The following is a 57,671-nucleotide window of genomic DNA, read 5'->3' on the forward strand; positions in this document are numbered from 1 at the left end:
CGACGCATATTCCCCGCGATATGGCGAGCCACTTCCCTTTTATTATCGGGCTGATCGCCATGCCGCTCAGCATGATATTCGACCCGGACTCTTTCTACTTCGGGATTCTTCCGGTGCTATCAACCGCAGGGCAGCAGCTTGGCGTCGATCCGCTTCAGATGGGGCAGGCGGCTATTTTCGGGCAAATGACCACCGGTTTTCCGGTCAGTCCACTGACGCCGGCGACGTTCTTGCTGGTGGGGCTGGCGGGTATTGATTTAGGTGAACACCAGAAGTTCAGTTTCTTATTTTTATGGGCCGCATCCATCGTGATGACGCTGGTGGCGGTGTTAATCGGCATCTTCCCCCTCTGAACGGGGTCAGGATGAAGGATAAACAGTGATGAAAACGATCAGAATTGGCGGTGGCGCCGGTTATGCCGGCGATCGAATTGAGCCTGCGGTGGAACTGGCGGAAAAAGGCGATATTCACTATTTAGTTTTTGAGTGTCTGGCGGAACGGACCATTGCTATCGGCCAGCGCCAGAAAGCGGCCGACCCTACTCGCGGCTATAACGAATTACTGGTAGAGCGTATGGCGGCGGTATTGCCGGTTTGCCTGGCGAAAAAGATTAAAATTATTACCAATATGGGCTCCGCTAACCCGACATATGCCGCCAGGGCCGTTGAAGCGCTGGCGCGCCAGATGGGGGCCCGGAATCTGAAGATCGCCATTGTTGGCGGCGACGATGTCCTTGAGCAGGTAACAGAACACGATCTTCAGCTTGATGAGGCGGCCAGGCCGGTTTCACTGTGCGGCAAAACCATCATTTCCGCTAACGCCTACCTCGGCGCGGAACCGCTGGTTGAAGCGCTGGCGGCGGGCGCCGATATCATTATTGCCGGGCGGGTCGCCGATCCTTCTCTGTTTCTGGCTCCGATGATCCATGAATTTGGCTGGCGGGAAGATGACTGGGAGAAACTCGGCAAAGGAACCCTGGTCGGGCACCTGCTGGAGTGCGCCGGTCAGGTGACGGGCGGTTACTTTGCCGATCCGGGTTACAAAGATGTGTCGGAACTGGCGCGGCTGGGGTTCCCGATTGCCGAGGTGAGCGAGGACGGGGATGCGCTGATCACCAAAGTGGCGGACGCCGGCGGCCGCGTGACGGTACAGACCTGTAAAGAGCAGATGCTGTATGAAATTCACGATCCCTGCCGCTATGTGACGCCGGACGTGGTGGCTGATTTTTCCCGGGTGACCTTTTACCAGGCCGGACCGGACAGCGTCGCGGTACAGGGGGCCAGCGGCGTGGCGCGTACCGCCACCCTGAAGGTGTCGGTCGGCTATCAGGATGGATTTATCGGCGAAGGCGAAATCTCTTATGCCGGTCCCGGAGCCGTAGCGCGCGGCGAACTGGCGCTGGCCATCGTCAAACAACGTTTTGCCCTGTGCGGCGTGACCCTGCCGGAAGCCCGCTATGACCTGATTGGCGTTAATGCGTTACACGGCGATCGCCTGTCGTACGGAGGGGATCCCTATGAAGTGCGCGCCAGGGTAGCCGCTCGCTGCGCCACCCGACAGGAGGCGGCGCGAATCGGTAATGAAGTCGAGACACTGTATACCAATGGGCCTGCCGGCGGCGGCGGTGCGACTAAAAATATCAAAGAAATTATTGCCATGGACTCAACGTTAATTCCCCGCGTATGGGTCAGCCCGCGGGTAGATTATCTGGAGGTTGCCGAATGAAATTGCGTGAAATTGCTCACTCCCGTAGCGGAGATAAAGGAAATATTTCCAATCTCTCGCTTATTGCTTATTCCGCAGAGGATTTTGAGACCCTTAAATTCGCGGTCACCGCCGAACGCGTAAAAGCGTATTTCAGCGATATTGTTCAGGGCGAGGTAATTCGCTATGAACTCCCGGAAATTGCGGCGCTCAACTTTGTGATGAAAGGCGCGCTGGGGGGTGGCGTCACCCGGTCTCTGGCGCTGGACATGCACGGTAAGGGGTTAAGTTCGGCAATTCTGAATATGGACATTTAATTCCACCTGACGGTGGAAAATAACAATGACCTCCCGGGGAAATAACCGGGAGGAGCCGTCTTGCGCCGTAGTCGCATCAGGGAAATCAGTATGAATAACAAAATCATCGGCGATGAAGCGTTTCGCCATTTATTACACGATGGCATGACCATCATGTGCGGCGGTTTTATGGCGGTCGGCACGCCAGCTTATTTGGTGAAACAAATTCTGTTGTCCGGGGTGACGGATTTAACGCTGATTTGTAATGACACCGGATTTGTTGATAAAGGCATTGGTCCGCTGATCGCCAGCGGGCAGGTGAAGCGGGTGATCGCTTCTCATATCGGCACCAACCCGGAAACCGGGCGGCGGATGATTGCCGGCGAAATCGAGGTTGAACTGGTTCCTCAGGGGACGCTGGCGGAGCGGATTCGCTGCGGCGGCGCCGGACTGGGGGGCGTACTGACGCCGACCGGGCTCGGGACCGTGGTTGAAGAACATAAGCAACAAATCGTGGTTAACAATACGCCCTGGCTGCTGGAACTGCCGCTGCGCGCCGAGCTGGCGATTCTTGGCGCCGCGGTGGCCGATGAAACCGGCAACCTGATCTATGCCCTGACGGCGCGCAACTTTAACCCGCTGATGGCGCTGGCGGCGGAGGTCGTGGTGGCCCAGGTGGAGCGTGTGGTGCCCACAGGGATGCTGAATCCTGAAGTTATCATCACGCCCGCCGCGCTGGTTGATTACTTATATGTGGAGGAGGCGGCATGACGGCGAAAGCGATCATTGCCCGGCGCGTGGCCAGGGAGTTGCAGGATGGCGATGTGGTGAATCTGGGCATCGGTTTACCCACCCGGGTGGCCGACTACCTGCCACCGGGGATTCAGGTCACTCTGCAATCGGAGAATGGGTTTCTCGGTCTGGGGCCGGTGACGGAGGAGAATGCCAGCCTGGTGAATGCCGGCGGTCAGCCCTGCGGTTTGACGCCCGGTGCGGCGATGTTTGACAGCGCCTTTTCGTTCGCGCTGATCCGCGGCGGCCATATTGATGTATGTGTGCTCGGGGCGCTACAGGTCGACGAACTGGGCAATCTCGCCAACTGGGTGATCCCCGGGAAAATGGTGCCCGGCATGGGGGGCGCCATGGATCTGGTGGTGGGCGCCAGAAAAGTCATTATCGCGACTGAACACTGCGCAAAGGACGGCAGCGCCAAGCTGCTGCGCCGCTGCACTTTTCCGCTGACGGCGCAGGGCAAGGTCGCCATGGTGGTGACGGAGCATGCGGTATTCCGCTTTACCGACGGCAGAATGCTGCTGACGGAGATAAATCCGCAATTGACGGTGGCGCAACTGCGTGAAATGACACTCGCCCGGTTTGAGGTCGCCGCTGACCTGACCGCGCTGCGCTTCGACTAAAGGGAGAGAGATGATGGATTCAGTGGTGATTGTCCGGGCGCAGAGAACCGCGATCGGCAAGTTTGGCGGGATGTTGTCCGGTGTACCGGCGGTGAAACTGGGCGCTTTAGCGATTGGCGCCTGTCTGGAGACCCTGCCCGAAGAATGCGTGTTTGATGAAGTGATCCTCGGTAATGTTCTGCAGGCGGGCAGTGGGCAAAACCCGGCGCGCCAGGCGGCGCTGCTGGCGGGGATTTCCCTGCATACGCCGGCCTTTACGGTCAATAAAGTGTGTGGTTCGGCAATGAAGGCGGTGGTACTGGGGGCGCAGGCGATTCAGTGCGGCGATGCGGCGGCGATTGTCGCCGGCGGCATGGAAAATATGAGCCTCGCGCCGTATGTGCTGGATAAGGCTCGCCAGGGCTACCGAATGGGAGATGGCGTGATGGTAGACGCCATGCTCAGGGACGGCCTGTGGTGTGCGATTAATCACCAGCCGATGGGGATAACCGCGGAAAATCTGGCGACCCGATACGCTATTAGCCGTGAAGAGCAGGACGCGATGGCGCTGGCCTCACAGCGTAAAGCCGTGGCGGCAATCCGCGAAGGGCGCTTCGCCGACGAGATCGTGCCGGTAGAGGTGACCATCAAAAAAGAGAAACGGCTTTTCGCGGTGGATGAATTCCCGCGCGAAGACGCCACTATGGACTCTCTGGCGGCGCTGCGCCCGGCGTTTACCCCGGCGGGCAGCGTCACGGCCGGTAATGCTTCCGGCATCAATGATGCGGCGGCGGCGCTGGTACTGATGTCAGAAACCGAGGCCCATATCCGCGGCATTACGCCGCTGGCGCGTATTCGCGGCTGGGCATCATCGGGAGTGGCGCCGGAGATTATGGGCATTGGCCCGGTTCAGGCTTCCCGCCGGGCGCTGGCGGCGGCGGGCGTTGAGCTGGCGGATATCGATCTGATTGAGGCGAATGAGGCGTTTGCCGCCCAATATCTGGCCGTAGAGCGGAAACTGGGACTTGATGCGCGCAGGGTCAATGTCAACGGCGGCGCGATTGCGCTGGGGCACCCTATCGGCGCCAGCGGCGCGCGTATTCTGGTGACGCTGGTGCATGCCTTACGTCATTATGACAAACAGCTGGGGCTGGCGACGTTGTGTATCGGCGGCGGTCAGGGGATCGCTATGGTGATTGAGCGCCTGTAGTATTGCCGGCAACTGGGCTGCCGCACCGCTGGCGGGCGGCAAACCCAGTCAATGACTCAGGAAGCCGCCGTCAGCGGACTGCCGCCGGCTTCTTGCCGGCGGTTAGACGGTTGAGTAAAGAAAGCTTTATCTTCCCAGCGCAGGCAGGTTAATTCTCCTCCCCAACAGCATCCGGTATCCAGCGCGTAAATGCCGGGCGGCGTGCCTTTTCCTTCCAGCGACGCCCAGTGACCAAACACAATACTGTATTGCGCCGGTACCGGGCCGGGCAGGTCAAACCACGGCTTCAGCGGCGCCGGGGCGCTGTCCGGGGTGTCTTTACAGTACATATCCAGTTGACCGCCGGGGAAGCAATAGCGCATGCGGGTCAGAGAGTTGGTAATAAAGCGCAGACGCGCCAGACCACTGAGTTCCCCGGACCAGTTATTGGGCATATCGCCGTACATGGCGTCGAGAAAATAGGGGTAACTGTCGCTGCTGAGCACCGCTTCAACGTCGCTGGCGCAGGCCCGGGCCGTGGCCAGATCCCACTGGGGCGTGATCCCGGCATGGGCCATCACCAGCTTTTTCTCTTCGTCGACCTGCAACAGCGGCTGGCGGCGTAGCCAGTTGAGCAGCAGGTCGGCATCCGGCGCTTCCAGCAGCGGCGCGAGGCGATCTTTGGGTTTGTTGCGGCTGATGCCGGCAAATACCGCCAGCAGATGCAAATCGTGATTGCCCAGCACCAGACGCACCGCATCGCCCAGCGAACGAACGTAGCGCAATACTTCCAGCGACGCCGGCCCGCGGGCGACCAGATCGCCGGTCAGCCACAGGGTGTCTGTTTCAGGCGAGAACTCCACCTGTTTCAGTAACGCGATCAGTTCATCATAACAGCCGTGAACATCGCCTATCAGGTATGTTGACATGCGTTTTAGTGAATAAAAGTTGGAATCGCGAGGCGGAAAACGGGGATAGCCACATGAAAAATATCTCCCTGTTCATCCACCATTTCATAGTGGCCCTGCATGGTGCCCAGCGGCGTTTCCAGCACCGCGCCGCTGGTATACTGGTACTCGCTCCCCGGCGCGATATGCGGCTGTACGCCAACCACGCCGGCGCCCTGGACTTCGGTTTGCCGGCCATTGCCGTTGGTGATAAGCCAGTAGCGGCCCAGTAGTTGTACCGGCGTTCGCCCCAGATTGCGGATGGTCACGGTATAGGCAAATACGAACCGTTCCTCGTCCGGGGATGACTGTGATTCGATATAAACGCTTTGTACCTGAACACAGACGCGGGGCGAATCTAGCATGATTTAACTCTCCTTCTGCGGCGGATTGTCGGCGATGAAGTTCGCCAGTTGACAATACTGTGCCACGGAAACATTTTCAGCCCGCATTGCCGGGTCAATGCCCAGAGCGCTGAGCTGTTCAGCGCTGAACAGGTTACCAAGACTGTTGCGGACCGTTTTGCGCCGCTGGTTAAAGGCCTCGGTGGTGATGCGGCTGAGGATGCGCAGATCCTTAACCGGGTGCGGCAGCGTTGCGTGCGGCACCAGCCTGACCACGGCGGAGTTTACTTTCGGCGGCGGCGTGAATGCGCCCGGCGGCACTTCGAGTACCGGGATCACCTGGCAGTAATATTGCGCCATGACGCTTAAACGACCATACGCCTTACTGTTTGGCCCGGCAACCAGACGATTGACCACCTCTTTCTGCAGCATAAAGTGCATATCGGCAATGGCATCAGTATAGCTAAACAGGTGGAACATCAGCGGGGTGGAAATGTTATACGGCAAGTTGCCGAACACCCGCAGCGGCTGGCCCAGCGTGGCTGACAGCTCGCCAAAATCCATGGTCATGGCGTCCTGCTGGTAAATAGTCAGCTTTGGCGCCAGAAACGGGTGAGTCTGCAGGCGGGCCGCCAGATCGCGATCCAGTTCAATCACTGTCAGCTTGTCAAGCCGTTCACCGACGGGTTCGGTCAATGCCCCCAGCCCCGGGCCGATTTCAACCATCGCCTGGTTTTTCTGCGGGTTAATGGCGGCGACAATGCTGTCGATAACAAACTGGTCGTTGAGAAAGTTTTGCCCGAAGCGTTTACGGGCTAAATGGCCCTGATGGACTCGATTATTCATTACTGTTAACAATCATCTTGATGGCGAGATTAAGCGCCGTGATAAAACTGCCGACGTCGGCTGTTCCCTGGCCTGCCAGCTCCAGCGCCGTGCCGTGGTCGACCGACGTACGAATAAAGGGTAACCCGAGGGTGATATTCACCGCCCGGCCAAAGCCCTGGTACTTTAACACGGGCAACCCCTGATCGTGGTACATCGCCAGTACCGCGTCGGCATTATTGAGATATTTCGGTTGAAACAGCGTATCGGCGGGCAGCGGCCCGCTCAAACGCATACCGCGGGCGCGCATCTCTTCCAGCACCGGGATAATGGTATCAATCTCTTCGTGGCCCATATGGCCGCCTTCGCCGGCGTGAGGGTTAAGCCCACACACCAGGACATGGGGATCGGCAATACCGAATTTGGTCCGTAGATCGTGGTGCAGAATGGTGATGATCTGGCGCAGCAGCGGCGGGGTGATGGCGTCGGCGACGGTTCTCAGCGGCAGGTGCGTGGTGGCCAGCGCCACGCGCAGCTCCTGCGTCGCCAGCATCATCACCACTTTTTCGCTGCCGGCACGCTCCTCGAAAAATTCGGTATGGCCGGTAAACGGCAGGCCGGCATCGTTGATGATGCCCTTGTGCACCGGACCGGTGACCAGCGCCGCAAATTCTCCGTTCAGACAGCCGTCACAGGCCCTGGCCAGTGTCTCCACTACATAGCCGCCATTCTCTACCGCCAACTGCCCGGGGATAACCGGCGCGCGCAGGGCGCAGGGGAGGAACGTCAGGGTTCCGGCTCGTTGCGCCGCAGCGGGGGTATCGGGGTTATAGGGCAGCAGACGCAGCGGAAGGCCGAGCAGCGCGGCGCGCTGCTGCAGCAGTTCGGGAGAGGCGCAGACTACCAGCTCTACAGGCCAGTCGCGCTGCGCCAGCGCGACGACCAGGTCGGGACCAATCCCGGCGGGTTCGCCGGGAGTGATTGCGACGCGCCAGGTTTTAGCCATTGCCATCAATAATTTTCACGTAGGCGCTGGCGCGCTGTTCCTGCATCCAGGTAGCCACTTCTTCGGAGAACTTACGGTTGAACAGCATACGATACGCCCGGTCTTTCTGCGCTTCGTCGGTTCTGTCCACATTACGGGTATCCAGCAGCTCAATCAGGTGCCAGCCGAAAGAGGAGTGAACCGGGTCACTCATCTGGCCCTTATTGAGTTTTAACAGCGCATCGCGGAAGGCCGGATCGAAGACGCTCGGCACATTCCAGCCCATGTCGCCGCCCTGGTTGGCGGAACCCGGATCCTGAGAAAACTCTTTCGCGGCTTCGGCGAAGGTGGTTTTACCGCTCTTAATGTCAGCGGCGATCTCCAGCAGTTTGGAACGCGCCTGGGCATCAGTCATGATTGGCGACGGCCGCAGCAGGATATGGCGGGCGTGAACCTCAGTCACCGAGATATTCTGGGTCTGGCCGCGAATATCGTTCACTTTCAAAATATGGAAACCCACGCCGGAGCGGACAGGACCGACTACATCGCCTTTTTTCGAGCTGCTCAGCGCCTGGGCAAAGATGGACGGCAGTTCCTGAATGCGCCCCCAACCCATCTGACCGCCTTTCAGGGCCTGCTGATCGGCAGAATACGTGATCGCCAGTTTCCCGAAATCGGTACCGTTACGCGCCTGGTCGACAATGGAGCGCGCCTGGGTTTCCGCCTCGCCCACCTGCGCGGAGGTGGGGTTTTCCGGCAGCGGAATCAAAATATGACTGAGGTTCAGCTCGGTGCTGGCGTCATTCTGATTACCGACCTGCTGGGCCAGCGACTCCACTTCCTGAGGCAGGATGGTAATACGGCGACGCACTTCGTTATTACGCACTTCCGCAATGATCATCTCTTTACGGATCTGGCTGCGATAGGTGTTGTAATTGATGCCATCGTAGGCCAGACGGCTGCGCATCTGGTCCAGGGACATGTTGTTCTGCTGAGCGATATTGGCAATCGCCTGGTTAAGCTCCTGATCGCTGATGTTCACCCCCATTTTCTGGCCCATCTGCAGGACAATCTGGTCCATAATCAGACGTTCCAGAATCTGGTGGCGCAATGTGTTGTCGTCCGGCAACTGCTGCCCGGCCTGCTGGGAGTTGAGTTTAACGGATTGCATCAGCCCGTCGACGTCGCTCTCCAGTACTACGCCATTATTGACTACAGCAGCCACCTTATCGACCATCTGAGGGGCGGCGAAAGCGCTATTGGCCACTAAAGCGATGCTGAGAAGCAGCGTTCTCCAGTTCTTCATACGTTTTCCATTCTGTTTAACCGCAGTGCGGAAGAGAGATAAAACCATCTTAATTACAGCGAACTCTGGTACGGCAGGATGTTGGAACGCAACATCTGCGGAGTCCCCAGCCCATAGTTCGAACTCAGACCTCGTAGTTCGATGTTAAAGCCGAACACATTGTCATATTTGCTATTGTTGTTCTCCCAGCCGTTGATCTTGCGTTCGTAGCCGACGCGAATCGCATAACAGCAGGAGCTGTACTGCACCGCCAGCATTTGATCCGCGGACTGGTTAGCGTTGGTGTCGTAATAATACGCGCCCACCACCGACCAACGATCGGCCAACGGATAGCTGGCGGTCACGCCGACCTGAGAGATACCGTCTTTATACTGCTCCGCGGTGGAATAGCTCGGCAGCGTGGCCTGAATGTATTCCGGGCTGGCGTAGCGGTAGTTCAACTGTACCATCCGATCCTGATCGTGACGGTATTCAATCACCGCGTTACCGTTGGCGACATTATCCAGGCGGGTATCGTACTGCACGCCGCCGCGCAGACCCCAGCGGTCGCTGATCCGCCAGTAAGTATCTCCGGCCCAGACGACAGAACCGGTGCGCTTGTTATTTTCATAACGAATATTGTCGTCACCGGTGCGAGGCTCGGTGAAATAGTAGATTTGACCGACGGAAACATTAAAACGTTCAATGGATGCGTCATCATAAACGCGCGATGTGATACCGGTCGTCACCTGGTTGGCCGAAGCGATGCGATCGAGGCCGCTGTAGCTGCGGTCGCGGAACAGGCCGGTGTAGTCTGATTGCAGCAGCGTCGAGTCGTACATATTGATGCTGCTCTGGTCGCGGTACGGGATGTACAGATACTGGGCGCGCGGCTCCAGCGTCTGGGTATAGCCCTGCTCCCAGCTCATATCGCGCTGGAAGACCATTTTTCCGTCGACTTTGAACTGCGGCATAAACCGGTTCACGGAGTCTTTCAGACGATTAGCCGCCGCGGTGTCATTGCCATTGTTGGCGAGATAGCGGCGATATTCGTCCAGATTGTTCTGATCGTAGTGAGTGGCCAGCAGTTTGGCTTCGGTATTCAGACTACCCCTGGAGTTCGCCAGCGGCAGATCCAGCGTCGGCTCGATATGCAGACGGGTGGCCTCCGGCAGGTTGCTGTTGGTATTGGAAAAACGCGCTACCTGACCGTAAATATGGGCGTCGAACGGCCCGAGATCGTTCTGCCAGAAGTTAAGATCGACCTGCGGCAGCGAACTGTAGGAGTTGCTATTGGCCCGATCGAAAACCTGGAACTGGCGGGTTGATACCGTGGCGTCGAAATTCTCGATAGCATAGCCGACGCTGAATTTTTGCGTGGCATAGCCGTCAGTACTGGAGCCATACTCCGAAGTGAAATCGTTAAAGTAATCGGAGTCGCTGACTTTGGTGTAGTCGGCGCTGAAACGCCAGACTTGATCCATCACCCCGAAGTGCCGCCAGTAGAACAACCAGCGGTTGTCGCGATCGTTGCTTCTGGAGTATCTGTCGTCAGACGGCAGATAATCGAACTCCATCAGGCCGGTGCCCACCTGGGTCAGATAGCGGAATTCGTTTTGCCACTGCACATTACCGCGTTTATCGATGTAGTGCGGCGTGATGGTGGCGTCGAAGTTCGGCGCAATATTCCAGTAGTAGGGCAGGGTAAATTCAAAGCCGTTCTTCGACCCGTATTTGGCATTCGGGATCAGGAAGCCGGAGCGGCGCTTGTCGCCCACCGGGAGTTGTAAATAAGGGCTGTAGAAGATGGGCACCGGGCCAAGCTTAAAGCGCGCGTTCCAGATTTCCGCGACCTGCTCTTCGCGATCGTGGATCACTTCGCTCCCCACCACGCTCCAGGTGTCGGAGCCGGGCAGGCAGGAGGTAAAGGTGCCGTTTTCCAGAATGGTATAGCGATTTTCGCCGCGCTGTTTCATGACATCCGCGGTGCCGCGGCCCTGGCGGCCGACCATCTGGTAATTACCGTCCCAGACGTTAGTGTCTTTGGTGTTGAGATTCGACCAGGCTTTCGGTCCTTTGAGGATCACCTGATTATCGTCATAGTGCACGTTACCCAACGCGTCCACGGTGCGTACCGGATCGGCCTGGCCCTCCAGCTCTTTCTGGTGAAGCTGGACCTCATCGGCCTGCAGGCGGCTGTTACCCTGGCGGATATCGACATTGCCGGCGAACACCGCGCTTTGCGGATAATTCCCCTTTGCGCTGTCGGCATCAATAGTGACCGGCAATTCGTTAGTTTTGCCTTCGACCAGAGGGCGATTATAGCTCGGTACGCCGAGCAGACACTGCGAGGCGAGATCTGCTGCCAGACCGTGTTGGCTATAAATGGCTGAGCCAATCATGGTGGCCAGCAAGGTGGGAATACGTTTTTTCATGCGTGTTATTCGTTGTTCCATCATCAATAGCTTAGAGTCTGGTCGGCCAGGCGGGTAGCGCTGACAAACCGTCAGAGACTAACGTACTCATTCTCATCGCGCCAGTGTTATCCTGACCGTTTTCTCAACGCCTGTTAGTCACTACTCAGAATGACAGGTATGATAATGCAAATTTTAGCCGACGGCATGACGATTTGGGGAGTATATGCAGTATTGGGGAAAAGTAGTGGGTGTCGCCATGGCGCTGATGATGGGCGGCGGCTTCTGGGGCATGGTACTCGGGCTGTTGATTGGCCACCTGTTTGACAGAGCGCGTAGCCGCAAAACCGTCTGGTTTGCTAACCAGCAGCAGCGCCAGTCGCTGTTCTTTTCCACGACCTTTGAGGTTATGGGCCATCTGACGAAATCGAAAGGCCGGGTGACCGAGGCGGATATTCAGATAGCGATCCTGTTGATGGATCGCATGCAGCTGCGCGGCGAGGCGCGAACGGCGGCCCAGCACGCTTTTCGGGTCGGGAAATCTTCCGGCTACCCGCTGCGGGAGAAGATGCGCCAGCTGCGCGGCGTCTGCTTTGGCCGCTCGGATTTGATTCGGATGTTTCTGGAAATCCAGATTCAGGCAGCATTCGCCGATGGTTCTCTGCATCCCAATGAACAGGAAGTGCTGTACGTCATCGCCGAAGAGCTGGGTATTTCGCGCCGTCAGTTCGAACAGTTTCTGCGCATGATGCAGGGTGGCGCGCAATTTGGCGGCGGCTACCAGCACTCCCGGCAGGGCGGCTATCAGCAGGCGCAGCGTGGGCCGACGCTGGAGGATGCCTGTAATGTGTTGGGAGTGAAAAGCAGCGACGATGCGCAAACCATCAAGCGCGCCTACCGTAAGCTGATGAGCGAACACCATCCCGATAAACTGGTGGCGAAAGGATTACCGCCGGAGATGATGGAAATGGCCAAGCAGAAGGCTCAGGAGATTCAGAAAGCCTATGAACTGATCAAGGAACAGAAAGGTTTTAAATAGACAGGTCTGCGCTTCACGCTGACTTCACATCGCCGCCCTAACATCCGCGGGTATTTCACCAACAAAGGAATGCCGCAATGCCCCCGGATGTGACTGTTTTATCCCGTAAAACCTCGGCGGGGCTGATCCTCGCCGGCGCGCTGTTCGGCGCGTTTCTCTGGCTATTGAGCCGTTATGACCATGTCTTCACCTCCACACAGCTCTGCTACGCTCTGGCGCTGACGACCACCTTTTTCGTGGCGCTGGTGTGCGCCGCGCGGCGCTTTAGCGACCGGCGGCTGTGGTGCGGCATTGCGCTGTTGATGGTGATTGTCGGCCTGATGGCGGGCTGGCTGAACTGGAATGCCTTCAGTGAGGATGGTATCGGAGGGGGTCAGGCAATCGCTCTGCGCTTCGCCTTGTGCCTGGCGCTGCTGCTGTTTATCGCCGTTCCCTGGCTGCAGTGCTGGATTCACACTGGCGCATGGCGCGGCGACTATACGTCGCTTTACGAGCAACTGTGGCATAACGGCATTACCGTACTGATTATTCTGTTGATCAACGGTCTGTCTGGCGGGCTGGTGGTTCTGGCGCTGGCCTTGTTCCATATGCTGGATCTGACATTACCTTATGATCTGACCCGGTTCTGGCAATTACTGCTCAGCGCGCTGACTGGCGCATTGAGCGTCAGCGGCGTGGTGCTGGCGCGTACTCAACCCGCTATGCTGCGCGCGGTGCAGCATATTTTTACTCAGATTATTAGCGGTCTGCTGCCGATGATGGCGCTGATCTCACTGCTGTTTATGGCGGCGCTGCCGTTCGTCGGTCTGGATACCCTCTCGCAGCGCGTCTCTTCCAACGGGCTGTTGAATACCTTAACCCTGTGTCTGATGCTGATGGCCTCCGTGGTCTGGTATCCGCAGCGCGACGCCGCGCCTTATCCGCGCTGGCTGGGGGGGCCGATACAACTGGCGCTGGGTCTGACACCGTTCTGCGCGGCGGCGGCACTGTATGCGCTGGCGCTACGTGTGGCTCAGTACGGCTGGACGCCGGATCGGGTCAACGCCGCACTGGTGACGGCGATAAGTGCAGTCTGGTCGCTGGGGATGGTCTGGGCCCTGTGGCGCGGACGCGGCTGCGTGGTATTCAACCCGGCGCGGATTAATCTGGCGGTACTGTTATTGCTGCTGGCAGGGCTGTTTGCCAGCCATTCACCGCTGGTCGACCCTTATCGTATCAGCGTTAATCACCAGTTAGCCCGTTACCATAGCGGCCAGGCCAGCGCTGAAGAAGTGCGTAGCATGTTCTGGTCGGCGGGCCGCCGCGGTCACGATGCGCAATCGCGTTTGCTGGATAATAAATCAATAGTGAAGGAAACCACCCTGGTGGAGTATCTTGAGGCGATCGCCATAGCGCAAGGCGTTGCCGCACCGGACAGAGCGTTTTTCCGCAGCCTGGAGAAAGAGATCGACTATAAAATGTCAACCTGCCTGAAAACCAAAGGGCGCTGCCTGCTGGCCAGCCAGGATATGAACGGCGACGGGCACAGCGAATACCTGCTGTTCGACCAGGAGCAGCATACGGTGATTGTGCTGTCACGGGAGACGGGCGGCCACTGGCAACCCCGGGGTTCCGGCAATTACCCGGCCTCAGATCGGCTACCGCAAATGCTGGCGGAGAACACCATCACGTCGCAGCCAAAAGCCTGGCGGGATGTGTTGATCGGCGAGCAGCGGGTTAATATTCATTACTACCGCTAGCGGCCAGCCTGCCAGGCCAGTATCAGAAATCCGCCGCCGCGCGAAACGTCATGCGGTTGCCGTAAGCCGGGTGGGTGATGGTCAGGGATTCCGCGTGCAGCAGCAGGCGCGGCGCCATGGCCAGCGCCTGCGCAGTGGCGTAAAATTTGTCCCCGAGAATTGGGTGCCCCAGCGCCTGCATGTGCACCCGCAACTGGTGCGAACGCCCGGTAATCGGCTTGAGCAATACCCGGGCGGTATTATCCGCCGCGTATTCCAGTACCTGATATTCGGTTTGCGCCGCTTTACCGGTTTCGTGGCAGACTTTCTGCTTTGGCCGGTTCGGCCAGTCGCAGATTAACGGCAGATCCACCAGACCTTGTTCCCGGGCGGGATGACCCCAGACGCGCGCCAGATAGTGCTTCTGCGGCTCCCGTTCGCGAAACTGGCGTTTCAGCTCGCGCTCCGCCGCTTTGGTCAGCGCCACGACAATCACCCCGCTGGTGGCCATATCCAGACGATGCACCGACTCCGCCGCCGGGTAATCGCGCTGAATGCGCGCCATGATACTGTCCCGGTGCTCTTCCAGACGCCCGGGTACTGACAGCAGGCCGCTGGGCTTGTTCACCACCATGATGTGGTCATCCTGATACAGAATGACCAGCCAGGGATCAGTAGGTGGGTTGTAGGTTTCCATTACCATTACAGGGTCGCTTTGCTTATTGGTGGGTCACCACGATCAGGCGCAGCGCGTCGAGGCGCCAACTGGCCTGGTCGAGACTTTCCAGCACCTGCTGGCGGTTATTTTCGATGGCGCTGAGTTCGTCGTCGCGAATATTCGGATTCACGGCGCGCAGCGCTTCGAGACGCGACAATTCCGCGGACAGCTTTTCATCCGCTTCGCCGTGCGCTGCGTCGATCAGCGCCCGGGCGGCATTTTCCACCTGGTTTTCCGCCAGTTGCAGAATAGCGTGTACATCCTGCTGTACCGCATTCACCAGCTTGCTGCCGGTATGGCGATTGACGGCGCTGAGCTGGCGGTTAAAACTTTCGAATTCCACCTGCGAGGCGAGGTCGGTGCCGTTCTTATCGAGCAGCATACGCACTGGCGTCGGCGGCAGGAAGCGGTTGAGCTGCAACTGCTTCGGCGCTTTGGCCTCTACCACATACATTAGCTCCACCAGCAGGGTTCCCACCGGCAACGCTTTGTTTTTCAGCAGGGACAGGGCGCTGCTGCCGGTATCGCCGGAGAGGATAAGATCGAGGCCGTTACGGATAATCGGATGTTCCCAGGTCAGGAACTGAGCATCTTCCCGGGACAGCGCCACGTCGCGATCGAAGGTGATGGTGCAGCCGTCTTCCGGCAGCCCCGGGAAGTCCGGCACCAGCATATGATCGGAGGGGGTCAGGACTATCATGTTATCCCCTTTATCATCCTGGTTGATGCCGATGATATCGAACAGGTTCATGGCAAAACTCACCAGCGCGATATCGTTATCCTGTTCGGCAATCTCCTGCGCCAGCGCCTGGGCCTTTTCGCCGCCGTTGGAGTGAATCTCCAGCAGGCGGTCGCGGCCTTTCTCAAGCTGCTCTTTCAGGGCGTCGTGCTGCTCGCGGCAGGATTTGATCAGCGCGTCGAAGCCTTCACTGTTTTCCGGGTTGGCGAGATAGCCGATCAGCTTGTGATACACGCTGTCATAAATGGCGCGTCCGGTCGGACAGGTATGTTCGAAAGCGTCCAGCCCTTCGTGATACCAGCGCACCAGCACCGACTGGGCAGTTTTTTCCAGATAAGGAACGTGGATCTGAATATCGTGGGCCTGGCCGATACGGTCAAGACGGCCAATTCGCTGCTCCAGCAGATCCGGGTTAAACGGCAGGTCAAACATCACCAGATTACTGGCGAACTGGAAGTTGCGGCCTTCAGAGCCGATTTCCGAACACAGCAGTACCTGCGCGCCGGTATCTTCTTCGCCAAACCAGGCGGCGGCCCGGTCGCGTTCGACAATCGACATCCCTTCATGGAATACTGCGGCGCGAATGCCTTCCCGCTCGCGCAGCACCTGTTCAAGCTGAAGCGCGGTGGTGGCCTTGGCGCAAATCACCAGCACCTTCTGCGAACGGTGGCTGGTCAGATAGCCCATCAGCCATTCGACGCGCGGATCGAAGTTCCACCAGGTGCCGCTATCGCCCTCAAATTCCTGATAAATCTGCTCCGGGTAGAGCATATCCCGGGCGCGCTCCTCGTCGGATTTGCGGGTGCCCATGATCCCGGAAACTTTAATTGCGGTCTGGTACTGGGTGGGCAGCGGCAGGCGAATGGTGTGCAGCTCGCGCCTGGGGAAGCCTTTTACGCCGTTACGGGTATTGCGGAATAGCACCCGGCTGGTACCGTGGCGATCCATCAGCATGGCGATCAGCTCCTGGCGCGCAGCGGCGGCTTCGACGCGGTCGCTATTGGCGGTTTGCAGCAGCGGCTCGATATCCTGTTCGCCGATCAAGTCGCCAAGGGTGTTGAGCTGCGCGTCGCTGAGATGATGGCCGGCCAGCAGCATGGCGACCGCGTCCGCCACCGGGCGATAGTGCTGTTGCTCCGCCACGAAGCGCGCAAAGTCGTGAAAGCGGCTCGGATCCAGCAATCGCAGGCGGGCGAAATGGCTCTCCATCCCCAGTTGTTCCGGCGTGGCGGTCAGCAGCAACACGCCGGGGATGCGGCTGGCCAGTTGTTCAATCGCCAGATATTCACGGCTCGGCGCCGCTTCGCTCCACACCAGGTGGTGCGCTTCGTCTACTACCAGCAGATCCCATTCGGCTTCGCACAGGCTTTCGAGATGCGCTTTGCTGCGGCGCACGAAATCCAGCGAGCAGATCACCAGTTGCTCGGTATCAAAGGGGTTATCGCTATCGTGGCGTGCTTCGGTAAAGCGTTCGTCGTCGAACAGGGCGAAACGCAGGTTGAAGCGGCGCAGCATCTCTACCAGCCACTGGTGCTGGAGCGTCTCCGGCACCACGATAAGTACCCGTCCGGCGGCGCCGGCAAGGAGTTGCTGGTGGATAATCATGCCGGCTTCGATGGTTTTCCCCAGCCCCACTTCATCCGCCAGCAGTACGCGCGGCGCATGGCGACGGCCGACATCGTGGGCGATATGAAGCTGGTGAGGGATCAGGCTGGTGCGCATACCGCGCAGGCCGCTCCACGGCTGGCGATACTGTTCGCTCTGGTATTTACGCGCCCGAAAACGCAGGGCGAAGCGGTCCATACGATCCAACTGGCCGGCGAACAGGCGATCCTGCGGTTTGCTGAATACCAGTTTGCTGTCGAGCAGAACTTCACGCAGCGTGACGTTGGTTTCGTCAGTGTCCAGGCGGGTGCCGGTATAAGTTAACAGGCCGTTTTCTTCGCTAACGTCTTCGACTCTGAGCTGCCAGCCTTCATGGCTGGTGATGGTATCGCCCGGGTTGAACATCACGCGGGTGATCGGCGAGTCATTACGCGCATACAGGCGGTTTTCTCCGGTAGCCGGGAAAAGCAGCGTCACCATGCGTGTATCAATGGACACTACGGTTCCCAGTCCCAGCTCGCTTTCAGTATCGCTTATCCAACGTTGACCAAGTGTAAAAGGCATATATTCGGCTCTGTTCCAGTTACTTATTTTGCAGGCAAAAGCACAACCGCCTCCCGGAGGCGGGCGGCTGTTCAGAAATTAGGTGTCTATCCGTAAGATTCAACGCTACCGCCGGGTTGCGCAAGACGAACCCGCTGACAGGACAGCAGTATGAAAGATGACGGATATTCAGGAAGGGCGCTATGGTACTGGATGGCAAAGCATTCGTCACCTGTCAAAATAGCCCCAGTTGTCCCGTCATCAGTGTAGCAAAGTCTTCGCCGATAAAAGGCAGAATCCCCTCCGCCACCGGCTGGAGCTGGCGCGTCAGGTAATGATCGTAGTCCAGGGGCGAAGTCCGATAATCAAGCGGTTCCGGCCCGGAGGTGGTCCATAAATATTTAATCGCCCCCCGGTTCTGATATTGCGCAGGGCGTCCGAGCCGGGCGTTGTGTTCGTCCGCCAGACGCGCGGCGCGCACATGGGGCGGTACATTGCGCTGATACTCACTCAGCGGACGGCGCAGGCGCTTTTGATAGACCAGCTTGTCGTCCAGCTCTCCGGCCATCAACTGGCGAATCGTTTCGCGGATGTAGCCCTGCCACGGCTGGCCGCGGAAGATGCGCAGATACAGCTCCTGCTGAAACTGCTGGGCCAGCGGCGTCCAGTCGGTGCGCACTGTCTCCAGCCCCTTAAACACCATACGCTGCCGGTCGCCTTCCTGAATCAACCCGGCGTAGCGCTTTTTACTGCCAGTTTCCGCGCCGCGTATCGTGGGCATCAGAAAACGGCAGAAATGGGTTTCATACTCCAGCTCCATGGCGCAAGTCAGCCCGAGGGTGGTCTGCAGGCGTTCGCGCCACCACTGATTGACAAAATCCACCAGTTGCCGGCCAATGGCGTTGGCCTGCTGCTCGTCGTGGGCGCTTTTCAGCCACACAAACGTCGAATCGGTGTTGCCATAAATCACGTCATAACCCTGCGACTCAATCAGTTCCCGGGTCTGGCGCATGATCTCATGACCGCGCATGGTGATCGATGAGGCAAGGCGCGGATCGAAAAAGCGGCAGGCGCTGGTGCCCAGCACGCCATAAAAGGCGTTCATCAGGATCTTCAGCGCCTGGGAAAGGGGCTTATTGCCATGGCGTTTGGCGTCATCGCGGCCGTGCCAGATACCGGCGACAATCTCCGGCAGGCAGTGGCGGGTGCGGGAGAAGCGCGCGCCCAGAAAACCTGCGACGCTGTGCTCGTCATCCGGCTGCGCCATCCCTTCTACCAGCCCGACCGGATCGATGAGGAAGGTACGAATAATCGAGGGATACAGACTTTTATAGTCCAGCACCAGTACCGAGTCATAAAGACCGGGACGGGAATCCATCACATAGCCGCCGGGACTGGCCTGCGGCGGTACCTCGCCGAGATTCGGAGCGACATAGCCGGCCCTGTGCATACGCGGAAAATAGAGATGGCAGAAAGCGGCCACTGAGCCGCCGTGACGATCGGCGGGCAGGCCATTGACCGAGGCTCGTTCAAGCAGAAACGGCATCAGCTCGGTTTTGTGAAAAATACGCGTGACCAGCTCGCAGTCCTGCAGGTTGTAGGTGGCCAGCGCCGGTTTATCTTCCTGGAAGCGCCGTTCGATCTCGTCAAGGCGCTGCCAGGGATTATCGATGGCTTTGCCTTCGCCCAGCAGTTCCCGGGCCACGGTTTCGAGGGCAAACGAGGAGAAATTCCAGAACGCTGATTTCAGGGATTCGATACCGTCGACGATCAGCCGACCGGTAATCTGCGCGAAAAATACCCCAGGCTTAAAGCCGTGTTCGCGCCATTCGATGGCGCTGCCATCGCGCCCCAGGCGCAGGGGGATCTGATAGCGTTCCGCATGATTCTGCAGCACTTTAAGATCGAACTGCACCAGGTTCCAGCCGATCACCACGTCGGGATCGTGCTGTGCAAACCACTGATTGAGTTTTTCCAGGAGCAGCGGACGGCTGGCGACATACTCAAGCTGAAAATCGACCGGTTGCCGCTGTGCGCTTTCCGCTCCCAGCATATACACCTGGCGCTGCCCGCAGCCCTCAAGGCCGATGCAGTACAGCTCTCCGTGGCGGCTGGTTTCAATGTCCAGCGAGACCCATTTAAGCGGCGGCCGATAGTGAGGAGAAGGTTTGAGGCGGGCGTTGACCAGGGCATTTCCCTGCGCTTCTCCGCTGACCAGCACCGGGGCGGTGATGAAGCGTTCCATCAGATAGCGCTCGGGGGGGCGAATATCGCCCTCATATACCGTGATCCCCGCTTCCCTGAGACGTTTTTCCAGTCGTATCAACTGGCGGTGCTGTTGGCAGTAAAGACCGAATACCGGCTGGCGGTGGAAATCCTGCAGGGCGAGCGGCGCGGCGCGCCAACCCTTTTCGCCGGCCAGCAGCTGTTCAGCGCGGCTTTTTTGCGCCAGCGGGATGAAAGCGACCGACTCCTGGGGGGCCAGTTTTACGCTGAGCGGGCCGTCGTCTGTCGCCAGCCAGAATTCCACCTGCGTCCCCTGCGGGGTATCCCGCCAGTGTCGGGTTAAGATGAAGCCTTCACGCGCCTGCGGCATTGCTGTTTCCCACGTACAGGTTGCATTTCAGAGGCCATTATAGCCTGGACGAAGGGGGATTACTGATATTTGTACAGTGGTTGATGCGTTATTCTGCCGGTTGTCCGGGTAACGCCTGCGCAAGCAGACGATAACCCAGATAGCCGCTGTAAAAAAAGCTCTCTCTGGCGAGGAAACGCGCCCGGGCGGCGCGGCTGCGATAGCGGGTATCCGGCGTTGGAGAAGAGAAGGCGCGTATCCCGCTATCAGCAGCGATCAGCATGGTGCGCTTCATATGGAGCGGATCGCTGACGATCAGCGCGCTGTTGAGGCGCTGCGCCTGCATTAACTGACGGGCATAATGCAGATTTTCCCGGGTGATGCGCGAGCGCTGCTCAATAAGTATCGCCTGTGCCGGAACGCCCTGCGCCAGCACGTAGCGGCGGGCTACCTGCGCATCCGACACCGCCTGGCCGGGGCTGTAGCCGCCGGTCAAAATCAGCCGTGGAACGTAGCCTGCGCGGTAGAGTCGCACCGCGTGGTCGAGTCGCCCCTGAAAAACCGGGGAGGGGATATTGCCGTTAACGCCAGCCCCGGGGACAATGGCGCAGTCCGCCGGACGGGTTTCATCCTGTTGGCCATAGCGATAAATGGCGCAGGCGTTCACCAGCATGGCGCCCAGCGCCAGTGTAAAGACCAGCGCTGCGCCGTAAATCAGACCTCTGCGTTTCACATCGCTGTCCGGTAGGGAAAGTTGCCGGGGATGATAGCGCGATTTGCCGCATAACGCCGGGATCGGGATCGTATGTGGTGGAGAGCGTTTGCCGCTCTCCACGTTGGTTTACTGGCCGTAGTAGGCTTTGGCGCCGTGTTTGCGCAGGTAGTGCTTATCGAGCAGCGTTTGCTGCATATCCGGTAGCGCCGGGGCCAACTGGCGACAAAAAATCCCCATATAGGCCACTTCTTCCAGCACGATAGCGTTATGCACCGCGTCTTCGGCATTTTTACCCCAGGCGAACGGCCCGTGGGAGTGCACCAGCACCCCGGGTATTTGCGCCGGATCGATACCCTGTTCCCGGAAGGTTTCGACAATCACCTCCCCGGTCTGCCACTCATACTCGCCGTTAATCTCGGCATCGGTCATTTTGCGGGTGCAGGGGATGGTGCCGTAGAAATAATCGGCGTGGGTGGTGCCGGTCGCCGGGATCCCGAGGCCAGCCTGGGCCCAGATGGTGGCGTGGCGCGAATGGGTATGGACGATGCCGCCCAGGTCTGGGAAACTGCGGTACAGCAGGCGGTGAGTGGCGGTATCGGAGGAGGGTTTTTTATTGCCTTCCACGACATCACCGTTTTCCAGGCTGACCACCACCATATCTTCAGCTTTCATTACGCTGTAATCGACGCCGGAGGGCTTGATAACCAGTACGCCGCGCTCGCGATCCACAGCGCTGACGTTACCCCAGGTCAGGGTCACCAGATGGTGTCGGGGAAGCGCCAGGTTGGCTTCGAGCACCTGGCGTTTGAGATCTTCTAACATCGGTATTTCCTCGAAAAAAAGCCGGCCCTGGAGCCGGCCAAAGGTTCCCCTGTTACCGCTTAAAGCTGTAATACACTTCGTTCCAGCGCAGCGCGTCTTTAAACGCCGGCAGGCGGGTGTCGTTGTCGATTACCGCCAGCTCAATACCGTGCATTTCGGCAAACTGGCGCATATCGTCGAGGGTCAGCGCGTGGCTGAACACCGTGTGATGCGCGCCGCCGGCGAGGATCCAGGCTTCGGACGCCGTGGGCAGATCCGGATGGGCGTGCCACAGGGCGTTAGCTACCGGGAGCTTCGGCAGCGCGTGCGGCGTGGCGACGGTATCAATGGTGTTGACCAGCAGGCGGAAGCGATCGCCGAGATCGATCAGACTGGCGACGATGGCCGGGCCGGGCCGGGTGTTGAAGATCAGCCGCGCCGGATCTTCTTTCCCGCCGATACCCAGATACTGTACGTCGAGGATCGGTTTTTCATCGGTGGCGATGGTCGGGCAGACTTCCAGCATGTGGGAGCCGAGGACCATATCGTTGCCGGATTCGAAGTTATAGGTGTAGTCCTCCATAAAGGAGGTGCCGCCCTGCAGACCGGTGGCCATGACTTTCATGATGCGCAACAGAGCGGCGGTTTTCCAGTCGCCCTCGCCGGCAAAACCGTAGCCCTGCTGCATTAAACGCTGTACCGCCAGGCCAGGGAGCTGCTTCAGGCCGTGCAGGTCTTCAAAGGTGGTGGTGAAAGCATGGAAGCCGCCCTGTTCCAGGAAACGCTTCATGCCAAGTTCAATGCGCGCCGCGTCCAGCACATTCTGGCGTCGGTCGCCATTCACCTGTGCCGCAGGGGTCAGGCGGTAGAGGCTTTCGTACTCGTCGACCAGCGCATTGATATCGCCGTTGCTGACCTCATTGACTACCGCCACCAGATCGCCGACCGCCCAGGTATTCACCGAGAAACCAAACTTCATCTGCGCGGCAACTTTGTCGCCGTCGGTGACCGCCACTTCACGCATGTTATCCCCGAAGCGCGCGACTTTCAGGTGACGGGTATCCTGCTTCGATACCGCGTGGCGCATCCAGGCGCCGATGCGCTGCCGGGATTGTTGGTCCTGCCAGTGGCCGGTGATTACGCTGTGCTGCAGGCGCATGCGCGCGCCGATAAAGCCGAATTCGCGGCCGCCGTGGGCGGTCTGGTTCAGGTTCATGAAATCCATATCAATGCTGTCCCAGGGGATCTGCGCATTGAACTGGGTGTGGAACTGCAGCAGCGGCTTGTTAAGCATGGTCAGGCCGTTAATCCACATTTTGGCCGGCGAGAAGGTATGCAGCCAGACCACCAGTCCGGCGCACTTATCGTCGTAGTTGGCGTCACGACAGATTGCGGTAATTTCATCCGGCGTGGTGCCCAGCGGCTTTAGCACCAGCCTGCAGGGCAGATGGCCTTCAGCGTTCAGGGCGTTGACCACTTTTTCCGCGTTCTGGTTTACCTGGCGCAGGGTTTCCGCGCCATACAGATGCTGGCTGCCAATGACAAACCACACTTCATACTGGGAGAAAATACTCATCTTCGTGTCCTTAATGTGTCAGAACGGTCTGGTCTGCCGTAGCGTCAGACCGGGACGTTGTTACGTCCGGGAGATAGTGGTGTTCTGCGCTCTCACACCATTGTTGATAGCGGCGGTAAAGCTGTTCAAAACGGGCGGCGCTCTGCTCGCCCGGCTGGAGAGTGCGTTCGATATCGCTGGCCATCGCCTGCTGGGCCTGAGGAATATCTTGATAAACGCCGGCGGCGACAGCGGCGAAAATAGCGGCGCCGAGGGCGCAACACTGATCGGAGGCGACAATTTGCAGCGGCCGGTTCAGGACATCGCAGCAGGCCTGCATAATCACCGGGTTTTTCCGGGCGATGCCGCCGAGCGCCATCACGTGGTGGACCGGGATCCCCTGGGTGGTGAAACATTCCATGATAGCCCGGGCGCCGAAGGCGGTGGCGGCGATCAGGCCGCCAAACAGCGCCGGGGCGTCGGTGGCCAGATTCAGGTCGGTTATCACCCCTTTCAGGCGCTGATTCGCGAACGGGGTGCGGCGGCCGTTAAACCAGTCAAGTACTACCGGCAGGTGGTCAAGACCGGGGTTGTCGGCCCACGCCTGGGTCAGCGTCGGCAGCAACTGTTTTTTACTGTCCCGGATGGCGTCGCGCAGTTCGGGCTGCTGTTCCGCCAGCCGCTCCAGCGGCCAGGAGAGCACCCGGCTGAACCAGGCGTAAATATCGCCAAAGGCGGACTGGCCGGCTTCGAGACCGATAAAGCCCGGAACCACGCTGCCGTCTACCTGGCCGCAGATGCCTTTCACCGCCCGATCGCCGACGCTGGGTTTATCGGCAATCAGAATGTCGCAGGTGGAGGTGCCTATTACTTTCACCAGGGTATTCGGCTGGGCGCCGGCGCCGACGGCGCCCATATGGCAGTCGAAAGCGCCGCCGGAGATCACTACGCTTTCCGGTAGCCCGAGGCGCTGCGCCCACTCCGGGCACAGGGTGCCCACCGGCGCTTCGGCGGTCCAGGTATCGGTGAACATCGGGTATGGCAGGTGGCGGTTGAGAATAGGATCCAGTTCGTCGAAGAAGCTGGCCGGCGGCAGACCGCCCCAGCCCTCATGCCACAGGGATTTATGCCCGGCGCTGCAGCGGCCGCGGCGAATGTCCTGCGGCCGCACCGTATCGGAGAGCAGGGCCGGAACCCAGTCGCACAGCTCAATCCATGACTCCGCCGCTTCGGCAACCCGGGCGTCGCGACGGGTAACGTGGAGGATCTTGGCCCAGAACCACTCACTGGAGTAGATGCCGCCAATATAGCGTGAATAGTCGTTTTTCCCCGGCTGGTGGCAGAGCCGGGTGATCTCTTCCGCTTCTTCCACCGCGGTGTGGTCCTTCCACAGCACAAACATGGCGTTCGGGTTATCGGCGAATTCGGGGCGCAGCGCCAGCACATTGCCGTCGCTGTCGATGGGCGCCGGGGTTGAACCGGTGCTGTCGACGCCGATGCCGACCACGCTTTCCCGCTGTGCCGGCGTCAGTGCCGCCAGGGTGGTTTTCAGCGCTTTTTCCATCGATTCGATATAGTCGCGGGGATGGTGGCGAAACTGATTGTGGGCGGCGTCGCAGTAGCGCCCCTCCTGCCAGCGCGGATACCACTCCACGCTGCTCGCCAGCTCGCTGCCGCTGGTACAATCCACCGCCAGTGCGCGAACAGAATCACTGCCAAAATCCAGGCCCAGTGCAATCGCCATTTTTCTGCTCCAGTGCATCAATCAAACATCACTGAACAGTAGAGGGCGCGGCAAAAATCGGTCAGGCCATAAAGGCTGATCTTATGGACAAATGAGCTGTTCAATAAAAAATTGTGACGGCCCGCAAATATTCGATGTGGACATTTCTGCCGCAGTTATAGACACTTCGCTTGTGTCCGGATATCTCCCGTTAGCCGGTATTAACAAGGCATTTTCAGTTGGCGCGCGGCTTCCTGGCGCCACGATACTATCGCGCGGCGCGGCGCGGACCTGGCGGGATACCAGTAAAATGGATATGGACAAATTGTGTCATCACAGACTTGCCGGAGAGACAGCGTATGGCGGAACCCCAGAACGATCCTTTATTGCCCGGATACTCTTTCAATGCCCACCTGGTGGCCGGGCTGACGCCTATTGAAGCCGATGAGCCGCTGGACTTTTTCATCGACCGACCGCTGGGGATGAAGGGCTATATCCTCAACCTCACGGTGCGCGGTGAAGGGGTGATCAATAATCAGGGTAAGCAGTTTGTCTGCCGTCCGGGGGATATGCTGCTGTTTCCGCCGGGGGAAATTCATCACTACGGCCGCCATCCGGACAGCAGCCAGTGGTATCACCAGTGGGTCTATTTCCGTCCGCGGGCCTACTGGCAGGAGTGGCTCAACTGGCCGGCGATTTTCGCTCAGACCGGTTTCTATCGCCCGGATGATGAACATATGGCCCATTTTTCGTCGTTGTTTCAGCAGGTGATCGACGCCGGGCAAGGGGAGGGGCGCTATGCGGAGCTACTGGCGATTAATCTGCTGGAACAGTTGCTGCTGCGGCGCATGGAAGCGATTAGCGAGTCAATGAATCCGCCGCTGGATAGCCGGGTTCGCGACGCCTGTCAGTACATCAGCGACCATCTGGCGGACAGCCATTTCGATATCGCCAGCGTGGCGCAGCACGTCTGCCTGTCGCCGTCGCGGCTGTCGCATCTGTTTCGCCAACAGTTGGGGGTCAGCGTGCTGAGCTGGCGTGAGGATCAGCGTATCAGCCAGGCTAAATTGTTGCTCAGCACAACCCGAATGCCGATTGCCAGCGTCGGGCGTAACGTCGGATTCGAAGACCAGTTGTACTTTTCGCGGGTCTTTAAAAAATGTACCGGCGCCAGCCCCAGCGAATTCCGCGCCGGTTGTGAATAACCGCTACACTTAGAGCCTGGCGCTTAGCGCCGGGCGCCGGGCAGCAATGTTTTCATACAGCTCGCGGCTTGACGCCCGCGGCGCCGGACGGGAGAATCCTTCTTCGCCTTTCTGACGGACAGTTTATGGAAGCCTTGCTGGAACATTTTATTACCCAATCCACGACTTACTCGCTGCTGGCCGTTTTCCTGGTGGCTTTTTTCGAATCGCTGGCGCTGGTGGGGCTGATTGTTCCCGGCACAGTGGTGATGGCGGCGCTCGGGGCATTGATCGGCAGCGGCCAGGTGGATTTTTATCAGGCCTGGGGCGTCGGCGTTATCGGCTGCTTTCTGGCGGACTGGATTTCGTTCTGGCTGGGCTGGCGTTTTAAAGAACCGTTGCACCGCTGGTCATTCCTTAAGAAAAACAAAGCGCTGCTGGATAAGACTGAGATGGCGCTACATAAACACAGTGTCTTTACCGTGCTGGTTGGCCGCTTTGTCGGCCCAACGCGTCCTCTGGTACCGATGGTGGCCGGGATGCTCGCGCTGCCGGTGCGCAAATTCATCACCCCTAATGTTATTGGCTGTGTACTCTGGCCGCCGTTTTACTTCCTGCCGGGGATTCTGGCCGGCGCCGCCATCGACATTCCCGCCGATTTACAGAGCGCTAACTTTAAATGGCTGTTGCTGGGGACGGCGCTGCTGGTGTGGCTGGCGGGCTGGTTGTGCTGGCGCTGGTGGCGTAGCGCTAAAACCGTCGATCGCCTGACGCGCCTGTTGCCGCGTGGTCGTCTGCACTGGCTGGCGCCGGTCAGCGCGCTGGCGGCGGCGGGTCTACTGGTTGTTCTGCTGCGTCATCCGCTGATGCCGGTCTATCTGCGCCTTCTCGGCGACGTACTGAGCATTTAGCGCGGGCGGATCCCCAACAGGGCGGCGGCGTCGCTGCCTCCCTGTAATAGCCGTTCGGTCGTTCCACTCCAGACTACCCTTCCTTCCCCGACCACCAGACAGCGATCGGCGATCCGCCGGGCGTCTTCCAGACTGTGGGAGACCATCAGTAGCGTCAGATGGCGCTGGCGGCACTGCTCGTCAAGCAGTATCAGCATCTCCTGGCGCAGCGCCGGGTCCAGCGCCGAGAAGGGTTCGTCCAGTAACAGGATAGGCTGCTGGCGGATCAAACAGCGCGCCAGCGCCGCACGCTGGCGCTGGCCGCCGGAGAGTTGCCCCGGTCGGCGATCCAGCAGGTCGACAATCCCCATCTGCCGGGCGAGCTGCTGCAACTGTTGCTGTTGCGCGGCGTCCAGTTTCAGCGTCGGGTTCAGCCCGAGTCCGATGTTTTGCCGCACAGTCAGGTGAGTGAACAGATTGTTTTCCTGAAACAGCATCGACAGCGGTCGCCGGGAGGGCGGCGTCAGGGTGTGATCGGCGCCGTTGAGAAAAATAGTCCCGCTGGCCGGGGTGAGAAAACCGGCAATCAGGCTCAGCAGGGTGCTTTTTCCGGCGCCGCTTGGGCCGAGTACCGCGACCTTTTCGCCGGCGCTGATATCCAGTGAGAAACGCATCGGCAGATGGTGATACAGCCAGGTGACATCAGTCAGGGTTAGCATGGCGCTCCGGGAGTTTTTCAATCACGGTAAACAGTAGCAGGCAGACCGCCAGCAGAAGCAGTGCGGTAACCGCACCCTCTTGTCCGCGGTACGAGCCAATCTGCTGGTAAAGATAAAACGGCAGAGTACGGAAGTCTTCATTGCCGAACAGGGCCACCACCCCGAAATCGCCGATCGACAGAACGCAGGCAAAGGCCAGCGCCTGGGCGATGGGTCTGGCGAGGGCGCGGCCTTCCACCCAACGCAGGCGATTGAAGCCGCTCAGCGACAGGGACTGGCAGAGCGCGCCGTAACGTTCGGCGCAGTCACGCATCGGGTTTTCCAGCACCTTCAGGGCATAGGGAATGGCCATCAGGGCATTGGTGAAGATAACGATCCCGTCGGCGGAGCGCGGCAGGCCGACGGTGTTATTGAGCAGCAGAAAGAACCCGGTGGCCAGCACAATTCCCGGCATCGCCAGAATCACCATGCCGCTCAGTTCCAGCGCTTGTCCCGCCAGTATCCGCTGGCGCAGACGCAGTTCCCGGGAGCTCCACAGTAACATCAGGGTCAGTATCACGCACAGCGCTCCGGCGCCCAGCGCGATACGCAACGACGTGCCCAGCGCCTGCCACAGGGCGGGCTGACGCAGCGCGCTGAGCAGTTCGCCGCGCAGTCCATCCACCACCACCGCCAGCAGCGGAGGCAGCACCAACAGCAACATGGCGCCGATCAGCAGCGTATCCGCTACCCGGCTGCGCAGGCTATCTTGCGGGTTGCGCCAGCGATTGCCGAGGCTGTGGGCGGCAGGGATCACCTTACTGAAACGCTGGCTGAGCAGCATCAGCCCCAGACAGCAGGTGAGTTGTACCAGCGCCAGCAGCGCCGCCTGCTGCGGATCGTAATCAAAGCTCAGCGCCTGATAGATGGCCAGCTCAATGGTGGTCGCCTTTGGTCCGCCGCCCAGGGAGAGCACAGTGGCGAAACTGGCGAAACAGAGCATGAAAATCAGCGCGCCGCCAGGCAGGAGCTGGCGGCGGATCCAGGGCCATTCAATCAACCGGAACAGAGCCCAGCCGCGGATGCCTAACTGGGCGGCGAGCTGGCGTTGCTCGACCGGGATCTGCTCCAGCGCCTGCAGCAGCATACGGGTCGCCAGCGGCAGATTAAAAAAGATGTGCGCCAGCAGAATTCCCTGCAGGCCGTAAGGCGAGAAGCGCCATTCGATGCCCAGCCACTGGCAAAGATGGGCCAGCCATCCCTGACGGCCATACACTGTCAGAATACCGAATACCGCCACCAGTACCGGCAGTACCAGGGTCATAGCGCACAGGCGCAGCACCAGTTCGCGCCCGGGAAACTGGCGGCGCCACAGCGAACGGGCCAGCGGAATAGCCGGCAGCATGGAAAACAGCGCCGACAGAAACGCCTGCCAGAAAGAGAAACCCACCACGTGCCACAGGTAACTGTCCTGCCAGAAGGCGTCACTGCCGCCCTCCGGCGCGTTCAGCCACAGGGCGGCGAAGGCCGCCACCGCCACCGCCAGCACCACCAGGGCGGCGATAGCGCCGGGCCACAGCCAGCCGGGGATCAGCGGCTGACGGCGTGTTGCCATGCGCTAATCCAGCCCGCCCGCTGTTGGTCGACCTCCCGGGAGGTGTATTCAAGGGTGGTTTGCGGTCGGGTCAGGTCGCTGAAGCCCGGTGGTAGGGCGACATCGCTGACCGGATACATCCAGTTGCCGGTGGCGATAGTCTGCTGGAAATCGGGCGAAACAATAAACTGCATAAATTTTTCCGCCAGCGCCGGCTGTTTAGCGGCGGCAAGACGCCCGGCGACCTCGACCTGCAGATAGTGACCTTCGCTGAAATTTGCCGCCGCGTAGTTATTTTTCTGCTCTTCAATCAGATGGTAGGCCGGCGAAGTGGTATAGCTCAACACCAGATCGCTTTCCCCTTTCAGAAACAGGCCATAAGCCTCGCTCCATCCTTTGGTGACGGTGACGGTTTTTTGCGCCAGCTTTTGCCATGCCTGCGGCGCCGCATCGCCATAAACTTTTTGCATCCACAGCAGCAGCCCCAGGCCGGGGGTGCTGGTGCGCGGATCCTGATAGATGACCTTCCAGCCGTGGTTACTTTCCACCAGCTCTTTCAGGCTGGTGGGGGGATTTTTCAGGCGATTCTTGTCGTAAACAAAGGCGAACCAGCCGTAATCATAGGGAACGAAAGTGTCGTTATGCCAGCCGCCGGGGATGGTCAGTTTGCTGGTGTCGACGCCGCCCGGCGCGAACAGCCCGGTGCGGGTGGCCGCCTCCAGCAGGTTATTGTCGAGGCCCAGCACCACATCGGCCTGGCTGTTTTTACCTTCCATCCGCAGGCGATTGAGCAGCGATACGCCGTCTTCAAGGGCGACGAATTTCAGCTCGCAGTCACAGCGGGCTTCAAAGGCTTTTTTGACCGCCGGACCCGGTCCCCAGTCTGCGGCGAAAGAGTCATAGGTGTAGACGGTCAGTAGCGGCTTTGCCAGCGCGACCGGGGCGGCAAGCAGCATCAGTAGCGGGAGGATCTTTTTCAACGCTTTGCACTCCTGTTAAGGGTGGCAAAGGATTTTGAGCGGTGAGCCTCAAATCCCTTCGCCGGCATTATCCGGATCAGGTTCGACGGGTATCTCTCAGCGCGTCAGATAATGACGGCACCCCGATGAGAACGGGCTGTATTCTAATGATTCCGCCCGGCGACGCAATGTAATTACGGCTCCGGCGGAGCAAACCAGGCGGATTTAAAATCAAACCAGCCGAGGGTATTCATCCTGACGCCGCGCATACTGCGCTGGCCCTGGATGCGCAGCCAGTGGTGGATCAGCGGCACAACGTGCAATTCTTCCTGTAGCGACTGGCACCAGCCGGGCAGCGACAGTTCGCCGTTGCGCCAGCGGCGGGCGTCTTCCTGCCAGTCGCGGTCAATACAGTGCTGGATCATCGGCGTTTCGTAGAGATGGGCAAACAGGGAAAATTCCAGCGGCAGCGTAAAGTTAGCGCTGTTGAGCCAGATATCGCTGACAGCGTTACCCTGGTGCCACTCTTCATAACTCATTTCCTGAACGATAAGTTTGACGCCGTGCTGCGCCAGCAATTTGTGCATGATGCGGCTTAACACCCGATATTCCGGATGCTCGCGATAAAAACTCAGGGTCAGGGTTTCCAGCCCGGCGGGCCTGGCGACAGCCCCTTGCTGGCGAACATGGTGCCAGCGCGGCAGCAGGCCCCAGGCCGGAAACCAGTAATGCTGATATTGTTCACCGGCGTGCCAGATCAGGCTCATGGGGGAGAACAGATGGCTGAGCCAGTGGCGTAACTGGAGATTAGCGCCGAGCCGCGAACGGGAGTCGAACAGCAGGTAGTAACAGCCCTCTTCGAGGCGGCTTTCCAGCGCGGTTTCGCTCTGTTCAGCGCTGGTATCTTCGAGGTGGACGCCGCAGCTCAACTCGTCGCCGATTTCCGGCAACACCCAGAAATTCACCTCATCGATCAAGGCCCGGTAGCCGAAATAGTCGTCGAAAGCGTGGATTTTTAGCTGGTTCTGGTTGTTGCGCGCCACTGCGTAAGGGCCGGTGCCCACCGGTTTACTGGCGAAGTCGGGCATCGAAGGCCATTCGCGGGGTAAGATCATCGCGCTGGTGTTGGCCATCAGCCACGGCAGCCAGGTATCCGACTGCTCAAGGTGGACATCCAGCGTCCAGGGGGTGGGCGAATGGATAGTGGTAATATGGTTGTACAGCGGTAGCGCGGTCACGCGACGCAGAGAGGCGATCACGTCCAGCATATCCAGCTCCCGCCCATGGTGGAAGTGGATCCCGGGTCGTAAAAAGAAGCGCCAGTGCAACGGCGAAATTTGCTGCCAGTGGTGAGCAATATCGGCTTCGAGTTCCCCGTTTTCCTCATTTATGCGCGTCAGACCGCTGAAAATTTGCCGGGCGACGTGGGTTTCCGAGCGGCGCAGCGCGCTGCCCGGCAGCAGATTCATCAGGGGACGATAATACAGCACCCGCAAAATGTGTTTCCCCTGGCGAAAGGTACGGCCGAGATGGGAAATCAGCATCTGCCGGACGGCGTCTTTGTCGCCGACGATTTGCACCAGTTGATCGATTCGGTCCTGCTCCAGCAGGTCTTCGGCGCGCTGTTGCTGCAATGCCAGGCCGGTATACAGAAAAGTCAGCCGCGACCGTTTTCCGCGTCCTGCTTCCGCTTCCCAGGTCAGCCAGCCCTGCGCTTGCATACTATTGAGCAGGGTGCGCATATGCCGTCGGGAGCAGTTGAGGAGTTCCGCCAGCTCGTTCAGCGTGGTGTCCTGGGTTTTTCCCTCGCAGCATTGCCAGAGGCGGATGAATTGTTGTTGCAAACGGCCAGAGGACATAAAAGGGGAACTCCGCGGTGAAAAGTCATCAATTTATTTCTCCCTATATTAAGCCAATAATCATGGGCGATGAAAGCGAGGATGTGACCGGCATGATACTGACTGCCGAGGTTGACGTCGTAGCGCCTGTTTCCCGGCTGGCCTGCCAGGAGACGGGCGGTGACGGCGGCTCGAAGACTGGCGCGGTGTGGGTTATGGCTGGCGCAGACGTAGCAGACATCAAGTGTGACTGAGTATTGGTGCTTATCACCCGCCAGCAGTTTTTTTACTGCTGGCTTTTTTAGTTTATGATCTGCGCGGTTAGCTGTTTTCCCACCCTTGTGCCCGCGCTGTTACGCGGTGACTGTTCAGCAACGCTTGCCTCTGTGACAAAGGAAACGCTGTATGTTGTGGTTTCTGACTAAAGGACGACGTCTTAACCTGGTGTATGTGGCCTTCATGACGGTCGCATTTATGATGGGCGTGGCCGGCGCGCTACAGGCGCCGACGCTGAGTCTGTTTCTTACCCGTGAAGTTGAGGTACGCCCGTTCTGGGTCGGCCTGTTTTATACCGTCAATGCGGTAGCCGGTATTGTGATTAGCCTGCTGCTGGCCAGGCGTTCCGACAGTCGCGGCGATCGCCGTAAGCTCATTATGTTCTGCTGCGCTATGGCGGTGGCGAACTGTATCCTGTTTGCCTTTAATCGCCACTATCTGACGCTGATTACCGCCGGGGTATTCCTCGCTGCGTTGGCTAATACCTCCATGCCGCAGATTTTCGCGCTGGCTCGCGAATACGCCGACCGCTCGGCGCGCGAGGTCGTGATGTTCAGTTCGGTGATGCGCGCTCAACTGTCGCTGGCGTGGGTGATCGGGCCGCCGCTGTCGTTTATGCTGGCGCTGAATTATGGTTTCACCACCATGTTTCTGAGCGCCGCCGGCATATTCGCGCTGAGCCTGCTGATTATTTTCTTCGCGCTGCCCTCGGTGCCGCGTATTGAACAGGCGGCGGACAAAGATATTACCCAGGTCAGCGGCTGGCAGGATCGCAATGTGCGCTACTTGTTTATCGCCTCAATGCTGATGTGGACCTGCAATACCATGTATATCATCGATATGCCGCTGTGGATTAGCCAGGATCTGGGGTTGCCGGACAAGCTGGCCGGGGTGCTGATGGGTACCGCCGCCGGGCTGGAAATTCCGGCGATGCTGCTGGCGGGCTACTATGTGAAGCGCTTTGGCAAACGGCCGATGATGGTGTTCGCTGTCGGGGCCGGGGTGGTGTTCTATGTAGGGCTGGTGTTGTTCCATAGCCGTACCGCGCTGCTGATCCTGCAACTGTTTAATGCCATTTTTATCGGTATTGTCGCCGGGATCGGTATGCTGTGGTTCCAGGATCTGATGCCCGGACGGGCCGGTTCGGCGACCACGCTGTTCACTAACAGTATTTCAACCGGGGTGATTCTGGCGGGGGTGATTCAGGGGGCGCTGGCCGAGAGTTTTGGTCACGGGTCGGTTTACTGGGTGATTTCCGGGATTGCGCTGGCGGCGCTGGTATTAACCAGCCGGGTGCGGGAAGGGTGACGAATCCTCGCCGGGCTAAAAAAGCCGGGTAAGTAATCTCAAGGGCGCCGACTGGCGCCCTTGTTATATCGCTTAACGCATAAAGGCCGGCTGTTGTTTTTCGTAGGCCGAGATAGCGTCCTCATGCTGCAGCGTCAGGCCAATGCTGTCCAGGCCGTTGAGCATACAGTGGCGGCGGAACGCATCCAGCGTGAAGGGGTAAGTTTTACCGCCCGCTTTCACTTCCTGGGCCTGCAAATCGACGGTGAAGGTGATCCCCGGCGTCGCCTGAACCAGTTTAAACAGCGTATCCACGTCCTGATCGCTCAGGATGACCGGCAGCAGCTGGTTATTGAAGGCATTGCCGTAGAAAATATCGGCAAAGCTCGGGGCAATCACCACCTTAAAGCCGTAGTCGGTCAGCGCCCAGGGGGCGTGCTCGCGTGAAGAGCCGCAGCCGAAGTTTTCCCGGGCCAGCAGGATGGAGGCCCCTTTGTATTGCGGGAAATTGAGGACAAAATCCGGATTCGGCTGCTGGCCTTTGTCATCAAGAAAGCGCCAGTCGTTGAACAGATGGGCGCCAAAGCCGGTGCGGGTCACTTTCTGCAAAAACTGCTTGGGAATGATCGCATCGGTATCGACATTCGCGGCGTCCAGTGGAACGACCAGACCAGTGTGTTGGATAAATTTTTCTGCCATGGTCTTTCCCTTATTTCAACGAACGGATATCGGCAAAATGGCCGGATACAGCCGCGGCGGCGGCCATTGCCGGGCTGACCAGATGAGTGCGTCCCCCGCGCCCCTGGCGGCCTTCAAAGTTACGGTTGCTGGTAGAGGCGCAGCGTTCGCCCGGATTCAGACGATCGTTGTTCATGGCCAGGCACATTGAGCAGCCCGGCAGACGCCATTCAAAACCGGCTTCAATGAAGATCTTATCCAGACCTTCCTCTTCCGCCTGCGCTTTTACCGGACCAGAACCCGGAACCACCATAGCCTGTACGCCAGGAGCCACTTTACGGCCTTTGGCAATCGCCGCTGCGGCGCGCAGATCTTCGATCCGCGAGTTGGTGCAGGAACCGATAAACACTTTGTCGATCGCCACTTCGGTTAACGGCACGCCTGGTTTAAGGCCCATATAGGCCAGCGCTTTCTCTGCGGAGGCGCGTTCCACCGGATCGGTAAAGGATGCCGGGTCAGGGATATTGTCGTTGATGGCGATGACCTGGCCGGGGTTGGTGCCCCAGGTGACCTGCGGAGCGATATCTGCGGCATTCAGGGTGACAACCGTGTCGAAGATGGCGTCATCGTCGGTTTTCAGGGTCTTCCAGTAGGCGACCGCGGCGTCGAAATCTGCGCCCTGCGGCGCGTGACGGCGACCTTTCACGTAATTAAAGGTGGTTTCGTCCGGCGCAACCAGGCCGGCCTTAGCGCCCATTTCGATGGCCATATTGCACAGGGTCATGCGACCCTCCATGCTCAGGGCCTCAATGGCCGGACCGCAGAACTCAACAACGTGGCCGGTACCGCCGGCGCTGCCGGTTTTACCAATCACAGCCAGCACGATATCTTTCGCGGTGATGCCCGGCGCCGCTACGCCGAGCACCTCAATTTTCATGGTCCTGGCGCGTCCCTGTTTCAGGGTCTGGGTTGCCAGTACGTGTTCCACTTCAGACGTGCCGATACCAAACGCCAGCGCGCCGAAGGCGCCGTGAGTGGCGGTATGGGAGTCACCGCAGACGATAGTCATCCCCGGCAGGGTAACGCCTTGTTCAGGGCCCATCACATGGACGATGCCCTGGAACGGATGGTTCAGGTCATACAGCTCAACACCGAATTCCTGGCAGTTTTTCATCAATTCCTGCATCTGAATGCGCGCCATTTCGCCGCTGGCATTGATGTCTTTGGTCTGGGTGGAGACGTTATGATCCATGGTGGCGAAGGTTTTGCCCGGCTGGCGTACCTGACGACCGTGCGCCCGCAGACCATCAAAGGCCTGCGGCGAGGTGACTTCATGCACCAGATGACGATCGATATACAACAGCGGGGTCTCCTCCGCGGCTTCATAGACGATATGGGCGTCATACAATTTTTGATACAGCGTCTTAGCCATGATTACACCCCTTGCGCCACATAGCGGGCAATAATATCGCCCATTTCCGATGTACTGATCGCCTCGCCGCCGTTGGCCAGATCTCCGGTGCGGAAACCATGCTCCAGCGCCTGGTTGATGGCGCGCTCAATGGCCTGCGCCGCATCGTCGGCGTTCAGGCTGTAACGCAGCAGCAGCGCCAGCGACAGGATCTGGGCGATTGGGTTGGCGATGTTCTTACCGGCGATATCCGGCGCCGAACCGCCAGCCGGTTCATACAGGCCAAAACCCTGCTCATTGAGGCTGGCGGAAGGCAACATCCCCATAGAACCGGTGATCATGGCGCACTCATCGGAGAGAATGTCGCCGAACAGGTTGGAGCACAGCAGTACATCGAACTGTGAGGGATCTTTCACCAGTTGCATGGTGGCGTTATCGATATACATATGGCCCAGTTCAACATCCGGATACTCTTTGGCGATTTCATTGACGATCTCGCGCCACAGCAGGGAGGTTTGCAGAACGTTGGCTTTATCGATAGAGGTCACTTTTCTGCGCCGCTTGCGGGCGGACTCGAAGGCAATGCGCGCAATGCGTTCGATTTCAAAGCGGTGGTACACTTCGGTATCGTAGGCTTTTTCATACATACCGCTACCTTCGCGGCCTTTCGGCTGGCCGAAATAGATACCGCCGGTTAATTCGCGCACGCACAGAATATCAAAGCCGTTGGCGGCGATATCGGCGCGCAGCGGGCAGAAGGATTCCAGTCCCTGGTACAGCCGCGCCGGGCGCAGGTTGCTGAATAATTTGAAGTGTTTACGCAACGGCAGCAGCGCGCCGCGTTCCGGCTGTTCCGCCGGCGGCAGATGTTCCCATTTCGGGCCGCCCACCGAGCCGAACAGAATGGCGTCCGCCTGTTCGCAGCCTTCCACCGTCGCCGTCGGCAGCGGGGTACCGTGGATATCAATTGCCGCGCCGCCGACATCATACTGGCTGGTGGTAATACGGATATCAAAACGCTGGCGCACCGACTCCAGTACTTTCATTGCCTGCGCCATGACTTCCGGCCCGATGCCGTCTCCCGGCAGGACTGCGATATGGTAGTTCTTCGACATGTTACATAGCTTCCTGTTTATTATATTCTTTGACCTGAGCTTTACGCTGTAATTCTTTCTCGACTTCGCCGGCCCGCCAGATGTTATTCAATACATGTACCATTGCTTTTGCGGACGATTCAACGATATCAGTCGCCAGGCCAACGCCGTGGAAACGACGGCCATTGTAATTCGCGACAATGTCGACCTGACCCAAAGCGTCTTTACCGTGCCCTTTGGCGCTTAACTGGTATTTCACCAGCTCGATGTCGTAACGGGTAATGCGATTAATCGCCTGGTAAACCGCGTCGACCGGGCCGTTGCCGGTGGCGGCTTCGGCTTTGATCTCGCCGCCGCAGGCCAACTGGACCGATGCCGTAGCCATCACGCTGGAACCGGACTGGACGCTGAAGTATTCCAGACCGTAGTGCTCCGGCTCTTCCTGTTGTTTATTGATGAACGCCAGCGCTTCCAGATCGTAATCAAACACCTGGCCTTTTTTATCCGCCAGTTTCAGGAAGGCGTCGTACAGGTTATCCAGGCTGTAATCCGACTCCTGGTAGCCCATCTCTTCCATGCGGTGTTTCACCGCCGCGCGGCCTGAGCGGGAGGTCAGGTTCAACTGGATCTGATTCAGACCGATGGATTCCGGGGTCATGATTTCGTAGTTTTCGCGATTCTTCAGCACGCCATCCTGGTGGATGCCGGAAGAGTGAGCGAAGGCGTTGGCGCCGACAACGGCTTTGTTGGCGGGAATCGGCATATTGCAGATTTGGCTGACTATCTGGCTGGTGCGGTAAATTTCAGTGTGATTGATGTTGGTGTGGACATTCATCATCTGACCGCGCACTTTAATGCCCATGATGACCTCTTCCAGCGCGCAGTTGCCGGCGCGCTCGCCAATCCCGTTCAGCGTGCCTTCCACCTGACGGGCGCCGGCCTGGACTGCGGCCATTGCGTTACCGACCGCCATTCCCAGATCGTCATGAGTGTGTACCGAGATAATCGCCTGATCGATGTTCGGTACGCGCTCAAATAAACCAGAGATAATGCTGCCGTATTCATAAGGCAGGGTATAACCCACGGTATCCGGAATATTGATGGTTTTGGCGCCGGCTTTGATGGCGGCTTCCACCACCCGGGCCAGATCGTCAATCGGCGTGCGCCCGGCATCTTCACAGGAAAACTCGACATCGTCCGTGTAGTTGCGCGCGCGCTTCACCATATAAATAGCGCGCTCAATGACCTCATCAAGGGTGCTACGCAGCTTGGTGGCGATATGCATTGGCGAGGTGGCGATAAAGGTATGGATACGGAAGGCTTCTGCGACGCGCAGCGACTCTGCGGCGACATCGATATCTTTCTCGACGCAGCGCGCCAGCGCGCATACACGGCTATTTTTGACGTTACGGGCGATGGTTTGCACCGACTCGAAATCACCCGGCGAGGAGACCGGAAACCCGACTTCCATGACATCAATGCCCATGCGCTCCAGCGCCAGTGCTATCTGCAGTTTCTCTTTAACGCTCAGACTGGCCTGCAGCGCCTGCTCGCCATCACGTAATGTGGTATCAAAAATAACGACTTGTTGGCTCATGGGTTGGGTCCTTGTTCTGTATCTGGCGCCTCTGCTGCGAGCATAAAAAAACCCGCGCAATGGCGCGGGTTTTTATTCTCTGGGGTCCGACTCAACGCTGAGTGTCGTCCACCAGTCTACCGCGCACAATGGATGCGTTTAGTAGTAGACCGAGTAGGCGCTGAGCGTGAAACATAAATCGGGCTCCGGGTAATCGTGCGAACGTGCTTTTAGTGGTACTTGATACCGCTCGCGGTGTCAACCTTTGTTTTATGGCGTCGGACCATGCTGGCGTATTCTTTGCGGAATGCTTTAGCGAATTGTGCTGAAAATTTCCTGATATAAGGTTTTTTTTATGGCTGTCCAGAAAGAGACTTTTCACCGATGTTCAACTTCAGGAATACTTATTAATATTTATAAACATATACATTAGAGTTGATGATATTCATTATCGTAATGATTTGTCGGTGATACCTCTTGTTTCAGGATTGAAGAATAGACAGGTGTCTATTTATGGACATTTGGAAAAGGCTCTTAAATCATTATTTTAGTTACATGTTTAAATGGTGCTTAATTTAATATTCATTATATGAATTGTTGTTAGCCAGCGTTTTTTATGTTTTGATGGTGTTGTCAGAAGGACGCGTGTTGATCTGTCATCCGTCACTCCCTGGGGGCTTTGGCGCCCTGACTGGCTATTGAACTGCCATAAACAGAATTCACCCGATTTAGCCGTGGTGTTTTCTTAATTATGCATCATTACCTTTTATTTAGCATGTCACCTTCATAGCGGCATTTTATACTATCCGTTCAATAAAGGAATGATGATTTTCAGTGGGGTTAATTATGTCTGAAGAGCATATTGAGAATCTCTCAGTGGGCGATACCATTAAGCCACAGCTAAGGATGGTCGATCTCAATTTATTAACGGTATTTGATGCTGTAATGCAGGTACAAAACATTACCCGCGCAGCGCAAATGCTGGGTATGTCGCAACCCGCGGTCAGTAATGCCGTGGCGCGTTTAAAGATAATGTTTAATGACGAGCTATTTGTGCGTTATGGACGTGGTATTCAGCCAACGGCCCGGGCCTATCAGCTATTTGGCTCAGTGCGTCAGGCGCTGCAGTTAATCCAGAACGAACTGCCGGGGGCCGGTTTTGATCCTCTGACCAGCGACAGAACATTTAATCTGTGTGTCTGTAGTCCGCTGGATAATCAGCTGACTTCACTTATTTATAATCAAGTGAAACAGGCGGCGCCGAATATACAATTACTTTTTAAATCATCGCTGAATCAGAATATTGAACATCAACTACGTTATCAGGAAACCGAGTTTGTAATCGGTTATGATGAATTTCGCCGTCCTGAATTTAACTGTATTCCCCTGTTTCGCGATGAAATGGTATTAGTCGCCAGCAGTGAACATCCGCGGGTAAATAATTTATTGCGCGAAGGCGACGTGTATCGCGAACATCATGCGGTGGTCTCTCTGGAGCGTTTCGCGTCATTTAGCGCCCCGTGGTATGACTCTGTGGAAAAACAGGCCTGTATTGCTTATCAGGGAACGGCATTAACCAGCGTTCTGAATGTGGTATCGCAGACCCAACTGGTAGCGATTGCGCCGCGCTGGCTGGCGGAAGAATTCTCCGATAGTTTGAACCTGCAGATAACCTCCTTACCGCTGAAACTGAATAGCCGGACGTGCTATCTCTCCTGGCATGAGGCTGCCGCGCGTGATAAAGGCCATCAGTGGATGGAAGAGTTACTGACACAGGTTTGTCACCGCTAAGCGTATTTGCGCCGCACGATTACAGGGCATCGACGGATGTCCTGTTTTTCTATATATCCACGCTTTTGCAGTATATTATGCTGTATTGATTTTCTTTGTCGCCAGTGTCAACAATATTCAGAAGCGTAAATTTAGATAAATTACTGCAATAACATTATTTTTCGGGATATTTATTCAATATCCTGCCTTCCGTTCAGTATTTCTCACGTAAAAAAACAATTTTTACAGGGACTCACTGGTTCACAAGGATTTGTCGCAGTGAGGCACTCGATTGCCTGCCTGTTTTGCAGCGGTTATGTTAGTGCGATTATTCTACTACGATCCGACAATCCACAGACAGGGCGGACACGCCTGTACCATTGACGAATGGCAACCGGATTCCTTCGTCGAACATAAAAATGAAAGCCTGGAGGCAAACCATGGAGATGTTGTCAGGAGCCGAGATGGTCGTCCGATCGCTTATCGATCAGGGCGTGAAGCAAGTATTCGGTTATCCCGGGGGCGCGGTTCTCGATATTTATGATGCGCTTCATACCATTGGCGGCATTGAGCACGTACTGGTGCGCCACGAGCAGGCGGCGGTTCATATGGCGGATGGTCTGGCCAGAGCTACCGGAGAGGTCGGAGTCGTGCTGGTGACCTCAGGGCCGGGGGCAACCAATGCCGTCACCGGTATCGCCACAGCCTATATGGATTCTATCCCGCTGGTGGTACTTTCCGGCCAGGTGGCGACGTCGCTGATTGGTTATGACGCCTTTCAGGAATGCGACATGGTGGGGATTTCCCGACCAGTCGTGAAGCACAGTTTTCTGGTAAAACAGACCGAAGATATTCCCGGCGTCCTGAAGAAAGCCTTCTGGCTGGCGGCCAGCGGTCGTCCTGGACCGGTGGTGGTAGACCTGCCAAAAGACATTCTTAACCCGGCGCACAAGTTGCCTTATGCGTGGCCGGATTCCGTAAGCATGCGCTCCTATAACCCGACGACCCACGGCCATAAGGGGCAGATTAAGCGTGCGCTACAGACGCTGCTGGCGGCCCGCAGACCGATAATCTACAGCGGCGGTGGGGCGATTGCCGCTGAATGTCATGATGAACTGCGCCAGATAGCACAGGCGCTCAATATTCCGGTGGCTTCTTCATTAATGGGGCTGGGCGCGTTTCCCGGCACCCATCGCCAGGCGCTGGGAATGCTGGGGATGCACGGTACCTATGAAGCCAATATGGCGATGCATAATGCCGATGTGATTTTTGCCGTTGGGGTGCGTTTTGACGATCGCACCACCAATAATCTGGCGAAGTACTGCCCGGATGCCACCGTATTGCATATTGATATCGACCCGACCTCGATTTCCAAAACCGTTGCGGCGGATATCCCGATTGTCGGCGACGCGCGTCTGGTACTGCAGCAAATGCTGGAGTTGCTTGCGCAGGAAGAAGGACAGCGCTCCGGGGATGATATTCGCGACTGGTGGCAGCAGATTGAACACTGGCGCGCCCGTAAGAGCCTGGATTACGACCGCAACTCCGGGAAAATCAAACCGCAGGCGGTGATCGAGACCATCTATCGTCTTACCAACGGTGACGCTTATGTGACGTCTGACGTTGGTCAGCACCAGATGTTTGCGGCCCTGTATTATGCCTTCGATAAGCCGCGGCGCTGGATCAACTCCGGCGGGTTGGGGACGATGGGCTTCGGCCTGCCGGCGGCGCTGGGGGTGAAAATGGCGCTGCCGGAGGAAACCGTGGTTTGCGTCACTGGCGATGGGAGTATCCAGATGAACATTCAGGAACTGTCCACCGCTCTGCAATATAACCTGCCGGTGCTGGTGCTGAACCTCAACAACCGTTACCTCGGTATGGTGAAGCAGTGGCAGGATATGATCTACTCAGGCCGCCACTCTCAGTCTTATATGCAGTCGTTACCTGACTTTGTGCGCCTTGCGCAAGCGTATGGCCATGTCGGTATTGGTATTTCCCACCCCCAGGAGCTGGAAAGCAAGTTGCAGGAAGCGCTGGAACACGTCCGGCAGCAGCGCCTGGTCTTTGTCGATATTGACGTTGACGGCAGCGAGCACGTTTACCCGATGCAAATTCGCGGTGGGGGTATGGACGAAATGTGGTTAAGCAAAACGGAGAGAACCTGATTATGCGCCGGATATTATCTGTATTACTGGAAAACGAATCGGGCGCGCTGTCCCGGGTGATCGGGTTGTTCTCTCAGCGCGGATACAATATCGAGAGTCTGACGGTCGCGCCGACTGACGACCCCACGCTGTCGCGGATGACTATCCAGACCGTCGGCGATGAGAAAGTGATCGAGCAAATTGAGAAGCAGCTTCACAAGCTGGTGGATGTCCTGCGGGTTTCCGAACTCGGTCAGGGCGCCCATGTGGAGCGCGAAATCATGCTGGTGAAGGTGCAGGCCAGCGGCTACGGTCGCGAAGAGGTGAAACGCAGTACCGAAATTTTCCGCGGTCAGATTATTGATGTCACGCCGGCGATTTATACCGTACAACTGGCTGGCACCAGCGAAAAACTGGATGCGTTTCTCGCCACCATTCGCGAAGTGGCGAAAATCGTCGAAGTGGCCCGTTCCGGTATTGTCGGGCTGTCGCGGGGCGAGAAGGTCATGCGCTGACCGCGCGTGGTGTGAGCCGCTTCACAAGCCTGGCAGAATGCGCCGGGCTTTTTTTTGGAATTCGCCACTCCGCTACGCGCTTTGCGGATATTCTCCTGCGCGTCGCAATGAAAAGTTGTAACCTATTAACCATAGCAAGGTTACGGAGTAACTCATTCATTAAGGGGTCACAGTGAAACTGGACGAAATTGCGCGGTTAGCTGGCGTATCGCGTACCACGGCAAGCTATGTCATCAACGGTAAAGCGCGCCAGTACCGGGTCAGCGATAAAACCGTTGAAAAAGTCATGGCGGTGGTACGGGAGCATAACTACCATCCAAACGCGGTGGCGGCGGGGCTGCGCGCCGGGCGTACCCGTTCGATTGGTCTGGTGATTCCGGATCTGGAAAATACCAGTTATACCCGTATTGCTAACTATCTGGAACGCCAGGCGCGTCAGCGCGGCTATCAACTGCTGATCGCCTGTTCAGAGGATCAGCCGGATAACGAAATGCGCTGTATTGAGCATCTGCTGCAGCGCCAGGTGGATGCGATTATTGTCTCCACCTCGCTGCCGCCGGAGCACCCGTTTTACCAGCGCTGGGCGAAGGATAGCTTCCCGATTATCGCTCTGGACCGGGCGCTGGATCGGGAGCATTTTACCAGCGTGGTCGGCGCCGATCAGGAAGATTCGGAGATGCTGGCGGAAGAACTGCGTAAATTTCCTGCCGAGCGGGTTTTGTACCTTGGGGCGTTGCCGGAACTTTCGGTCAGCTTTCTGCGTGAACAGGGATTTCGCAGTGCATGGAAGGACGATCCGCGCCAGGTAGATTACCTGTATGCCGACAGTTACGAGCGGGAAGTGGCGGCGCAGTTGTTCGGCAAATGGCTGGAAACCCATCCGATGCCACAGGCGCTGTTTACCACCTCATTCGCGCTACTGCAGGGGGTGATGGATGTGACGCTGCGCCGGGAAGGCCGTTTGCCTGCCGATCTGGCCATCGCGACCTTCGGCGATCATGAACTGCTGGATTTTCTCCAGTGTCCGGTTTTAGCCGTGGCGCAGCGCCACCGCGATGTGGCGGAGCGGGTGCTGGAGCTGGTGTTGGCCAGCCTCGATGAACCCAGGAAGCCGAAACCCGGGTTGACCCGTATTCGCCGTAATCTATACCGGCGCGGTAATTTAAGCCGGCGTTGAACATAAAGGCAGCATTCGCTGCCTTTATCCTGTTAGGAAAAGTCTTGTTTATCAGATTCGTTTTTAACGCGCTCTGCATTTAATTATATACACTGGAAATACGTGTTTGTTTATTATATCCCTGCTGTGAATACTCCTGTCTTTATTTGTTACACTCTTTCTTCCTGAAAATTCTGTGAATCTCATCGGCTTATCCGCCCTGACGGCGCCCGGCCCGGGCTGGAGCGCGTCACAGCCCTGTTATCTGCGACAGAATTGCCTTAAAATGCCGCCCGCGTCGCAAACTGAGCATGTTGTTTTTATTTACACCGTTTTCAGCTTTTTTAACGTTTCCTGTGCGTATTCGTCATTTTTCTTGCAAATATTCATAGCGTTAATTATGCCTCGCCGTAGCGATTCTATTTTTCCGCTCACTTTTTTGGTGGTTGTGGGCAGAGTTTTATTCCGTTTCAGGTGGTAGTTGGCTTGACAAGCTTTTCCTGTGCTCCGTAAACTCTTTTAGTGGGATTTTGTGGGATAAAGTGGTGTAAAGGGGCAAAAGAGTGAGGCTGGCATGTTCCGTGGGGCAACGTTAGTCAACCTCGACAGTAAGGGACGGCTCGCCGTACCTACCCGTTACCGGGAAAAACTGCTCGAGGTCTCTTCGGGTCAAATGGTCTGTACCATTGACATCCATCACCCGTGCCTGTTGCTTTACACCCTCCCGGAGTGGGAAATCATTGAACAAAAGCTGTCGCGGCTGTCGAGCATGAACCCGGCGGAGCGGCGCGTTCAGCGATTACTGCTCGGGCATGCCAGTGAGTGCCAGATGGACAACGCCGGGCGTTTACTGCTGGCGCCGGTACTCAGACAGCATGCCGGGTTAACAAAAGAAGTGATGCTGGTCGGGCAGTTCAACAAATTTGAACTGTGGGATGAAACGACGTGGTATCGACAGGTCAGGGAAGATATTGACGCTGAGCAATCCTCGGCAGGAGCCCTGTCAGAGCGGTTGCAGGACTTGTCACTCTAATTAATGATGGAAAATTTTAAACACACCACGGTGCTGCTTGATGAGGCTGTTAATGGCCTGAACATTCGTCAGGACGGTATCTACATTGATGGCACCTTTGGTCGGGGTGGTCACTCACGGCTTATTCTGTCCCGGCTGGGGCCGGAAGGCCGTCTGCTGGCGATCGATCGCGATCCGCAGGCGATCGCGGCGGCGCAGGCGATTGATGATCCTCGTTTTTCCATCGTACACGGCCCTTTCTCCGCGCTGGCTGAATATGTCGGCGAGCGCGATCTTCAGGGCAGGATCGACGGTATCCTGCTCGATCTTGGCGTCTCTTCTCCTCAGCTTGACGATCCTGAGCGCGGGTTTTCCTTCATGCGCGATGGTCCGCTGGATATGCGCATGGATCCCAGCCGCGGGCAGTCGGCGGCGGAGTGGCTGCTGAATGCCGGGGAAGCTGATATCGCCTGGGTGCTGAAAACCTATGGCGAAGAGCGTTTTGCTAAACGGATTGCTCGCGCCATTGTCACGCGCAATCGCGAACAACCCATGACCCGCACTAAAGAACTGGCGGACGTGGTCGCGGCGGCGACGCCGGTAAAAGACAAATTTAAACACCCTGCTACCCGTACCTTCCAGGCGGTGCGTATCTGGGTTAACAGTGAACTGGAGGAGATCGAGCTGGCGCTAAAAGGCTCGATTGGCGTACTTGCCCCGGGAGGGCGGCTCTCGATTATCAGTTTCCACTCGCTTGAAGATCGTCTGGTGAAGCGCTTTATGCGTGAATACAGTCGCGGTCCGCAGGTGCCGGCGGGAATCCCGATGACCGAAGAGCAACTCAGGAAGCTGGGTGGTCGTCAATTGAAGGCATTAGGAAAGTTGATGCCGGGTGAAGAAGAAGTGGCTGAGAATTCACGTGCCCGGAGTTCAGTGCTGCGTATTGCAGAGAGGACGAACGCATGATGGGCAGAGTGTCGGAGACCCTGAGCAAAGTTACAGGATCGTTGGGAAGCAGCGAGCGCCACGCATTGCCTGGCGTGATCGGCGGCGATCTGTTGCGTCACGGGAAACTGCCACTCTGTCTTTTCATTGCCATTATCGTTACCGCCATTCTGGTGGTGACCACAGCGCACAAGACGCGGTTATTAACCGCTCAGCGCGAACAGTTAGTGCTGGAGCGGGATGCGCTGGATATTGAGTGGCGCAACCTGATCCTTGAAGAAAACGCCCTTGGCGATCACAGCCGGGTAGAGCGGATCGCCACCGAAAAGCTGCAAATGCAGCACGTCGATCCGGCACAGGAAAATATCGTCGTACAGCAGTAAAAACAGGTGCAGCAATAAGGAATAACGCAACCGATGAGAGCAGCGACAAAATCGCTTAAGTCAAGAAAACAGGAAGAACAGGCCAACTTTATAGGTTGGCGTTTTGCGTTGCTTTGCGGCTGTATTTTGCTGGCGCTGGTGTTTTTACTCGGGCGCGTCGCCTGGTTGCAGATTATCAATCCGGACATGCTGGTGCGTCAGGGCGACATGCGTTCCCTGCGGGTGCAGGAGGTGTCCACCTCCCGCGGCATGATTACCGACCGCTCCGGCCGTCCGCTGGCCGTATCGGTGCCGGTGAAAGCTATTTGGGCCGATCCGAAAGAACTGCACGATGCCGGCGGTATTACTCTGGATAACCGCTGGAAGGCCCTTTCCGACGCGCTGAAAATTCCCCTCGACCAGTTGGCGGCGCGGGTAAACGCTAACCCGAAAGGGCGTTTTATCTACCTGGCGCGTCAGGTGAACCCGGATATCGGCGAATACATTAAAAAGCTGAAACTGCCGGGGATTCATCTGCGTGAAGAGTCCCGTCGTTACTATCCATCCGGCGAAGTGACCGCTCACCTCATCGGCTTTACCAACGTCGACAGCCAGGGGATCGAAGGGGTCGAGAAAAGCTTTGATAAATGGCTGACTGGTCAGCCTGGCGAACGTATTGTCCGTAAAGACCGCTATGGCCGGGTGATTGAGGATATCTCCTCCACCGACAGCCAGGCGGCGCACAACCTGGCGCTGAGTATTGATGAGCGCCTGCAGGCGCTGGTTTACCGCGAACTCAACAACGCCGTGGCGTTCAACAAAGCGGAATCCGGCAGCGCGGTGCTGGTGGATGTCAACACCGGCGAAGTGTTGGCCATGGCCAATAGCCCTTCCTACAACCCGAACAATCTCACCGGCACGCCGAAAGAGGTGATGCGTAACCGTACCATCACCGACGTGTTTGAACCGGGTTCAACGGTTAAGCCGATGGTTGTTATGTCGGCGCTGCAACGCGGCGTGGTGCGTGAAAACAGTGTTCTGAATACCGTTCCGTACTTAATCAATGGTCATGAGATCAAAGACGTAGCGCGGTACAGCGAATTGACCCTTACCGGGGTGCTTCAGAAGTCGAGTAACGTCGGGGTTTCAAAACTGGCGTTAGCGATGCCCTCCTCAGCGTTAGTAGATACTTACTCACGTTTTGGACTGGGAAAATCGACCAATTTGGGGTTGGTCGGAGAACGCAGTGGCTTATATCCAAAAAAACAACGGTGGTCTGACATAGAGAGGGCCACCTTTTCTTTCGGCTACGGGCTAATGGTAACGCCGTTACAGTTAGCGCGAGTCTACGCAACCATCGGCAGTTACGGCGTGTATCGTCCGCTGTCGATCACCAAAGTCGATCCGCCAGTACCCGGGGAGCGCATTTTCCCTGAGGCCATCGTGCGTACCGTGGTGCATATGATGGAAAGCGTGGCGCTGCCGGGCGGCGGCGGCGTGAAGGCGGCGATCAAAGGTTACCGTATCGCGATTAAGACCGGTACCGCCAAGAAGGTCGGGCCGGACGGGCGCTACATCAATAAATACATTGCCTATACCGCCGGCGTTGCGCCCGCCAGCCAGCCGCGTTTTGCGCTGGTGGTGGTGATTAACGATCCGCAGGCTGGTAAATACTACGGCGGTGCGGTTTCGGCGCCGGTATTCGGCGCCATCATGGGCGGTGTACTACGCACCATGAATATTGAGCCTGACGCGCTGGCGACGGGCGAAAAAAGTGAATTTGTAATTAACCAGGAAGAGGGTAAAGGTGGCAGATCGTAATTTGCGCGACCTACTCGCCCCATGGGTGCCTTCGGCGCCCGGGCGAGCACTGCGAGAGATGACGCTCGACAGCCGTGTCGCAGCGTCGGGGGATCTTTTTGTCGCAGTGGTCGGTCATCAGGCGGACGGGCGTCGTTATATCCCGCAGGCGATAGCGCAAGGCGTAGCTGCCATAGTGGCTGAGGCGGAAGGTGAAGCCCGTGACGGAGAAATCCGCGAGATTCACGGTGTGCCGGTCATTTATCTCAGCCAGCTTAATCAGCGTTTATCCGCGCTGGCCGGGCGATTTTACCATCAGCCTTCAGAAGCATTACGTCTGGTGGCGGTTACCGGGACTAACGGTAAAACCACCACCACCCAGCTGCTGGCCCAGTGGAGCCAATTGCTGGGCGAAACCAGCGCGGTGATGGGGACGGTCGGCAACGGTCTGTTGGGCAAAGTCAGCCCGACGGAGAACACCACCGGTTCGGCGGTTGACGTTCAGCAGGTGCTGGCGGGGCTGGTCGACCAGGGGGCAACCTTTGCCGCGATGGAAGTCTCTTCCCATGGCCTGGTGCAGCACCGGGTAGCCGCCCTGAAATTCGCCGCCTCGGTGTTTACTAACCTGAGCCGCGATCACCTTGATTACCATGGTGATATGGAACATTACGAAGCCGCGAAGTGGCAGTTGTTTTCCAGCCATGTCTATGGTCAGGCGATCATCAACGCCGACGACGATGTCGGGCAGCGCTGGCTGGCGAACTTGCCGGATGCCGTCGCGGTGTCCATGGACGATCGTATTAACCCTGACTGCCATGGCCGCTGGCTGAAAACCACCGCCATCAGCTACCACGATCGGGGCGCAACAGTGCGCTTCACTTCCTCCTGGGGCGGGGGCGAAATTGAAAGCCGTCTGATGGGAGCGTTTAACGTCAGTAACCTGTTACTGGCGCTGGCGACTCTGCTGGCGCTGGGCTATCCGCTGGCGCGTCTGCTGGAGAGTGCATCGCGGCTGCAGCCGGTGTGTGGGCGTATGGAAGTTTTCAGCGCTCCCGGAAAACCGACGGTGGTGGTGGATTATGCCCATACTCCGGATGCGCTGGAAAAAGCGCTGGAAGCCGCGCGTTTGCACTGTTCCGGTAAGCTGTGGTGTGTGTTTGGCTGCGGCGGCGATCGCGATAAAGGTAAGCGCCCACTTATGGGGGCTATTGCGGAACAGTACGCCGATGTGGTGGTGGTGACCGACGACAATCCGCGTACCGAAGAACCCGGGGCGATCGTGGCGGATATTCTCGCTGGCATGGTGGATGCCGGGCGTGTTCACGCCGTTGCCGGTCGCGCGCAGGCGGTTACTAACGCCATTATGCAGGCCGCGGCCGCCGATCTGGTGCTGGTAGCCGGTAAAGGGCATGAAGATTATCAAATTGTTGGCACGCGTCGTCTGGATTACTCCGACCGGGTAACGGCAGCGCGCCTGCTGGGAGTCGTGGCATGATTAGCCTTACGCTCTCACAGATGGCGACCCTGCTCGGCGGGCGCCACGTCGGCGCCGATGCTGAAATCAGCGCCGTGACTACTGATACCCGTAACCTGACGCCCGGCTGCCTGTTTGTTGCGTTGCGCGGCGAGCGTTTTGATGCGCATGATTTCGCCGATCAGGCGGTCGCGGGCGGCGCCGGGGCGCTGCTGGTCAGTCGCGAACTGGATATCGCTGTCCCGCAGGTGGTCGTGGCAGATACACGTCTGGCGTTTGGTCAACTGGCGGCATGGGTTCGTCAGCAGGCGCCGGCCCGGGTGGTGGCGCTGACCGGCTCGTCGGGCAAAACCTCGGTGAAAGAGATGACGGCAGCCATTCTGCGTCAGTGCGGCAATACCCTCTATACCGCCGGCAATTTGAATAACGATATTGGCGTACCGATGACGCTGCTGCGATTGACCCGGGAGCATGACTTTGCGGTCATTGAACTCGGCGCCAACCACCAGGGGGAGATCGCCTGGACGGTCAGTCTGACGCAACCGCAGGCGGCGCTGGTCAATAATCTGGCGGCGGCGCATCTGGAAGGCTTCGGTTCTCTGGAAGGGGTTGCGAAGGCCAAAGGGGAGATCTTTACCGGGCTGTCCGCCAGTGGCGTCGCCATTATTAACGCCGACAGTAATGACTGGCCGCGCTGGCGAAGCACTATCGGCGATCGCACCACGTGGCGCTTTTCGCCCGGCGATGCGCACTGCGATTTCTTCGCCGAGAACGTTGCCATCACCGCACAGGGAACGGCGTTTACTCTTGTAACGCCGCAGGGGCGCCAGGATGTACTGCTGCCGCTGCCGGGGCGTCACAACATCGCTAATGCGCTGGCCGCTTCGGCTCTGGCGTTGGCCGCCGGCGCGCCGCTCAGCGCCATTAAAACCGGTCTGGCGGAACTGAAGGCGGTTCCGGGACGTCTGTATCCGATTGCGCTGGGGCAGGGCAAACTGTTGCTCGACGATAGCTATAACGCCAATGTTGGCTCAATGACCGCCGCCGCGCAGGTGTTGTCGGAAATGCCCGGGTTTCGCGTGATGATCGTTGGCGATATGGCGGAACTGGGCGCCGAGTCCGATGCCTGCCACCGCCAGGTGGGAGAAGCCGCCCGGGCGGCGGGCATTGATCAAGTTCTGAGCGTCGGCGCCCGGAGCGCGGCTATCAGTCAGGCCAGCGGCGTTGGCCAGCATTTTGAGAATAAATTGTCGCTTATTGAGTACGTGAAAGCCCTGATGGCGGAACACGAGGTCATGACGCTATTGGTGAAAGGTTCACGTAGTGCCGCCATGGAAGAGGTCGTGCATGCGATACAGGAGATGGGAACATGTTAGTGTGGCTGGCTGAGCATTTGGTCAAATATTATTCTGGCTTTAACGTCTTTTCGTATCTGACGTTTCGCGCCATTGTCAGCCTGCTGACTGCGCTGGTGATCTCTCTGTGGATGGGACCGCGCATGATCGCCCGCCTGCAACAGCTCTCGTTCGGTCAGGTGGTGCGTAACGACGGCCCGGAATCGCACTTCAGCAAGCGCGGTACTCCGACCATGGGGGGGATCATGATCCTCACCTCGATCGTTATTTCGGTGCTGATGTGGGCTTACCCGTCCAACCCTTACGTCTGGTGCGTGCTGTTTGTGCTGGTGGGCTACGGCATCGTCGGTTTTGTCGACGACTACCGTAAAGTGGTGCGCAAAGATACTAAGGGATTGATTGCGCGCTGGAAATATTTCTGGATGTCGGCGATTGCGCTGGCAGTGGCTTTTGCGCTGTATATCGCTGGTAAAGACACGCCGGCTACCGAGCTGGTGGTGCCGTTCTTTAAAGATGTCGTGCCGCAATTGGGCATTTTCTACATCATTCTCGCCTATTTTGTGATTGTCGGTACCGGCAACGCGGTGAACCTGACCGATGGTCTTGATGGCCTGGCAATTATGCCGACGGTATTTGTCGCGGCGGGTTTCGCGCTGGTGGCCTGGGCAACCGGCAACATGAATTTCGCCAGTTACCTGCATATTCCGTATCTGCGCCACGCCGGGGAACTGGTGATTGTCTGTACCGCGATTGTCGGCGCGGGGTTAGGGTTCTTGTGGTTCAACACTTACCCGGCCCAGGTGTTTATGGGGGATGTCGGCTCGCTGGCGCTGGGCGGGGCGCTGGGCACCATCGCCGTGCTGCTGCGTCAGGAGTTTCTGTTAGTGATCATGGGCGGTGTTTTCGTGGTGGAAACCCTGTCGGTGATTTTGCAGGTGGGATCGTTCAAGCTACGCGGCCAGCGTATTTTCCGCATGGCGCCGATCCATCACCACTATGAACTGAAAGGCTGGCCGGAACCGCGCGTCATTGTGCGCTTCTGGATTATTTCGCTGATGCTGGTCCTGATCGGCCTGGCCACGCTGAAGGTGCGTTAATTATGGCGGATTACCAGGGCAAAAAGGTTGTCATTATCGGGCTTGGGCTGACGGGCCTTTCCTGCGTGAACTTCTTTCTGGCGCGGGGCGTTACGCCGCGCGTGATGGATACCCGCGTGGCGCCCCCTGGTCTGGATAAATTGCCGCCGGAAGTCGATCGCTGGCTTGGCGACCTGAATGATGAATGGCTGCTGGGATCCGATCTGATCGTCGCCAGCCCGGGGATTGCTCTGGCGAATCCCGCGCTGCGCGCCGCGGCGGACGCCGGGGTGGAAATTGTCGGCGATGTCGAACTGTTCTGTCGTGAGGCTCAGGCGCCGATTGTAGCGATCACCGGATCTAACGGTAAAAGCACCGTTACTACACTGGTCGGGGAGATGGCAAAGGCGGCGGGAATCAATGTTGGCGTCGGCGGTAATATTGGCGTGCCGGCGCTGATGCTGCTGGAGCAACACTGTGAGCTGTATGTTCTGGAGCTTTCCAGCTTCCAACTGGAAACGACCAGCAGCCTGCATGCGGCGGCGGCCACCATCCTGAATGTCACCGAAGATCATATGGACCGTTATCCGCTGGGTCTGCAGCAATATCGCGCGGCGAAACTGCGAATTTATGAAAACGCCAGAGTCTGCGTGGTAAATGCGGATGATGCGCTGACCATGCCGGTGCGCGGCGCCGATGAACGCTGCGTCAGTTTTGGCGTTGATGTCGGGGATTATCACCTTAATCGCCAGCAGGGCGATATCTGGCTGCGGGTTAAAGGCGAAAAGGTTCTCAACGTTAAAGAGATGGTACTCGGCGGGCAGCATAACTATACCAACGCGCTGGCGGCGCTGGCGCTGGCGGATGCGGTTGGTTTGCCGCGCGCCAGTAGTCTGAAAGCGCTGACCACCTTTACTGGCCTGGCGCACCGTTTCCAACTGGTGCATGAACGCAATGGAGTGCGCTGGATTAACGACTCCAAGGCGACCAATGTCGGCAGCACGGAAGCGGCGCTGAACGGCCTGCAGGTTGAGGGTACGCTGCATCTGCTGCTGGGCGGGGACGGTAAGTCGGCGGATTTCTCGCCGCTGGGGCGCTATCTGCAGGGGGATAAGGTCCGCCTGTACTGCTTTGGTCGGGATGGCGCGCAACTGGCGGAACTGCGCCCGGATGTCGCCACCCGGACCGGGACAATGGACGAGGCAATGAAGCTGATTGCGGCGCGGGTAGCGCCGGGGGATATGGTTCTGTTGTCTCCGGCCTGCGCCAGTCTCGACCAGTTTAAAAATTTTGAACAGCGGGGCGACTGTTTTGCCCGCCTTGCGAAGGAGTTGGGGTAATGCATTTTTCTCTCCCACGCCTGCGTATGCCGCGAATTCCAGGGTTTGGTATCCTGGCGTGGCTGTTTAACGCGCTGAAAGGCTGGGTGATGGGCTCAAAAGAAGCCGAATCCAACAGCATGGTGCTTTATGACCGCACGCTGTTATGGTTGACGCTGGGCCTGGCGGCGATCGGTTTTGTTATGGTGACCTCGGCATCCATGCCGGTGGGTCAGCGGCTGGCCAACGATCCGTTTTTGTTTGCCAAGCGCGATGGTGTGTATCTGATCCTCGCCTTCCTGCTGGCGATGATCACGCTGCGTCTGCCAATGGAGTTCTGGCAGCGCTACAGCGCCGCAATGCTCATCGCCTCGATTGTTATGCTGTTGATTGTTCTGGTGGTGGGGAGCTCGGTGAACGGGGCGTCGCGCTGGATCTCGCTCGGGCCGCTGCGTATTCAGCCAGCAGAGTTTTCCAAGCTGTCGTTGTTCTGTTTCCTCTCCAACTACCTGGTGCGCAAGGTCGATGAGGTGCGTAACAACCTGCGCGGCTTCCTGAAACCGATGGGCGTGATTCTGGTGATGGCCGTATTGCTGCTGGCGCAGCCGGATCTCGGGACGGTAGTGGTACTGTTTGTGACTACCCTGGCGATGCTGTTTCTGGCCGGTGCCAAGCTCTGGCAGTTCATCGCTATCATCGGTATGGGGATTTCGGCGGTAGTGCTGCTGATTCTGGCGGAGCCTTATCGTATCCGGCGTGTGACCTCGTTCTGGAACCCGTGGGAAGATCCCTTCGGCAGCGGCTACCAGCTGACCCAGTCGCTGATGGCGTTTGGCCGCGGGGAACTGTGGGGCCAGGGGCTCGGCAACTCGGTTCAGAAACTGGAGTATCTGCCGGAAGCGCACACCGACTTTATCTTCTCCATTATTGGGGAGGAACTCGGATATATCGGTGTGGTGCTGGCACTTTTGATGGTATTCTTCGTCGCTTTTCGTGCTATGTCGATTGGGCGGCGCGCGCTGGAGATGGATCAGCGTTTTTCCGGCTTCCTGGCTTGTTCGATCGGTATCTGGTTCAGCTTCCAGGCGCTGGTGAACGTCGGCGCGGCGGCGGGGATGCTGCCCACCAAAGGGCTGACGCTGCCGCTGATCAGTTATGGCGGTTCCAGTCTGTTGATTATGTCGACGGCCATCATGCTGTTGTTACGTATTGATTATGAAACGCGTCTGGCGAAGGCCCAGGCGTTTACACGAGGTGCCTGATGAGCGGCAAAACGCGTCGGTTGATGGTGATGGCGGGGGGAACCGGAGGTCATGTGTTTCCGGGGTTGGCCGTTGCCCATCATCTGATGGAACAGGGCTGGCAGGTGCGCTGGCTGGGAACCGCCGATCGCATGGAAGCCGACCTGGTGCCAAAGCACGGTATTGAGATCGATTTTATTCGTATTTCTGGTCTGCGCGGTAAAGGGCTGAAAGCGCTACTGCTGGCGCCGGTGCGTATTTTTAACGCCTGGCGTCAGGCCCGGGCGATCATGAAGCGTTTTAAACCCGATGTGGTGCTGGGCATGGGCGGCTATGTTTCCGGCCCTGGCGGCCTGGCGGCCTGGTCGCTGGGCATTCCGGTGGTGCTGCACGAACAGAATGGGATTGCCGGGTTAACTAACAAATGGCTGGCGAAAATTGCCAGCAAAGTGATGCAGGCGTTCCCTGGCGCGTTTCCCGATGCCGATGTGGTCGGCAATCCGGTGCGCACCGACGTGCTGGCGCTGCCGGCGCCGCAGGCGCGCTATGCTGACCGGAGCGGTCCGGTGCGGGTGCTGGTGGTTGGCGGTTCGCAGGGCGCCAGGGTGCTGAACCAGACGATGCCCGAGGTGGCAGGTCTGCTGGGCGATCGCATTACTGTCTGGCATCAGAGCGGTAAAGGGGCGCAGGAAACAGTGCGCCAGGCCTATGCGGCTGCCGGACAGGCGGGTCATAAGGTCACCGAGTTTATTGACGATATGGCGGCAGCCTATGCCTGGGCGGATGTGATCGTTTGCCGCTCCGGAGCGCTGACAGTCAGTGAGGTCGCCGCTGCCGGATTGCCAGCGCTGTTTGTGCCGTTCCAGCATAAAGACAGGCAGCAATACTGGAATGCGCTGCCGCTTGAGAAAGCCGGCGCGGCGAAAATACTGGAGCAGCCGCAGTTTACGGCGGCTGCCGTTGCAGAAGTGCTGGCCGGGTGGGACAGAGCGACGCTACTGGCGATGGCCGTGCGCGCCCGGGCGGCGTCGATTCCCGATGCCACCGAGCGGGTCGCTGGCGAAGTCAGCGCCGCCGCGCTGCCCTGATCGGCTTTTTGTGGATGTGCGCTGTGGCACACCCTTTGATTTTGAAGATGTTATGGCCTTTGCGCCGCAGGTTTAGAGAATGAATACACAACAACTGGCGAAACTGCGTTCTATTGTGCCCGAGATGCGTCGCGTTCGGCACATTCACTTTGTTGGCATTGGCGGTGCCGGTATGGGCGGCATTGCGGAAGTATTGGCCAATGAAGGCTATCAGATCAGCGGGTCCGATCTGGCGCCAAACGCGGTCACGCAGCAGTTGTCAGAGCTGGGGGCGACTATCTATTTCAACCATCGCCCGGAGAATGTGCGTGACGCCAGCGTGGTGGTGGTCTCTACCGCGATCGCGGCGGATAACCCGGAGATCGTCGCGGCGCATGAGCTGCGTATTCCGGTGATCCGCCGCGCGGAGATGCTGGCGGAGCTGATGCGTTTTCGCCATGGTATCGCTATTGCCGGTACCCACGGGAAAACCACCACCACCGCGATGGTAGCCAGTATTTACGCCGAGGCCGGGCTGGATCCGACCTTTGTCAACGGCGGTCTGGTTAAATCGGCGGGGACCCATGCCCGGCTGGGCAATAGTCGCTACTTAATCGCCGAAGCGGACGAGAGCGATGCGTCATTCCTCCATCTGCAGCCGATGGTGGCGATTGTGACAAACATTGAAGCTGACCATATGGATACTTACCAGGGCGACTTCGAAAACCTGAAGCAGACGTTTATTAACTTCCTGCACAACCTGCCGTTTTATGGCCGTGCGGTGATGTGCGTGGACGACCCGGTCATTCGCGAGCTGTTGCCGCAGGTGGGGCGGCATACCACGACTTACGGTTTCAGCGACGACGCCGATGTCCGCGTGGAGTCGTATCAGCAGGTGGGCGCGCAGGGGCGTTTCACGCTGTTGCGCCAGGATAAGCCGGCCCTGTCGGTGGTTCTCAATGCGCCGGGGCGCCATAACGCGCTAAATGCGGCGGCGGCCGCGGCGGTGGCGACGGAAGAGGGGATTGAAGACGCGGCGATACTGCGCGCGCTGGAAAATTTCCAGGGAACCGGGCGGCGCTTTGATTTCCAGGGGGAATACCCACTGGAGCCGGTAAACGGCAGAAGCGGCACCGCGATGCTGGTGGATGATTACGGCCACCACCCTACGGAGGTGGACGCGACGATTAAAGCCGCGCGCGCCGGCTGGCCGGATAAGCATCTGGTGATGATTTTTCAGCCGCACCGCTTTACCCGTACCCGGGATTTGTATGACGACTTTGCCGATGTGCTATCACAGGTAGACTCGCTGTTGATGCTGGACGTCTACCCGGCCGGGGAAGCGCCGATTCCCGGCGCAGACAGTCGCTCGCTGTGCCGGACCATTCGCGGGCGCGGCAAAGTGGATCCGATCCTCGTTTCCGATCATGGCCGCGTCGCCGAACTTCTGGCACCGGTTTTGACGGGAAATGACCTGATCCTGGTGCAAGGTGCAGGGAACATCGGCAAAATTGCAAAAAAACTGGCTGAAATCAAATTACAGCCTCAAACTCAAGAGGAAGCGCATCATGGTTGATAAGATTGCGGTCCTGCTGGGCGGAACTTCCGCGGAGCGTGAGGTGTCTTTACAGTCTGGCGCGGCAGTGCTTAAGGGGCTGCAGGAGGCCGGGCTGAATGTTCAGGGCGTGGATACCCGGGATGTGCCGGTTACCGCGCTGAAAGAACAAGGGTTTAATAAAGTGTTTATCGCCCTGCACGGCCGCGGCGGCGAGGATGGCACCCTGCAAGGGATGCTGGAGTTTCTCGGGTTGCCGTATACCGGTAGTGGCGTGATGG

49 protein-coding genes and 1 riboswitch (2 of these 50 running past the window's edge) are annotated in these 57,671 nt (G+C 58.1%); of the genes, 28 read left to right on the forward strand and 21 right to left on the reverse strand.

What is annotated here, in order from left to right; all coding sequences use genetic code 11:
- The 6 genes from AQ981_RS13220 to AQ981_RS13245 all read left to right on the forward strand — a co-directional run.
- Positions 1 to 353 carry the 3' end of a CitMHS family transporter gene (locus AQ981_RS13220; protein WP_058912207.1) on the forward strand. Its footprint begins 967 nt before the window's first position, so 353 of the gene's 1,320 nt are visible here — the last part of the coding sequence; the start codon falls outside the window, past its left edge; its stop codon occupies positions 351 to 353.
- 28 nt (positions 354 to 381) lie between these two features.
- Positions 382 to 1,725 carry an acyclic terpene utilization AtuA family protein gene (locus AQ981_RS13225; RefSeq protein WP_058912208.1) on the forward strand — a complete coding sequence of 448 codons (1,344 nt, stop codon included), beginning with the start codon at positions 382 to 384 and terminating at the stop codon, positions 1,723 to 1,725.
- Positions 1,722 to 2,021, forward strand: coding sequence for an AtuA-related protein (locus AQ981_RS13230; protein ID WP_058912209.1), 300 nt, complete (start codon positions 1,722 to 1,724; stop codon positions 2,019 to 2,021). The genes AQ981_RS13225 and AQ981_RS13230 overlap by 4 nt, the downstream gene beginning before the upstream one ends.
- Positions 2,022 to 2,111: 90 nt before the next feature.
- The gene (gene atoD, locus AQ981_RS13235; RefSeq protein WP_058912210.1) at positions 2,112 to 2,771 is read left to right on the forward strand and encodes an acetate CoA-transferase subunit alpha; all 660 of its coding nucleotides are present in this window, start codon (positions 2,112 to 2,114) and stop codon (positions 2,769 to 2,771) included.
- Positions 2,768 to 3,415, forward strand: a complete 648-nt coding sequence (locus AQ981_RS13240) for a 3-oxoacid CoA-transferase subunit B (protein WP_058912211.1) — start codon at positions 2,768 to 2,770, stop codon at positions 3,413 to 3,415. The genes atoD and AQ981_RS13240 overlap by 4 nt, the downstream gene beginning before the upstream one ends.
- A gap of 13 nt (positions 3,416 to 3,428) precedes the next feature.
- Positions 3,429 to 4,604, forward strand: coding sequence for an acetyl-CoA C-acetyltransferase (locus AQ981_RS13245; protein WP_058912376.1), 1,176 nt, complete (start codon positions 3,429 to 3,431; stop codon positions 4,602 to 4,604).
- A gap of 56 nt (positions 4,605 to 4,660) precedes the next feature.
- Here the strand turns inward: AQ981_RS13245 and apaH are convergent, their stop codons facing one another.
- The 6 genes from apaH to lptD are packed head-to-tail and all read right to left on the reverse strand — an operon-like array spanning position 4,661 to position 11,404.
- Entirely contained in the window at positions 4,661 to 5,512 is an 852-nt protein-coding gene (apaH, locus tag AQ981_RS13250; RefSeq protein WP_058912212.1) for a bis(5'-nucleosyl)-tetraphosphatase (symmetrical) ApaH, read from the reverse strand.
- Positions 5,513 to 5,517: 5 nt separating this feature from the next.
- Positions 5,518 to 5,895, reverse strand: a complete 378-nt coding sequence (apaG, locus tag AQ981_RS13255; RefSeq protein WP_058912213.1) for a Co2+/Mg2+ efflux protein ApaG — start codon at positions 5,893 to 5,895, stop codon at positions 5,518 to 5,520.
- Positions 5,896 to 5,898: 3 nt separating this feature from the next.
- The gene (gene rsmA, locus AQ981_RS13260; protein WP_058912214.1) at positions 5,899 to 6,720 is read right to left on the reverse strand and encodes a 16S rRNA (adenine(1518)-N(6)/adenine(1519)-N(6))-dimethyltransferase RsmA; all 822 of its coding nucleotides are present in this window, start codon (positions 6,718 to 6,720) and stop codon (positions 5,899 to 5,901) included.
- On the reverse strand, positions 6,713 to 7,705 hold the full coding sequence (gene pdxA / locus AQ981_RS13265) for a 4-hydroxythreonine-4-phosphate dehydrogenase PdxA (RefSeq protein WP_058912377.1): 993 nt from the start codon (positions 7,703 to 7,705) through the stop codon (positions 6,713 to 6,715). Before pdxA ends, rsmA begins: the two co-directional genes overlap by 8 nt.
- Positions 7,698 to 8,990 (reverse strand): peptidylprolyl isomerase SurA, encoded by a 1,293-nt coding sequence (gene surA, locus AQ981_RS13270; protein WP_058912215.1) that lies wholly within the window; start codon positions 8,988 to 8,990, stop codon positions 7,698 to 7,700. Before surA ends, pdxA begins: the two co-directional genes overlap by 8 nt.
- A gap of 53 nt (positions 8,991 to 9,043) precedes the next feature.
- Positions 9,044 to 11,404, reverse strand: coding sequence for an LPS assembly protein LptD (lptD, locus tag AQ981_RS13275; RefSeq protein WP_058912216.1), 2,361 nt, complete (start codon positions 11,402 to 11,404; stop codon positions 9,044 to 9,046).
- A 205-nt stretch (positions 11,405 to 11,609) separates the two neighbouring features.
- On the opposite strand from lptD, the gene djlA reads away from it, so the two are divergent.
- Together djlA and AQ981_RS13285 are read left to right on the forward strand one after the other, a co-directional pair.
- A complete protein-coding gene (djlA, locus tag AQ981_RS13280) occupies positions 11,610 to 12,422 on the forward strand; it encodes a co-chaperone DjlA (protein ID WP_058912217.1) in 813 nt (270 codons plus the stop codon).
- 77 nt (positions 12,423 to 12,499) lie between these two features.
- A complete protein-coding gene (locus tag AQ981_RS13285) occupies positions 12,500 to 14,161 on the forward strand; it encodes a DUF4153 domain-containing protein (protein WP_058912218.1) in 1,662 nt (553 codons plus the stop codon).
- Between the two features lie 22 nt (positions 14,162 to 14,183).
- Here AQ981_RS13285 and rluA read toward each other — a convergent pair whose 3' ends face one another.
- From rluA to araB, 7 genes are all read right to left on the reverse strand, one after another.
- Complete coding sequence (rluA, locus tag AQ981_RS13290) at positions 14,184 to 14,843, reverse strand: bifunctional tRNA pseudouridine(32) synthase/23S rRNA pseudouridine(746) synthase RluA (protein ID WP_058912219.1); 660 nt, start codon at positions 14,841 to 14,843, stop codon at positions 14,184 to 14,186.
- 16 nt (positions 14,844 to 14,859) lie between these two features.
- Positions 14,860 to 17,766, reverse strand: coding sequence for an RNA polymerase-associated protein RapA (gene rapA / locus AQ981_RS13295; protein ID WP_058912220.1), 2,907 nt, complete (start codon positions 17,764 to 17,766; stop codon positions 14,860 to 14,862).
- A gap of 214 nt (positions 17,767 to 17,980) precedes the next feature.
- The gene (gene polB / locus AQ981_RS13300) at positions 17,981 to 20,341 is read right to left on the reverse strand and encodes a DNA polymerase II (RefSeq protein ID WP_058912221.1); all 2,361 of its coding nucleotides are present in this window, start codon (positions 20,339 to 20,341) and stop codon (positions 17,981 to 17,983) included.
- 88 nt (positions 20,342 to 20,429) lie between these two features.
- Entirely contained in the window at positions 20,430 to 21,053 is a 624-nt protein-coding gene (locus AQ981_RS13305) for a YdcF family protein (RefSeq protein ID WP_058912222.1), read from the reverse strand.
- A 108-nt stretch (positions 21,054 to 21,161) separates the two neighbouring features.
- Complete coding sequence (gene araD / locus AQ981_RS13310) at positions 21,162 to 21,857, reverse strand: L-ribulose-5-phosphate 4-epimerase (protein WP_058912223.1); 696 nt, start codon at positions 21,855 to 21,857, stop codon at positions 21,162 to 21,164.
- A 52-nt stretch (positions 21,858 to 21,909) separates the two neighbouring features.
- A complete protein-coding gene (gene araA / locus AQ981_RS13315) occupies positions 21,910 to 23,412 on the reverse strand; it encodes an L-arabinose isomerase (RefSeq protein ID WP_058912224.1) in 1,503 nt (500 codons plus the stop codon).
- A 10-nt stretch (positions 23,413 to 23,422) separates the two neighbouring features.
- Positions 23,423 to 25,135, reverse strand: a complete 1,713-nt coding sequence (araB, locus tag AQ981_RS13320; protein ID WP_058912225.1) for a ribulokinase — start codon at positions 25,133 to 25,135, stop codon at positions 23,423 to 23,425.
- A 338-nt stretch (positions 25,136 to 25,473) separates the two neighbouring features.
- On the opposite strand from araB, the gene araC reads away from it, so the two are divergent.
- Entirely contained in the window at positions 25,474 to 26,319 is an 846-nt protein-coding gene (araC, locus tag AQ981_RS13325) for an arabinose operon transcriptional regulator AraC (protein WP_058912226.1), read from the forward strand.
- Positions 26,320 to 26,444: 125 nt separating this feature from the next.
- Positions 26,445 to 27,209, forward strand: a complete 765-nt coding sequence (locus tag AQ981_RS13330) for a DedA family protein (protein WP_058912227.1) — start codon at positions 26,445 to 26,447, stop codon at positions 27,207 to 27,209.
- Here AQ981_RS13330 and thiQ read toward each other — a convergent pair.
- The 4 genes from thiQ to sgrR all read right to left on the reverse strand — a co-directional run bounded on the left by thiQ (position 27,206) and on the right by sgrR (position 32,298).
- The gene (gene thiQ / locus AQ981_RS13335; RefSeq protein ID WP_058912228.1) at positions 27,206 to 27,907 is read right to left on the reverse strand and encodes a thiamine ABC transporter ATP-binding protein ThiQ; all 702 of its coding nucleotides are present in this window, start codon (positions 27,905 to 27,907) and stop codon (positions 27,206 to 27,208) included. The genes AQ981_RS13330 and thiQ overlap by 4 nt on opposite strands.
- Entirely contained in the window at positions 27,891 to 29,501 is a 1,611-nt protein-coding gene (gene thiP / locus AQ981_RS13340) for a thiamine/thiamine pyrophosphate ABC transporter permease ThiP (protein WP_058912229.1), read from the reverse strand. The genes thiQ and thiP overlap by 17 nt, the downstream gene beginning before the upstream one ends.
- Positions 29,477 to 30,436, reverse strand: coding sequence for a thiamine ABC transporter substrate binding subunit (thiB, locus tag AQ981_RS13345; protein WP_058912230.1), 960 nt, complete (start codon positions 30,434 to 30,436; stop codon positions 29,477 to 29,479). The genes thiP and thiB overlap by 25 nt, the downstream gene beginning before the upstream one ends.
- Before the next feature lie 59 nt (positions 30,437 to 30,495).
- Positions 30,496 to 30,595, reverse strand: a riboswitch (TPP riboswitch).
- Positions 30,596 to 30,633: 38 nt separating this feature from the next.
- Positions 30,634 to 32,298 carry an HTH-type transcriptional regulator SgrR gene (gene sgrR / locus AQ981_RS13350; RefSeq protein ID WP_058912231.1) on the reverse strand — a complete coding sequence of 555 codons (1,665 nt, stop codon included), beginning with the start codon at positions 32,296 to 32,298 and terminating at the stop codon, positions 30,634 to 30,636.
- Positions 32,299 to 32,315: 17 nt separating this feature from the next.
- Between sgrR and AQ981_RS13355 the strand changes: the two genes are divergently transcribed.
- Positions 32,316 to 32,531 carry a hypothetical protein gene (locus tag AQ981_RS13355; RefSeq protein WP_058912232.1) on the forward strand — a complete coding sequence of 72 codons (216 nt, stop codon included), beginning with the start codon at positions 32,316 to 32,318 and terminating at the stop codon, positions 32,529 to 32,531.
- A 151-nt stretch (positions 32,532 to 32,682) separates the two neighbouring features.
- The gene (locus AQ981_RS13360) at positions 32,683 to 33,861 is read left to right on the forward strand and encodes a sugar efflux transporter (RefSeq protein ID WP_058912233.1); all 1,179 of its coding nucleotides are present in this window, start codon (positions 32,683 to 32,685) and stop codon (positions 33,859 to 33,861) included.
- 72 nt (positions 33,862 to 33,933) lie between these two features.
- Here the strand turns inward: AQ981_RS13360 and leuD are convergent, their stop codons facing one another.
- Genes leuD through leuA form a run of 4 tightly spaced genes read right to left on the reverse strand, consistent with a single transcriptional unit; the run spans position 33,934 to position 38,620 of the window.
- The gene (gene leuD, locus AQ981_RS13365) at positions 33,934 to 34,539 is read right to left on the reverse strand and encodes a 3-isopropylmalate dehydratase small subunit (RefSeq protein ID WP_058912234.1); all 606 of its coding nucleotides are present in this window, start codon (positions 34,537 to 34,539) and stop codon (positions 33,934 to 33,936) included.
- A 10-nt stretch (positions 34,540 to 34,549) separates the two neighbouring features.
- A complete protein-coding gene (gene leuC, locus AQ981_RS13370) occupies positions 34,550 to 35,950 on the reverse strand; it encodes a 3-isopropylmalate dehydratase large subunit (protein WP_058912235.1) in 1,401 nt (466 codons plus the stop codon).
- Between the two features lie 2 nt (positions 35,951 to 35,952).
- On the reverse strand, positions 35,953 to 37,044 hold the full coding sequence (leuB, locus tag AQ981_RS13375) for a 3-isopropylmalate dehydrogenase (RefSeq protein WP_058912236.1): 1,092 nt from the start codon (positions 37,042 to 37,044) through the stop codon (positions 35,953 to 35,955).
- A gap of 1 nt (position 37,045) precedes the next feature.
- Positions 37,046 to 38,620 (reverse strand): 2-isopropylmalate synthase, encoded by a 1,575-nt coding sequence (gene leuA / locus AQ981_RS13380; RefSeq protein WP_058912237.1) that lies wholly within the window; start codon positions 38,618 to 38,620, stop codon positions 37,046 to 37,048.
- Positions 38,621 to 39,445: 825 nt separating this feature from the next.
- Here leuA and leuO point away from each other — a divergent pair.
- The 16 genes from leuO to AQ981_RS13460 all read left to right on the forward strand — a co-directional run.
- Positions 39,446 to 40,390 carry a transcriptional regulator LeuO gene (gene leuO, locus AQ981_RS13385; RefSeq protein WP_058912238.1) on the forward strand — a complete coding sequence of 315 codons (945 nt, stop codon included), beginning with the start codon at positions 39,446 to 39,448 and terminating at the stop codon, positions 40,388 to 40,390.
- A 419-nt stretch (positions 40,391 to 40,809) separates the two neighbouring features.
- Complete coding sequence (ilvI, locus tag AQ981_RS13390; RefSeq protein ID WP_082683199.1) at positions 40,810 to 42,534, forward strand: acetolactate synthase 3 large subunit; 1,725 nt, start codon at positions 40,810 to 40,812, stop codon at positions 42,532 to 42,534.
- Positions 42,535 to 42,536: 2 nt separating this feature from the next.
- Positions 42,537 to 43,028: an acetolactate synthase small subunit gene (ilvN, locus tag AQ981_RS13395; protein WP_058912240.1), complete on the forward strand. Its 492-nt coding sequence runs from the start codon at positions 42,537 to 42,539 to the stop codon at positions 43,026 to 43,028.
- A 172-nt stretch (positions 43,029 to 43,200) separates the two neighbouring features.
- A complete protein-coding gene (gene cra, locus AQ981_RS13400) occupies positions 43,201 to 44,205 on the forward strand; it encodes a catabolite repressor/activator (protein WP_058912241.1) in 1,005 nt (334 codons plus the stop codon).
- 553 nt (positions 44,206 to 44,758) lie between these two features.
- Entirely contained in the window at positions 44,759 to 45,217 is a 459-nt protein-coding gene (mraZ, locus tag AQ981_RS13405) for a division/cell wall cluster transcriptional repressor MraZ (protein ID WP_058912242.1), read from the forward strand.
- A 3-nt stretch (positions 45,218 to 45,220) separates the two neighbouring features.
- Complete coding sequence (gene rsmH / locus AQ981_RS13410; protein WP_058912243.1) at positions 45,221 to 46,162, forward strand: 16S rRNA (cytosine(1402)-N(4))-methyltransferase RsmH; 942 nt, start codon at positions 45,221 to 45,223, stop codon at positions 46,160 to 46,162.
- Positions 46,159 to 46,524, forward strand: coding sequence for a cell division protein FtsL (ftsL, locus tag AQ981_RS13415; RefSeq protein ID WP_058912244.1), 366 nt, complete (start codon positions 46,159 to 46,161; stop codon positions 46,522 to 46,524). Before rsmH ends, ftsL begins: the two co-directional genes overlap by 4 nt.
- 33 nt (positions 46,525 to 46,557) lie before the next feature.
- A complete protein-coding gene (locus AQ981_RS13420) occupies positions 46,558 to 48,324 on the forward strand; it encodes a peptidoglycan glycosyltransferase FtsI (protein ID WP_058912245.1) in 1,767 nt (588 codons plus the stop codon).
- Complete coding sequence (gene murE, locus AQ981_RS13425; protein WP_058912246.1) at positions 48,311 to 49,798, forward strand: UDP-N-acetylmuramoyl-L-alanyl-D-glutamate--2,6-diaminopimelate ligase; 1,488 nt, start codon at positions 48,311 to 48,313, stop codon at positions 49,796 to 49,798. Before AQ981_RS13420 ends, murE begins: the two co-directional genes overlap by 14 nt.
- The gene (murF, locus tag AQ981_RS13430) at positions 49,795 to 51,153 is read left to right on the forward strand and encodes a UDP-N-acetylmuramoyl-tripeptide--D-alanyl-D-alanine ligase (protein ID WP_058912247.1); all 1,359 of its coding nucleotides are present in this window, start codon (positions 49,795 to 49,797) and stop codon (positions 51,151 to 51,153) included. Before murE ends, murF begins: the two co-directional genes overlap by 4 nt.
- Complete coding sequence (gene mraY / locus AQ981_RS13435; protein ID WP_058912248.1) at positions 51,147 to 52,229, forward strand: phospho-N-acetylmuramoyl-pentapeptide-transferase; 1,083 nt, start codon at positions 51,147 to 51,149, stop codon at positions 52,227 to 52,229. The genes murF and mraY overlap by 7 nt, the downstream gene beginning before the upstream one ends.
- A gap of 2 nt (positions 52,230 to 52,231) precedes the next feature.
- Positions 52,232 to 53,548 carry a UDP-N-acetylmuramoyl-L-alanine--D-glutamate ligase gene (gene murD, locus AQ981_RS13440; protein ID WP_058912249.1) on the forward strand — a complete coding sequence of 439 codons (1,317 nt, stop codon included), beginning with the start codon at positions 52,232 to 52,234 and terminating at the stop codon, positions 53,546 to 53,548.
- Positions 53,548 to 54,789, forward strand: coding sequence for a cell division protein FtsW (ftsW, locus tag AQ981_RS13445; protein ID WP_058912250.1), 1,242 nt, complete (start codon positions 53,548 to 53,550; stop codon positions 54,787 to 54,789). Before murD ends, ftsW begins: the two co-directional genes overlap by 1 nt.
- Positions 54,789 to 55,856 (forward strand): undecaprenyldiphospho-muramoylpentapeptide beta-N-acetylglucosaminyltransferase, encoded by a 1,068-nt coding sequence (gene murG, locus AQ981_RS13450; RefSeq protein ID WP_058912251.1) that lies wholly within the window; start codon positions 54,789 to 54,791, stop codon positions 55,854 to 55,856. The genes ftsW and murG overlap by 1 nt, the downstream gene beginning before the upstream one ends.
- Positions 55,857 to 55,935: 79 nt before the next feature.
- Positions 55,936 to 57,411 (forward strand): UDP-N-acetylmuramate--L-alanine ligase, encoded by a 1,476-nt coding sequence (gene murC, locus AQ981_RS13455; protein ID WP_058912252.1) that lies wholly within the window; start codon positions 55,936 to 55,938, stop codon positions 57,409 to 57,411.
- Positions 57,404 to 57,671: the start of a D-alanine--D-alanine ligase gene (locus AQ981_RS13460; RefSeq protein ID WP_058912253.1), read on the forward strand. Its footprint extends 647 nt past the window's final position; the window shows 268 of its 915 coding nt (coding positions 1–268); it begins with the start codon at positions 57,404 to 57,406; the stop codon falls past the right edge of the window. The genes murC and AQ981_RS13460 overlap by 8 nt, the downstream gene beginning before the upstream one ends.

The sequence above is a fragment of the Entomohabitans teleogrylli genome (assembly GCF_001484765.1).
Lineage (GTDB): Bacteria > Pseudomonadota > Gammaproteobacteria > Enterobacterales > Enterobacteriaceae > Entomohabitans > Entomohabitans teleogrylli.

Coding starts and splice junctions, on each gene's coding strand:
- ilvN (WP_058912240.1), top strand. CDS start 42,537: ATGCGCCGGATATTATCTGTATTACTGGAAAACGAATCGGGCGCGCTG.
- surA (WP_058912215.1), bottom strand. CDS start 8,990: ATGAAGAACTGGAGAACGCTGCTTCTCAGCATCGCTTTAGTGGCCAAT.
- AQ981_RS13330 (WP_058912227.1), top strand. CDS start 26,445: ATGGAAGCCTTGCTGGAACATTTTATTACCCAATCCACGACTTACTCG.
- atoD (WP_058912210.1), top strand. CDS start 2,112: ATGAATAACAAAATCATCGGCGATGAAGCGTTTCGCCATTTATTACAC.
- araC (WP_058912226.1), top strand. CDS start 25,474: ATGGCGGAACCCCAGAACGATCCTTTATTGCCCGGATACTCTTTCAAT.
- AQ981_RS13225 (WP_058912208.1), top strand. CDS start 382: ATGAAAACGATCAGAATTGGCGGTGGCGCCGGTTATGCCGGCGATCGA.
- AQ981_RS13285 (WP_058912218.1), top strand. CDS start 12,500: ATGCCCCCGGATGTGACTGTTTTATCCCGTAAAACCTCGGCGGGGCTG.
- AQ981_RS13240 (WP_058912211.1), top strand. CDS start 2,768: ATGACGGCGAAAGCGATCATTGCCCGGCGCGTGGCCAGGGAGTTGCAG.
- ftsL (WP_058912244.1), top strand. CDS start 46,159: ATGATGGGCAGAGTGTCGGAGACCCTGAGCAAAGTTACAGGATCGTTG.
- AQ981_RS13420 (WP_058912245.1), top strand. CDS start 46,558: ATGAGAGCAGCGACAAAATCGCTTAAGTCAAGAAAACAGGAAGAACAG.
- thiP (WP_058912229.1), bottom strand. CDS start 29,501: ATGGCAACACGCCGTCAGCCGCTGATCCCCGGCTGGCTGTGGCCCGGC.
- ftsW (WP_058912250.1), top strand. CDS start 53,548: ATGCATTTTTCTCTCCCACGCCTGCGTATGCCGCGAATTCCAGGGTTT.
- rluA (WP_058912219.1), bottom strand. CDS start 14,843: ATGGTAATGGAAACCTACAACCCACCTACTGATCCCTGGCTGGTCATT.
- murG (WP_058912251.1), top strand. CDS start 54,789: ATGAGCGGCAAAACGCGTCGGTTGATGGTGATGGCGGGGGGAACCGGA.
- sgrR (WP_058912231.1), bottom strand. CDS start 32,298: ATGTCCTCTGGCCGTTTGCAACAACAATTCATCCGCCTCTGGCAATGC.
- araA (WP_058912224.1), bottom strand. CDS start 23,412: ATGAGTATTTTCTCCCAGTATGAAGTGTGGTTTGTCATTGGCAGCCAG.
- mraZ (WP_058912242.1), top strand. CDS start 44,759: ATGTTCCGTGGGGCAACGTTAGTCAACCTCGACAGTAAGGGACGGCTC.
- rsmH (WP_058912243.1), top strand. CDS start 45,221: ATGATGGAAAATTTTAAACACACCACGGTGCTGCTTGATGAGGCTGTT.
- rsmA (WP_058912214.1), bottom strand. CDS start 6,720: ATGAATAATCGAGTCCATCAGGGCCATTTAGCCCGTAAACGCTTCGGG.
- AQ981_RS13230 (WP_058912209.1), top strand. CDS start 1,722: ATGAAATTGCGTGAAATTGCTCACTCCCGTAGCGGAGATAAAGGAAAT.
- murC (WP_058912252.1), top strand. CDS start 55,936: ATGAATACACAACAACTGGCGAAACTGCGTTCTATTGTGCCCGAGATG.
- araD (WP_058912223.1), bottom strand. CDS start 21,857: ATGTTAGAAGATCTCAAACGCCAGGTGCTCGAAGCCAACCTGGCGCTT.
- murF (WP_058912247.1), top strand. CDS start 49,795: ATGATTAGCCTTACGCTCTCACAGATGGCGACCCTGCTCGGCGGGCGC.
- leuO (WP_058912238.1), top strand. CDS start 39,446: ATGTCTGAAGAGCATATTGAGAATCTCTCAGTGGGCGATACCATTAAG.
- araB (WP_058912225.1), bottom strand. CDS start 25,135: ATGGCGATTGCACTGGGCCTGGATTTTGGCAGTGATTCTGTTCGCGCA.
- leuA (WP_058912237.1), bottom strand. CDS start 38,620: ATGAGCCAACAAGTCGTTATTTTTGATACCACATTACGTGATGGCGAG.
- leuC (WP_058912235.1), bottom strand. CDS start 35,950: ATGGCTAAGACGCTGTATCAAAAATTGTATGACGCCCATATCGTCTAT.
- AQ981_RS13360 (WP_058912233.1), top strand. CDS start 32,683: ATGTTGTGGTTTCTGACTAAAGGACGACGTCTTAACCTGGTGTATGTG.
- lptD (WP_058912216.1), bottom strand. CDS start 11,404: ATGAAAAAACGTATTCCCACCTTGCTGGCCACCATGATTGGCTCAGCC.
- thiB (WP_058912230.1), bottom strand. CDS start 30,436: ATGCTGCTTGCCGCCCCGGTCGCGCTGGCAAAGCCGCTACTGACCGTC.
- mraY (WP_058912248.1), top strand. CDS start 51,147: ATGTTAGTGTGGCTGGCTGAGCATTTGGTCAAATATTATTCTGGCTTT.
- thiQ (WP_058912228.1), bottom strand. CDS start 27,907: ATGCTAACCCTGACTGATGTCACCTGGCTGTATCACCATCTGCCGATG.
- polB (WP_058912221.1), bottom strand. CDS start 20,341: ATGCCGCAGGCGCGTGAAGGCTTCATCTTAACCCGACACTGGCGGGAT.
- murD (WP_058912249.1), top strand. CDS start 52,232: ATGGCGGATTACCAGGGCAAAAAGGTTGTCATTATCGGGCTTGGGCTG.
- leuB (WP_058912236.1), bottom strand. CDS start 37,044: ATGTCGAAGAACTACCATATCGCAGTCCTGCCGGGAGACGGCATCGGG.
- apaG (WP_058912213.1), bottom strand. CDS start 5,895: ATGCTAGATTCGCCCCGCGTCTGTGTTCAGGTACAAAGCGTTTATATC.
- rapA (WP_058912220.1), bottom strand. CDS start 17,766: ATGCCTTTTACACTTGGTCAACGTTGGATAAGCGATACTGAAAGCGAG.
- apaH (WP_058912212.1), bottom strand. CDS start 5,512: ATGTCAACATACCTGATAGGCGATGTTCACGGCTGTTATGATGAACTG.
- AQ981_RS13245 (WP_058912376.1), top strand. CDS start 3,429: ATGGATTCAGTGGTGATTGTCCGGGCGCAGAGAACCGCGATCGGCAAG.
- leuD (WP_058912234.1), bottom strand. CDS start 34,539: ATGGCAGAAAAATTTATCCAACACACTGGTCTGGTCGTTCCACTGGAC.
- djlA (WP_058912217.1), top strand. CDS start 11,610: ATGCAGTATTGGGGAAAAGTAGTGGGTGTCGCCATGGCGCTGATGATG.
- pdxA (WP_058912377.1), bottom strand. CDS start 7,705: ATGGCTAAAACCTGGCGCGTCGCAATCACTCCCGGCGAACCCGCCGGG.
- ilvI (WP_082683199.1), top strand. CDS start 40,810: ATGGAGATGTTGTCAGGAGCCGAGATGGTCGTCCGATCGCTTATCGAT.